Genomic DNA, 55,683 nt, shown 5'->3' with positions numbered 1-55,683 from the left:
TCGGCGATTGTCTGCCACGCCAGCCGCCCACGCTCCTCCTCGCCAACGGGGCCGAGCATCTGGATGTCGGCCCCCAGTCGCTTCGTCAGCAGGGCGTTGCCGCGCAGAGGAGCCGATGGGTCGCCGGCATAGAGGACGAGCATGTCGATGCCGATTTTTGCCGCCGCCGCCGCGGCCAGCCGGCATTGGTTGGAGGGCAGGCCGCCGGCCACCACCAACATGTCGCTCTTCCGTGCGAGCGCTTCTCCGATCCAGAATTCGAGGCTGCGCACCTTGTTGCCGCCGAAGGCCAGCGGCATGCAATCGTCGCGCTTGATCCAAAGCTGCGGATGCCCGGTCACACGGCCGATGCGGCGCATCGGCTCAAGCGCCGTTGGGCCGCCGACGAGATCGATCCGCGGAAACGCGCTCAGCATGACGTGGTCCAGATCCAGAATGCAGGGGCGCCGCCGCGACGCCGAGCATGGCGAGACAAGCGAAGCGCCCTATAGCAATAGACAAGCCCGGCGGCGGTGCAATCCAGCGCTCGATGCTGACGTTCAGGACGTCCGGGCTTGTCGGCGTGCCGCATTTGCCTCCGCATATTGCAGCAACCGGTCCAGATCATCGCGCGCGATGTCAAAGGTCTCGCCCATTTGCGCCAGAGCTTCGTCGATATCCGCCGCGATGAAGGGCGGAGCTGAGCCCGTCGGGAGTTTGTTCAGCTCGGTTCGTGCTGCACGATGGGGATAGGAGCGGCGCGAGAGGGCATGGAATGCCACCCCGAGCGCAACCAAGGCCAGCGAGTTCAACCCGACGGGGATCAGCGGGAACAGAGAGCCCCATTTGGCGACAGCCGAGCCACCAAGTGCGGCAGTCAGGGCAACCGCGCCGCCGGGAGGATGAAGCGACCGCGTGACCGACATGACGGCGATCGCAAGCGCCACCGCGAGCGCCGCGGCGAGGGTGACGTCAGGAACCGCCCAGGCAACGCAAAGGCCGACGCAGGCGGAGATGACGTTGCCACCAATGACGGGCCAGGGCTGGGCAAGAGGGCTTGTCGGAACGGCGAAGATCAGGACCGCGGAAGCCCCAATCGGCGCAACAACCAAGGGAGAAGGGGCCGGGAAGAGCAGGCCGGCTGCGGCGGTCAACGCAATGGCGACGAACGCGCCCGCACAGGCGATCAGACGTTCCGAGATCGTGGCGCCGGCGAGAATGGGACTGAAGAGTTTCACGCTGCCCGCACTGGTCCGATCGGTCGGGAGCGCTGCTTGTAATATGAGCATTGCGCACAGATCAACGGAAATTGCTATAATTCACGTTATTGTACGTTAATTTGGCGGCGGGGAGCTGGATGCAGCGGGGCGAGACCCAGGCGCCAGAAGTCTTGCCCGGTTCTTCCTGCACTGTTGATCAGTTCCGCTGCCGGGTAGGGAAATGAGGCTTCGCCGTGGCGTCGGGATTCGCTTCGCATGCTGACCGAACTCGACATTGTCCTGAAACTGCTCTGCGGTGCGCTTGCCGGCATCGCTGTGGGTTGGCAGCGGACGCTGAGGCACAAGAGCGCAGGAATTCGCACCTTCGGCCTTGTCGGTGTTGGCGCGGCGGCCGCAGCGGCCATCTTCAGCGGTGAGCTCTACGGGGCGCCCCATCCCGACGCCGCGAGCCGCGTCGTGCAAGGCGTCCTGACCGGCATCGGCTTCCTGGGGGCGGGCGTCATCATTCGGCGCGAGAATGACCGCATGCCGCATGGGCTGACGACAGCAGCGGCCGTCTGGGTGACAGCGGCGCTCGGTTCTGCGGCCGGGCTTGGTCACTGGCGTGTGGCGCTTACCGGCACGGCCATCGCGCTCGCCCTGCTCGCCATCGACCATTCGATCGAGCGTTGGGCGCAGGGACGACCGCCGAACGACGATCAATTCTCGGAGGGAGATGGCTCTCGATCCAAGGCAGGGACCGAGTCCGGAGATTCTTCGGGGCCCTGACCGGCGGGCCGTTCCTCCGCGCTCCTCCGTACGATGACACTGATGCCGCCGCCATCGAGCGGCGCTTTCGGAATGCCGGGGCGTTTGGTGGGCTGGCCGCGAACCTTCGCGGCTTCGACGCGTTGATGACCGAACAAGGAGTTCGTGATGTCCGCGACGACCACCGATCGGCTCAACTCACCGGGCGTGCCGCAGCCGCCATTTCCGCCGCCCGAGGCCCCGCCTCTGACGCCGGCAGAAGTCCCGCCGGCGCCGCCGGTCGAATCGCCGCCAGAGGAAGAGCCGGTCGGCGTCCCGCGCGATCCGCCGCCGGAGCTGCCACCGAATGTGCCGCCGGAGAGGCCTCCGGCGACACCGTTCGATCTGCCGCCCGACAGGGGGCCGCGTAAGCCTGTCGAATAGGCCTCAGAGTGCCGGCGTGTTGCCCTCGCCGAGATCCCAGTAGAGGCCCGCCATCATGCCGAGTCCCTCGCGCGCGATGGCGACGGGCAGGTGCTCGTCGGGAGCATGCTGGGAGCAGCCGGGATAGGAATGCGGCACCCAGATGGTGCGCAGGCCCAGGATCTCCGAGAAGATGTCGTTCGGCAGCGAGCCGCCGAGATTGGGCAGCAGCGCGGGCTTCTTCTCTGTGGTCCTGGCGATCGAAGCGAGCGCCCAATGCACCCATGCATCCTCGGGATCGAGGCGGGTCGCGTTGAAGATCTCGTCACGAGCGAGCGTGACCTCGACCATGCCGAAGCCGTGGCGCTTGAGGTGACGACGCAGCGCCGGCAGCACCTCCTGCGGGTCGATGCCGACCACGAAGCGGAGCTGGCAGCGGGCCCAGGCGCTCGGGGGCACGGCGTTCACGGGGGTTTCCGGCACGCCGGACTTCATCGCCAGCACGTCGAAGGAGCACCAGCCGAACACCTGCTCGGCGGGCGACAGGCCGGGCTCGCCCCATTCCGGATCGATCGTCGGGCCGTCCGGGCCGCCATCGACCTCGCAATCGGCGAGTGCCTTGCGCACCGGCTCGGGCAACTCTTTCGGCACCCACTCATGGATGCGGATCTGGCCGGTCGGGGAGGCGATCGAAGCGATGACATGGGCCAGCTGGATGGCGGGATCGGAGAGGATGCCACCCCAGTTGCCGGAATGGTGGCCGCCTTCGCGGGCAGTGATGGTGAGATCGAAGGTGACCCCGCCGCGCGAGCCGAGGAAGACCGTCGGGCGCTCGGCATTGAGGCGCGGCCCGTCCGAGCCGATCAGCACATCGGATTTGAACAGCTCCTTCTGCTCGGTGCAGAGCTCGCGCAGGCCGGGCGAACCGCATTCCTCGCCCATCTCGATCAGATATTTGGCGTTGAAGCCGAGCTTGCCGCGCGTTTCGAGGACGGCACGCAGGGCGTTGATGTTGATGACGTGCTGACCCTTGTTGTCGACGACGCCACGGCCATACCAACGGTCGCCGCGCTCGGTCAGTGTCCAGGGAGAGAGGCCCTCGCTCCACTGCTTGTCGAGGCCGCGGATCACGTCGCCATGGCCATAGCCGAAGATCGTCGGCAGGCTCGGGTCCTCGATACGCTCGGCGAAAAGGAACGGGCCCTTGGCGCGCGGATGGTTCAGCGTCCTGCAGGTGAAGCCGAGCGATTCCAGCAGCGGCTGCATTTCCCTCTCGAGATACTCGCTCAGAACCGGAGCACGCTCGGGGTTCTGGCTCTCGGTCGGCATCGCTACGAGGCGCGTAAGGTCGCTCTTGAACTTGCCGCTGTCGAAATAGTCATATGCATGCGCAATCGCCTTGGCGCGGGTCATGGTCGTCTCCTTGGATGTCAGGATGCAGTCGCGCCTGAGGCGGCGGATTCGTAGAGATGGCAGGCGACCAGCCCGCTCTCGTCCTGGCGCAGCTTTGGCGTCACCGTCGCGCATTGCGCCATCTTCGCCGGGCAGCGCGGATGGAAGGGGCAGCCGGGCGGCGGGTTGAGCGGGTCGGGAAAGGCGAGGCCGAGGCCGGTTTCCGGGATGCCCTTGCCCGGCTCCGGCGTCAGCACCGAGGCGAGCAGCGCCTTGGTGTAGGGATGGCGCGGCGCCTTGAAGAGGGTCGCGGTATCGGTCAGCTCGACGACCCGGCCGAGATACATCACGGCGACACGGGTCGCGATATGCTCCACCACCACGAGATTATGGCTGATGAAGACATAGGTCAGGCCAAGCTCGCTACGCAGGTCGTTGAGCAGGTTGAGGATCTGCGACTGCACGGAGACGTCGAGCGCCGAAGTCGGCTCGTCGCAGACCACCATCTCGGGGTTTAGGATCAGCGCACGTGCGATGGCGACGCGCTGGCGCTGGCCGCCCGAGAGCTCGCGCGGATACCGGTCCGCGAAGCGCCTGGGAAGGCCGACCTTCTCGAGGATGTCGATGGCGCGCTTGCGCCGCTCGGCCGCTGTGCCAAGGCCCTGCACCGCGAGCGGCAGCGCGACGATCGAGGCAATCGTCCGGCGCGGGTTGAGCGAGGAATAGGGGTCCTGGAAAACCGGCTGCACCCGCCTGGCCATGCCGAGCCGCCCGAGCTTGCCGACATTCTCGCCGGAGAGCGCGATCTCGCCGCTCGAAGGCGGCAACAGGCCGAGCAGCATGCGCGCCAGCGTGGACTTGCCGCAGCCGGACTCGCCGACGATGCCGAGCACCTCACCCTTGGCGATCGCCAGCGATACGCCGTTGACCGCGTGCAGCGTGCGCTTGCCCTTGAACAGGCCCTGGCTGACCGAGAAGGAACGGGTCAGCTCGCGGGCCTCGAGCAGGATCTCGGGTTGCGCGAGGTTGGGAGGCGAGAGAGCGCCGCTCATGCCGCGTCCTCCAGGATGCAGCGCCAACTCTGGCCGTCAGGCCGGTGGCGCAAGGGTGGGGTTTGCGCACATGCCGCTTCAGCGTGCTGACAGCGATCGCGGAAGCTGCAGCCCTTGATCTCGCCGATGAGCGAGGGAACGACACCGGGAATGACGCCGAGCTTGCCGCCCGGCTCCGTGCGTCCGGGGACAGGAATGCAGTCGATCAGTCCCTGGGTGTAGGGGTGGCGCGGCTGGCGGAAGATCGCTTCCGTCGGGCCTTCCTCGACGATCTGCCCGGCATACATCACGCCGACCCAGTCGGCGATGCGCGCGACGATGCCGAGGTCGTGCGTGATCAGCACCATGGCGATCCCGAGCTCCTGCTGGAGGTCGGCAAGCAGTCTCAGGATCTGCGCCTGGATGGTGACGTCGAGCGCCGTGGTCGGTTCGTCGGCGATCAGCAGTTCGGGGCCGCACATCAGCGCCATGGCGATCATCACGCGCTGGCGCAGGCCGCCCGAGAGCTGGTGCGGATACTGGCCGAGACGCTGGGCGGCATTGGCGATGCCGACCTTGTCGAGCAGATGGGTCGCGCGCTCGCGTGCCTCCGTCTCGCTCGCCTTCTTGTGCAGGCGATAGGCCTCGGTCATCTGGTCGCCGATGGTGTAGGCCGGATTGAGGGCCGTCATCGGTTCCTGGAAGATCATCGCCATGCGGTTGCCACGCAGGCTGTTGATGCGCTTGGCACCAGCCCTGGCGAGGTCTTCGCCGGCAAAGCCGAGCTTGCGGGCGCTGCGTTTCGCAGCCTTCGGCAGCAGGTCCATGATCGCAAGCGAGGTCATCGACTTGCCGCAGCCGGACTCGCCGACGAGGCAGAGTGTCTTGCCACGCTCGACCTTGAAGGAGAGGTCGCGGACCGCATGGAGCGGGCCGCGCGGGGTGGCGATGTCGACGGTGAGACCGTCGACATCCAGAATCACGGTGTTGTCGGCGGCCTGCATCAGGTGCGACCCTCCGGCGAGATCACGTCGCGCAGGCCGTCACCGGCGAGGTTGATCGCGAAGATGAGCACGGCGAGCGCCGTGCCGGGCAGGGCGATGAGCCAGAACGAGAAGAACATGTAGGCCTTGGCTTCGGAGATCATCAGCCCCCATGAGGGCAGGGGCGGCTGCACGCCGAGCCCGAGGAAGGAGAGCGCCGCCTCGAGCAGGATGGCGCTCGCCGCTTCCAGCGTGGCGACGACGATGAGATGCGGAGCGATGTTGGGCAGCACCTCGCCGAGGATGATGCGCGTGGTCGAGGCGCCGGCGGCCTGGGCGGCGGCGACATAGTCGAGCGAGCGGACCTGCTGGGTTGCGCTGCGCATGACGACCGCGAACCGGTCCCATTTCAGCAGGCCGAGCACCAGGATGACGATCCAGAGCGAGGAGCCGACGATGGCGACGACCGCAAGCGCGACCAGGATCACCGGCATCGACAGGCGCGTCGTCACCAGGAACGTCATCAGCATGTCGATGCGGCCACCGAAATAACCGGCGAGCAGGCCCATCGTCGTGCCGATCAGGCCCGAGATGACGACGACGCTTATGCCGATCAGCAGCGAGATCCGGGCGCCGTAGAGCAGGCGTGAGAGATAGTCGCGCCCGAGCGGATCGGTTCCGAGCGGGTGGGCCCAATTGCCCTTCTCGTACCAGAACGGCGGCACATTGCGGGCCGTCAGGTTCTGCAGATAGGGATCATGTGGCGCCAGAACCGGCGCGAGCAGCGCGATTGTGATGAAGAGCAGCAGCAGGCCGACGCCGAAGACGAAGGCCTTCTGGCCGAGCATGCGGCGCAGCAGCTTGCGGGCTTCGGAAAGCTCGGGAGCGTCGGGAGCGGAGAGTGCGGTTTCGCTCATGATCAAGCCACCCTGATGCGCGGGTCGAGCCAGGCATTGGCGATATCGGCCGCGAGCGTAAGCAGGACGTAGACGACCGAGAGCAGCAGGACGACGACCTGCATGACCGGGAAATCCTTGTAGGTAATGCTCTGATAGGCGAGGTAGCCGAGCCCATCGAGCGCGAAGATCGTTTCGATCACCACCGAGCCGCCGAGCAGGAAGCCGAGCTGGACGGCGGCGAGCGCCACCACGGGGACGACCGCGTTGCGCAGCGCGTGCTTGAACACGACCTTGCCGGGTGGCAGCCCTTTGGCACGGGCGGTGCGGATGTAGTCGGCGGAGAGTACTTCGATCATGCCGGCGCGGATCAACCGCATGAAGGCAGGCGCGGCGTAATAGCCGAGCGCCACGGTCGGCATGACGTAGTGCAGCCAGCTATCGGAGCCGGAAACCGGCAGCCAGCGCAGGGTGATCGAGAACAGCATCACCAGGATCAGCGCGAAGAAGAAGTTCGGCATCGCCTGGCCGACGACGGCGATCGCCAGCGCAACGCGATCGATCCAGCTATTGGCGTAGATCGCCGCGAGCACGCCGAGCGGAATCGAGATCAGCAGCGCGAAGGCGAGCGATGTCAGGCCTAGGATCAGCGTTACCGGGAGCTTGGCCATCACCAGCGAGGCGACGTCCGTCTTGAAATAGATCGACGTGCCGAGATCGCCGGAGAGTGTCCGCCAGAGCCAGTCGAGATACTGCACGAGGATCGGCCGGTTCAGGCCGTAGGTCTCACGGATCAGGTCGATATCGGCCTGCTGCGCACCTTCGCCGGCGATCGCGACCGCGACATCGCCCGACAGGCGCAACAGGAAGAAGGCGATGGCCGAGACGGCGAGCGCGACAAGCAGCGCCAGACCCAGCCGTTTGAGAATGAAGCCTAACACGTGGTGCTTCCAATGATGTTCATGGGGAACGGAATCCCTGGTCATCCCGGCCTGAGCGCGCCGGAAAGCGGGGATCCACATCTGAATCCCTGTTCCGAGACGCTCAGGCATGGATTCCGGATCGGCGCGGTCAGCACCGATCCGGGAAGACGCTTGGCTCGATCTGAGCGGAGAGCGTGCTACTTCCAGCTCATTTCCCAGAAGCGGACGAGCTCGTCCGGATAGGCCTTGAAGATCAGGTCCTTGTTCGCGACGTAATAGACCGGCAGCGAATAGAGCGGCGCGGCATAGGCCTTGTCGGCGATGATCTTCAGCGCCTCCTTATAGGCCTCCCTGCGGACCTCCGGCGCGACCGAGTTGTTGCCCTTGTTCAGCAGGTCGCGGACCTGCGGATCACGGGTGATGTCCTCGCTGCGGAAGGCGAAATAGTTCGGTGTGTTGGCCGAGACGTCGTTGACCGAGAACGAGCCCCAGGTCTGGTGCGTCAGCATCGCCTTGTTGGTGGCGATCAGCTCGCGCATGGCGGCGTATTGCAGGAAGCGCAGGTTGGTCTTGATGCCGACGGCCTGGAGATAGCCGATCAGCGCCTCGGTCTGATTGCGTTCGCGATAGGCGACGATGTCGAGCGTGAGGTCCTTGACGCCAGCCTCGGCGAGCAGCGCCTTGGCCTTGGCAGGGTCGTAGGGGTAGCGCGCGGCGCCCTCGTCCGTGCAGCCGAACTGCGAGGGGAAGCAGATCGTATTGATGACGCGCGAGCCGTCGCCAACGATGTTCTTGACCATCGCCTCGCGATCGATGGCGTGGATGATCGCCTTGCGGACGCGCTCATCCTTGAGCGCCGGGGAGGGCGTGTTCTCGAGGATGTTCATCTGCATGAAGACGATGCGCATCGTCTCGCCGGAGACGACCTGCAGCATCGGCACGGTCTTGAGCTGGTCGGCCTGATCCTTGGGCACGTGCATGATCAGGTCGCCACCGCCCGACAGCATCTCGGCCATCTGGGTCTGGCGGTCGGGGATGAAGCGGATTTCGATCTTGCCGACCTTGGCCTGCGCCTTGGGCGAATCCTTGAAGTAGTCCTTGTTGGTCTCAAGGGTGATCGACTTGCCGGGGACGTAGTTCGTGACCTTGTAGGGGCCCGAGCCGACCGGCTTCTCGTTCTGCCCCTTGGGGCCGACCTTCTCGTAATACTCGTTCGGATGGATCACGACTGGACCGGCAAGATACTCGATCGCAGCCGGGAAGATCTCCTTGGTGGTCAGGCGGACCTTGTACTTGTCGAGCTTCTCGGCCTTCTCGATCCAGTTGACGTTGCCCTGGGTGACGACCTTGCTTTCGGGCTTGGCGACGAAATTCAGGGTGTAGACCACGTCATCGGCGTCGAATTCCTCGCCGTTGTGGAACTTCACGCCTTCGCGGAGCTCGAACTCGATGGTCTTGTCGTCGATCTGCTTCCAGCTCTTGGCGAGTTGGCCCTTGTACTCGTTGGTGACCGGGTCGCGATAGACCAGCGTATCCCAGACATTGGCGCCGATGATCACGCCGATGCGGACGTTGTTGAAGAAGGGGTCGACGTTCTCAGGTGCCTGATCATAGGCGAAGCGGACGGTATTGGCGGCCTTTTGGGCGAATGCCGGCGTGGCCGCTCCCGCTGCGGCCAGAGCCGTCGAAGCCAGGGCCAACGCGATGGCCTTCGTGACAAATCTCATACTTCTTCCCCTCGCAGCGTTATCGCTCGTCTTGGTGTAGCCACGTGCGGCAACGGTCATCCGTCGCTCTGCATGCAGTTTGAAATCTGCCTAAGGAAAGCGCTTGCCGCCATAAGAATGAATAGAAGGGATCGTTGCCGAACCGGCAAAGCATCGCTAAAGCCCGATCATGCAAACTCCGGCGTTGCGATATTTCCTGGCAGTGGCGCGAACAGGGTCCGTCAGCGCTGCGGCGCAGCGGCTGCGCGTTGCCGGCTCGGCCGTCAGCCGACAGATCGCCAATCTGGAAAAGGAACTCGGCGCCGGCCTGTTCGAGCGGCGCTCACACGGCATGATCCTGACCCAGGCCGGCCAGACGCTTGCCGCCTATGCCCAGCGCCTGGAGCTCGAGAGCGAGCAGATCGTCAACGAAATCCGAGAGTTGCGCAGCGCGAGCAAGGGCCTGATCCGCCTCGGTGTCACCGAGGGCTTTGCCGTCAGCTTCATCCCCGAAGTCATTTACAACTTCCGGAGGCGCCACCCCAATGTTGCTTTCGATCTCAAGGTCATCTCGCCGCAGGTCGTGACCGAGCATATTCGCACCGGTTCGATCGATATCGGCCTGACCTTCGTGCTGCAGCCGGAGCGCGGGGTCACGATCAACTGGCAATGTGCGGCCCAGACCTATGCCTTCGTTGCGCCGCACCATCCGCTGGCGACCAAGACGCCGATCCATATCGAGGACATTTTCGCCCATCCGATCGGGGTGCTCGATGGCGAGGCGACGGTGCGCAGGATCGTCGATATCTACTTCTCGGCGCGGGGCCTGACCGTCGACCCGGTTCTGGTCACGACCAATGTCGCGAGCCTCAGACATCTCTGTAAGCTCGGCGGTGCCGTGATGTTCGCCAGCAGCATCTCCTTCGGCGCCTCGGTCCGCGATGGCTCGGTGGTCGCGCTGCCGCTCAGGGATGGCGAGTTGCCGCCGCGCAGTCTGCAAGTGCAGACCATGTCGGGCCGCGTGCTGCCGCGGCTGGTGACAAATTTCATCACCATGTTGATCGCGGAACTGCAGGCCGCCGACGCCGTGGCTGCGGCGGCGACGCCGCGCACCGGGCAGGCGGCCATGCCTGCCAAAGCGAGAGGAGCCGAGGGAGCATGACGAAGCCGACCGGAAGAGGCGTGGCGCCGTTGGAGATCATGATCCCGCACCCGCACCAGCTTGTCGCGCGCGATGCGATCCTTGCCGCGCGGGCGGCTGGAAAGCCGGGCTTCCTGCTCGGCGATCTGACGGGACTCGGCAAGACGCTTTCGGCCTGGCTCGCCGTTGCCGCGATGCAGGAGGACGAGGTGCTGGTGATCTGCCCCAAGGGCGCGATCCCACAATGGCGGCGCACCATCGCGCATTCCGGCCTGCCGCCGAAGAAGATCACGCTGATGAATTTCGAGCGGACGAAGTCATTGCTCGCAGCCCCCACCGACAGCAAGAAGCGCTCGACGCGGGCAAAGAACAACGAGCTCGCGAAGCTCGGGACGCCGAAGCGGGTCTGGCCGATCGTGGTGATCGACGAGGCGCATCGCATCCGCAATCCGAACTCGCAGCAGGGACTGGTCTGTCGCCAGATGGCCGCGGCGGCCCGCTTCGCGATTTATATGAGCGCGACGGCGGGCCAATCCCCGCACGAACTCTCCTATCTCGGATCGCTGCTGGCCCAGGCCGCCGGTGCTCCGAGCGCCGATCTCGACGGTTTTCGCGCCCTGATGAAGCGCCTGAAGATTGGCCGGGCCAAGGGGCGCTGGAAGAACTGGAGCTGGGAGTCGAACGAGGCGGACCGGAAGCTCATGTCGGATCTGCTGTACCGGGGCGAGAACGCAATCGGATTGCGCCGGCGGCCGGAAGAGATCGCCGGCTGGCCTGAGGTGCAGCGTGAGCTGGCGCCGATCGCGTTGGATGCGTCGGCACGGCGGCTCTACGACGCGACATGGCGCGAGTTCCGGCGGGAGCTCGGCCTGGCCGGTGGTTCGACACGCAAGCCGGCCGGCTGGGCGGCCGATCTCAGGTTCCGCCAGAAGGCGAGCCTGCTGCGTATTCCTGGCACCGCCGATTTCGTCGAAGACCTGCTCGGCAATGACGAACAGGTCGCGATCTCCGTCGCCTTTCTCGAGACCAGCGCGATGCTGACGGAGATGCTGCGCGGGCGCGGCTGGAAGGTCGGCGAGATCAATGGCGAGCATTCCGGGCAGGCCAATGAAGAGACGCGGCTTGCCTTCCAGACCGGGGCGCTCGACGTCGTCGTCTTTACGGTGACGGAGTCGATCTCCCTGCATCGAGGCGAGATGGCCGGCGGCGAGCGCGAGCGGTCGCTGGTCGTCCACGACATGCGACACAGCGCGATCCAGCTGCAGCAGATCGAGGGCCGCTGCCATCGCGACGGTCAGCACGCCACGATCTTTTATGCCTATGCCGAGGATACGGTGGAGGAGACGGTTGCGGCCACCGTCATCATCCGCATGGCGGCGATGGACGGAATGGCCGGGGACGACACGCAGATGCTGGATGCGATCGCGTCCCTCGTCGAGGAGCGAGCCGCGGCCTGAATGCACGGCAACCAGGTGTCACTGTTTGATGCTGCCCAGCAGGGAGTTGGTCAGGCCGACAAGGCCCAGCCATATCTCGCGGGTATAGGCGCCCTGATGAACGACAGCGTCAAAGCCGATGGCGATCACGGCGATGATCAATAGAATCCGGAACATGTGATCCCTCCTGGCCGAACCCTTGTTCAGAACGCAGGCGAGACCGGCCTGTTCCGCAGCGCAGCACGGTTCGCCGCCGCCAGGGGCCATCTATCGGCAGGTTGACCCCTGCACTGTGGCGGTGTCCCTTCGCGTTGCATCGAGGAGTGGTGAGGAAGCGGCATGTTCGAGGATCTGCAGGGCAAGCGCGTGCTGGTGACCGGTGCGTCTTCAGGGCTCGGTGAGTATTTCACCCGGCTTCTCGCGGCGCGGGGTGCGCATGTCGTTGCTGCTGCGCGCCGCCTCGACCGGTTGTCCGAGCTGGCTCGTTCCTGCGCCGGATTGCCGGGCAAGGTGATGCCGCTCGCGCTCGACATCGGATCGGTCGCGGCGATCGAGACCGGCATCCCGGAGGCGCAGGCTGCAATGGGCGGCCTCGATCTGCTGGTCAACAATGCCGGCGTTGCCGATCCCGAGCGCGCGCTGAGCCTGAGCGAGGCGCAATGGGATGCGCATCTCGACATCAATCTGAAGGGCTGTTTCTTCGCCGCACAGGCGGCCGCGCGTTTGATGGCCCAGCAGGAAAGCGGCGGCGCCATCGTCAATATCGCCTCGATCCTCGGCGAGCGCGTGGCGCTCAGCGTTGCGCCCTATGCGATTTCGAAGGCGGGACTGGTGCAGATGACCAGGGCGCTGGCGCTGGAATGGGCGCGCCACAAGATCAGGGTGAACGCGCTGGCGCCGGGCTATGTCGTCACCGATCTCAATCGCGCCTTCTTCGAGACCGACGAGGGCAAGGCGCTGATCAAGCGCATCCCGATGCGCCGCGCCGCCGATCTCACCGATCTCGACGGCCCATTCCTGCTGCTATGCTCAGACGCCGCCCGCTTCATGACCGGCTCGGTCGTTGCCGTCGATGGCGGCCATCTGGTCAGCGGGCTGTAGAGCAGTTCAGCCCGCCGGCAACAGATCCCGCAGCCTGAGCAGCGCGATCTTCTCCACCTGGACGAGCGCGGTCAGGAATTCCTGCTCCGGGGTGCTCTTCAGGCGCTCCTCGAAGGCAGCGACGATCTCATTCTTGGTGAGCCCCTTGACTGCGATGATGAAGGGGATGCCGAAGCGGGTCTTGTAGGCTTCGTTCAACGCAGTGAAGCGTGCGCGCTCGTCGCTGGTCAGCCGGTCGAGGCCGGCCGAGGCCTGTTCGATCGTCGACTCCGGAGTCAGTTCCTTGGCGGCGGCGAGCTTCCCGGCAAGATCGGGATGGGCGAGGAGAAGCGCGCGCTGCTGGTCGCGCGAACCGGAGCGCATCGCCTTCGCCATTGCCCTGTGCAGGCCTTCCGCGCTGTCCTCGCGGGCCGAGAGACCGGCGTCATAGCTGGTTTCGGCTACCCAGGGCGAGTGCTCCCAGACCCGGCCGAACACCTCGGCGAAAAGGGCTTTCGGGAGCTTTGATGGCTGGTAACCCCCGGCCGGCGGATGCTGCCTGATCCAGTGGCGGGCGATATCGAGCCGGGTCGCGACCCAGACGCGGTCATGGCTGCGGACATAATCGAGGAAACGGGCCAGCGCCGCGGCGCGGCCCGGACGGCCGACCAGCCGGCAATGCAGCCCGATCGACATCATCTTCGGCGCCTCGTCGCCCTCCGCGTAGAGGGTGTCGAAGGAATCCTTGAGATAGGTGAAGAATTGCTCGCCGGTGTTGAAGCCCTGCGGCGTGGCGAAGCGCATGTCGTTGGCGTCGAGCGTATAGGGGACCGTGAGCTGCGGGCCCTTCGGTCCGGTGATCCAGTAGGGCAGTTCGTCAGCGTAGGCGTCGGCGGTGTAGAGAAAGCCGCCTTCCTCCATCATCAGCGGCGTCGTGTTCTCGGATGAACGCCCCTGGTAGAAGCCGAGCGGTCTTTCGCCGGTGAGTGCGCGCTGGACACGAATCGCCTCATCGATATCGGCGCGCTCCTGCTCGGCGGGGAGGCTGCGATAGTCGATCCATTTCAGCCCATGGGTGGCGATTTCCCAGCCGGCCTCCTTCATCGATGTGACGATCTCGGGATAGCGCGCGAGCGCACTCGCAACGGCGAACACCGTCACCGGCAGGTGGCGTTCGGTGAACATGCGCCAAAGCCGCCAGTAGCCGGCACGCGAGCCGTATTCGTAGATCGACTCCATGTTCATGTGGCGCTGGCCGGGCCAGGGCGCGGCTCCGACGATCTCGGAGAGAAAGGCCTCCGAGGCCGCATCGCCATGCAGAATGCAGTTCTCGCCGCCTTCCTCGTAATTGATCACGAACTGCACGGCGATGCGGGCATTGCCCGGCCAATGCGGATGCGGGGCATTGCGGCCATAGCCGACGAGGTCGCGGGGGTAGGTCTGGTCGCTCATGGCTGATGCTCGCGAGGGTGATCTTGATTTGGCGGGAGGCGCCAGGATTGAGGCCGGGCGGCGATGTCTGGCCTTCTGTGTTGCATCGGCTTTACCGAAAGCCGCAATCCGGTTTTCGGGCCGATGCCTTAACTGCCGCGGTAGGTCGAGTAGCTCCAGGGCGAGGCCAGGAGTGGGACATGGTAGTGGCCTTCGGCGTCAGCGATGCCAAAGCGGATCGGCACGACATCGAGGAAAGCCGGCTCCGGCATGGTTGTGCCGAGTGAACGAAAATAGGCACCGAGCGCAAAGGTCAGTTCATAGGTGCCGGGCAGGACGGCCTCTCCGGTGAGCAAAGGCTGGTCGGTGCGTCCATCGGCATTGGTCGTGGTCTCGATGATGCGCTCGCGCTTGCCATCGGGCGTCAGGCGATCGAGTGCGAGCGTCAGACCTGCTGCGGGCCTGCCATTGACCGTGTCGAGCACATGCGTCGAGAGGCGTCCCATCCCATCCAATCCCTTGAAAATGCGCCGGCCGAGCCGCTGATGCTGTGTGCTGCTCGTGGCGAAGCTTGCGTTCGGAAAAAGGCCAACCCTAGTCTGGACGCATCATGAAGGTTCCATCCCGGATTCGGCCCTGTCAATCAATTGCGCGCCCTCGGGGAGTGGGGCTTTCCCATGCTTGACGCCTATCTGCTGGAATGGGGGGGCATGCTGCTGCGCTGGCTGCATGTGATCACGGCGATCGCCTGGATCGGCGCGTCCTTCTTCTTCATCCATCTCGACGCGTCCCTGCGGCCCGAGGCCGATATCCCGGCAGGTGAGGGAGGACGTGCCTGGCAGGTGCATGGCGGCGGTTTCTACGAGATGCGCAAATATCTGGTCGCCCCGCCGCGCATGCCGGAGGAGCTGACCTGGCATAAATGGCAGAGCTACTGGACCTGGATCTCGGGCTTCTTCCTGCTGGTCTGGGTCTATTACGCTCAGTCGGAACTCTATCTGATCGACCCGGCGGTCATGGCGCTATCGCCCTTCGCTGCGGGCGCGATCGGCATCGCCGCGCTGGCCCTGGGCTGGCTGTTCTATGACTGGCTCTGCAAGTCCCCGCTGGGCAAGAACGAGGTCGTGCTCGGCCTGCTCGGCTTCGGCTATGTCATTGCCGCATCCTACGCCTTCAGCCAGGTCTTCTCCGGGCGTGGCGCGCTGATCCATACCGGTGCGCTGATGGCGACGATCATGACCGCCAATGTCTTCTTCATCATCATGCCGAACCAGCGGAAGGTCATCGCCGCATTGACGGCCGGGGCGAAGCCCGATCCGAGACTCGGCAAGCAGGCCAAGCAACGCTCGACGCACAACAATTACATCACCCTGCCGGTGCTGTTCCTGATGCTGTCGAACCATTACCCCGTCACCTATGCGAATTCGGCGATCATTCCGGCCCTGGTGGCGCTGATCATCATCGCCGGCGCGCTGATCCGGCATTTTTACAATGTCCGCCATGCCGACCATGCGAAATCGCCATGGTGGACCTGGGCCGTTGCACTGGTTGCGCTCTGGCTTGCCTTCTGGTTGGCGATGGCATCGTCACCAGGCGGGCGCGAACGGCTCGGCCTGAAGGCTATCGAACCGGCCAGGCCGGCACTTCTGGCGGGAATGAACCTGCCGCCCGCCGAGGTGGCCAACATCGTGACCGGGCGCTGTGCCATGTGCCACGCGCCGGAGCCATCCTGGCCCGGCATCCAGATTGCGCCCAAGGGAATCTGGCTGCATGAGCCGGAGCGGATCGCCGTTCAGGCCCGCGCGATCCGGACACAGGCGGTGATGACCCATGCCATGCCGCCCAATAACCTGACCGGCATGACGGATGCAGAGCGGCGCACACTCGGAGCCTGGCTCGCCGCGCAGCGCTGAGGCTTCCGGGCTTTCGAAAGCGTTCAGCCTGTTTTCGACCGGCGCACGAAAATGTGAACCCATTCAGTTTCGGTTCACGTGGGCCTTGGCAAGGTCAGCAATACTGACTGGGCTGGAAGAAGGTTCCCACAACGGGGCCGTCCGTGCCGGGGGACCTTGGGGGTCCGGGTGAAGCGGTTTGAAGGGCAGGTCGCCGGCTATTGGCTGGCGGCCCTGGGATTTGTTTGTGCGTGGAGCATCCTGTGCTGGCCCTGGCTTTCGGGGGCGGTCACGATTCCCTTCGATGCCAAGGCGCATTTCCAGGCCCAGATTCAGTTTCTCGCCCAGGCCCTGCATAGCGGCCAGTCGCCATTCTGGACGCATAATGTCTTCGGCGGCTCGCCACAGGTTGCCGATCCGCAATCCCTTATCTTCTCGCCCGCCATCCTGCTCGCGCTGCTGACGCCATCGCCGAGCTTCCGGATGGTGGATGCCTACGTGCTGGCGCACCTGCTCGCCGGCGGGCTCGCCTTCCTGATGTTCTTCCGCGATCGCAGCTGGCACCCGGCGGGCGGCCTGCTTGCCGCTCTCGTCTTCGCCTTTGGCGCTTCGGCGGCCTGGCGTGTGCAGCATGTCGGTCAGATCGCGAGTCTCGCATTCTTTGCGATCGCCTTCTGGCTGACGGCGCGCATGCTTCAGCGCTCGTCGCTGCGCGCCGGCGCGCTCGCCGGCTTTGCCGCCGGCATGATGGTGCTGGAGCCCGACCAGGTGGCCCTACTGGGCGCCTATGTGCTGATCGGAATGGTCGTCGCGCATTGGTTCTCCGGCGGCTGGGCCGCCGTCCGCGCGAGCCTCGCACCGATTTCGGTCGCGAGCATCGCGGGACTAGCGACGATTCTGCTGCCGCTGATCTGGACCTGGCTTTTCGCCGAGGCGACGACTCGTCCCGAGGTCGATCTCATCGAAGCTGGGCGCGGCTCGCTGCATCCGGCCTCGCTGCTGACCGCCTTCGTGGCTGATCTTTTCGGCGCGCGCGATCCGGCCGTGGACTTCTGGGGCCCCTACAGCCCGGCCTGGGATGCCAAGGAGCTCTTCCTGTCGCAGAATATGGGGCAGGTCTATGTCGGGGCGCTGCCGCTGTTGCTCCTGATCGCGCCGGGCCTGAGCCGTGGCTGGCTCTGGGACAAGGCCATCCGGCCGCTGACGCTGCTCTTCGTCTTCATGGTTCTGTTTGCGCTCGGGCGCTACACGCCGCTGTTTCAGGCGGCTTACGAGTATTTGCCGGGCGTGAAGGTCTTCCGGCGCCCGGCCGACGCGACCTTCCTGATCGGCGCGCTTGGTGCGCTGCTCGCAGGATACGTGCTGCATCGCATTCTGAGCGAGGAGCGTCTCGGTTCACTGTATCGCGATCTCGGTTTTGCCGGAGTGGTCGTCGCTGCGCTCGTCGCCGCGGCCTTGTTCATCTCGAAGCGCGAGGGGCACCTTGCCGACGCCTGGTGGCCGAGCCTGTCGGCGGCCTTCTGGTTTGCGGGTGCGGGGCTGGTCCTGGTCGTGCTGACGCGCTGGCGCGGAGCGCTGGCGCCGCTCGCCAGCGTGCTCCTGGTCGCCGGCGTCGTCGGCGCGGATCTTGGCGTCAATAACGGCCCCAACGACTCGACTGCATTGTCGCCGCAGCTCTACGACGTGCTCCGTCAGGAGACGAAGAACGAGACCGTCCACATTCTCAAGCAACTGGTTGCCCAGCCGGCCGATTCGCCACGCCGCGACCGCGTCGAGTTGCTCGGCATGGGGTTCGAATGGCCGAATGTCGGGATGGTTCACGGCTTTGACCATACGCTCGGCTATAATCCGTTGCGGCTGGCCGATTTCTCGGATGCGGTCGGCACGCGGGACTCAATCGCTGCGCCGGACCAGCGCAAGTTTACACCGCTTTTTCCCTCCTATCGCTGCCGCCTCGCCGATCTCCTCGGCCTGCGCTACATCGCGACGCGGGTTCCGATCGGCCAGGTCGATCACGCGTTGAAATCCGATGATCTCAAGCTCGTCGCCTTCACGGGGGATGGCTACATCTACGAGAACCCACGGGCCTTGCCGCGCGCCATGTTCGTCGGTGGCTGGCAGCTTGCCGATTTCGACGGCATGAAATCTGCGGGCCAGTGGCCAGACATCGATCCGCAGCAGGTTGTGCTGCTCGATAGCGTGCCGCCGGATGCGGTGCCGGAAGGGCCGATTTCGGCGCAAGCCGAGGTCAAGCTGACGCGCTATCAGAACACCGAAGTCGAGATCACGGTCACGACGGACAGGCCTGGCTTCGTCCTGCTCAACGACATCTGGCATCCATGGTGGCGGGCGGAGCTCGACGGCGCGGACGTCGATATCCTGAGGGCGAATGTGCTGTTTCGCGCCGTGCAGGTGCCGGCGGGGACGCATACGGTGCGCTTCAGTTTCAAGCCGGTCGAGGGCGCCATCGCGGAGCTGCGCGATCGCGTCGAACCGATCGTGCCCGAGGAGGCGCCTTCGGCTGCCGAGCCGCGCGTGGCGGCGGGATCCGGCACGACGCCCAATCCACGTCTCTATGAAGACGGCGGCTGGTTCGAAAGCCGCGATCACGGCCAAGCGCCGCAGACTGCGACCCTGGTTCGCTAAATCATCGGACCGGATTTCGTATCCGGTCCGATGGTCTACCTTTCCGCGACTGGATCGGCTTTCCCGAAAGTCGCAATCCAGTTTTCGGGCCGATGCGTCAGATCGCCCCCCAAAGGAAAGGTCCGGCGACACGAACGCATCGCCGGACCCAAATTGCTCGAGGAGAAGCCTTGCGGGTTTCGCCTCGCCTAGCCCTCAGGCGACGCCGAGCTTCTTCTGCAGGCTGGTCGAGGAGGTGGTGTACTGGAAGGTCAACCGCTTCTCCGGATAGACATAACGGTGCACCTTCTGGGCGGCGAGTGCCGCCTCATGGAAGCCCGAGAGGATCAGCTTGAGCTTGCCGGGATAGGTGTTGATGTCGCCGATGGCGAAGATGCCCGGCACATTGGTCTCGAATTTCTCGGTGTCGACCGGGATCAGGTTCTCGTGCAGGTTCAACCCCCAGCTCGCGATCGGTCCGAGCTTCATCGTCAGCCCGAAGAACGGCAGCAGGGTATTGCAGGAGACCTCGAAGGCCTCATTGGCACTGTCGCGACAGATCGCGGCTTCCAGTGCGGTGCCGTCGCCCTTCAGGCCGGTGACCTGACCGATCCTCAGATCCATCCTACCGTCCGCGACCAGTGCCCGCATCTGCTCGACCGAATGCGGCGCAGCGCGGAAATCGTCGCGACGGTGCATCAGCGTCACTCGCTTGGCGAGGGGCTGCAGGTTCAGGGTCCAGTCGAGCGCGGAATCGCCGCCGCCGACGATCAGGATCTCGCGGTCGCGGAAGGCTTCCATCTTCCGGACGGCGTAGAAGACGCTGTTGCCCTCATAGGCCTCGATCCCCGGGATCGGCGGCTTCTTCGGCAGGAATGATCCGCCCCCGGCGGCAACGAGCACCGTCTTGGTGTTGAAGACGGTGCCGGCATCGGTGCGCACCCGGAAGCGCGGCGCCTCCGCCGTGCCGGTCGGCTCGAGCGACTCGATCATCTGGTTGAGATGGAAGGTCGGGCCGAAGGGTTTGACCTGCTCGATCAGATTGTCGACCAGGCCCTGTCCCGTGACCATCGGAAAACCGGGAATGTCATAGATCGGCTTTTCCGGATAAAGCTCGGCACATTGGCCGCCGACCTTCGGCAGGATGTCGACGAGATGGGCGCGGATATCGAGCAGACCGAGTTCGAACACCGCGAACAGGCCGCACGGACCCGCGCCGACGATCACGACGTCGGTTTCGATGACCTCGCTCTCAGCGACGTTCTCGTTGGCAATTTCGGCACTCATCGTGAATTCCCTCGGGGTGTTCCCTGCGGCCATGCGCGGGAGCCGATGCAGCAAATCCTGCTGCGATGCAATGAAAACCCCCGCCCAAGCGTAGGCGGTAGCCGGAAAAGAGAAGAATTTCCTGTTTCAGGCGCCCGTGTCAGCAACAAGGCCTATGCTTATAATCCCGGCGATGGCCGCTGCCTCGTCATTGTCCGAGGTGTCTCCCGAGATTCCGATTGCGCCAAGCAGCACGCCGGCCCCATCGCGCATGAGCACACCACCCGGGACCGGCACGAGCGATCCGCCGACCGCATGGGTTGCTGCTTCAATGAAATAGGGGCGGTCGAGCGCCATCTTGTGCAGGGCGCGCGACCCGAGGCCGAGCGCCACGGAGCCATGCGCCTTGCCGAATGCGATCTCGCCGCGCTTCAGGCTGGTGCCGTCCTGCGCCGCAAAGGCCTTCTGGGCCCCCCGCGCATCGATGATGGCGATCGCGAGCGGTTTAAACCCGGATTTCTCGGCATGGGCGAGCGTGTTGGCGAGGATGGTCTGGGCCTGGGCCAAGGTAAGCATGGGAAGGGCCTTCCGTTGAGGACGCGAGCTTCTTGCCAGCCCGCGGGCACGGAGGGAAGCTGCCGCAGCGCGCAAGCTGCCATGTCATGGTGAAACCTGCCGGCATATCGCCCCCTTTGCCGGCATCACGCAATTCAACTTGAACTTGCAGGGGCAAGCGGGCTTCATATCAGCCCCGACACTGGAGGATAAGCTATGGGTCTGTTCAGTTTCATCAAGGAAGCCGGTGCGAAGATCTTCGGTGGTTCGGCACAGGCGGCGACGCCCGACGCTCTGCAGAAGGAATTGGCCGGGCACGGGCTGCCCTCCGACGTCAATATCCAGATCGATGGCGACAAGGTGAAGGTGTCCGGCAAGGCGGTTTCTACCGAAGAGGCCGAGAAGATCATTCTTGCGCTCGGCAACACGACGGGCGTCGCGCAGGTCGAGTCCGAGCTGGCGGTCACGAAGGAAGCGCCCGCTGCCGTGTTCTACACGGTCAAGAAGGGCGATACGCTCTGGAAGATCGCCGAGGAGCATTACGGCAAGGGGCAGGGCGCGAAATACACCGAGATCGTCAAGGCCAATACGCCGCCGGTGAAGAATCCCGACCTAATCATGCCCGGCTGGGTGCTGCGTATTCCGCCCAAGGCCTGATCCGCTTTCGGGTTACTGAAGCAACGGCATGCGGGATGGCCCGCATGCCGCTCTGATGCTCGTCGAGACCGCGTCAATTTCAAGCGGACGGCTCTTGCGTCAGCCGCGCTTTGGCGCTCATCTGTCATACCAATAAGGCAGACAGGGCATTCCTTATGGGAATGGCCCGTCATGCTGTGCCTGAGCAGGCCTCTGGGGAGGGGATGAATGAGTTTTGATCGCCGCAAATTCCTGACGCTTGCCGGCTCGGCCGTTGCCGCGCCGGCCATGATGCGTGTCAGTCGCGCCAATGCCCAGGAGGTGACGCTGAAGATGCATCACTTCCTGCCGCCCGTCGCCAATGGCCATTCCAAGTTCCTGAAGCCCTGGGCCGACAAGGTCGCGGCTGAATCGAATGGCCGCATCAAGATCGACATCTTTCCGTCGATGCAGCTTGGCGGAACGCCGCCGCAGCTGTTCGACCAGGCTCGTGACGGTGTTGCCGATATCGTCTGGACGCTGCCCGGCAATACGCCTGGGCGGTTCACCGGCATCGAGGCCTTCGAGCTGCCCTTCGTCTCGAACAAGCGCGCCTTGGTCAATTCGCTGGCGCTGACGGACTACGCCGAGCAGAACCTCAAGGACGAGTTCAAGGACATCAAACCGATCTGCTTCTGGGCGCATGATCACGGGCTGATCCATGCCAACAAGCAGGTGAAGACGATGGAGGACCTGAAGGGTCTGAAACTGCGCTTCCCGACCCGGCTTGCCGGCGAAGCGCTGCGGGCGCTCGGTGCCAATGCGATCGGGATGCCGATCCCGCAGGTGCCGGAATCGCTGGCGCAGCGTGTCATCGATGGCTGCGTCGTGCCGTGGGAGGTCGTGCCGTCGATCAAGGTCCAGGAGCTGGTGAAGTATCACACCGAGATCCCGGGCTCGCCGACCTTCTATGTCGCGACCTTCATCCTGGCGATGAACCGCGCGAAATACGATTCGCTCGCGCCCGAGCTGAAGGCGGTTCTCGACAAGAACTCGGGGGCTGTTGCGGCTGCCATGGCCGGCAGGGTCTGGGACGAGCAGGCGGTCGTGGTGTCCGAAATGGTTCGCAAGCGCGGCAATACCATCACCATGCTCGACGAAGCCGAAGCGGCGCGCTGGCGCAAGACGACCGAGCCGGTGATCGACGGCTGGATCAAGGCCGCCAAGGACAAGGGGCTCGACGGCGCGAAGCTGCTGGAGAGCGCCAAGGCGGCGCTTGCCAAGCACGAGAAGGCGGCTTGACGGCGCATCATGGCGGTCAGCGGCCGGGAGGCAACGATGCCGGGCTTCGATGCTCTGGTGCGTGGGATCGCCATCGCGGGTGGCGTTCTGCTGATTGCGCTGGCGACCATGGTGGTCGTCAGCGTGACCTTGCGCAGCGACCTGATCGGCGCGGCCGGCGTCCCGGGTGATTTCGAGCTGGTGCAGATGGCGACGGCGATCGCCGCCTTCTGCTTTCTGCCCTATTGCCAGCTTCGGCGCGGCAACATCTTCGTCGACACCTTCACGCTGAAACTGCCGTTGCGCTGGCAAAGGGCAATCGATGCGCTCTGGGACATCGTCTATGCGCTGGTCATGGCGTTGATCGCCTGGCGACTCGCGGCCGGTGCGCTGGCGGCCTTCGCGAGCGGCGAGAACACGATGGTCCTGCAGCTGCCGAGCTATCTCCCGATCGCGCTCTGCGCCGTGCTGGCCGCGCTGGTTTCGCTGACCTCGTTCGTCAGCGCCAGCCGGCTGGTGAGGGCGCGCGCGTGAGCGGCTTTACCCTCGCCATCACGGGCTTCGTCGCGCTTCTCGCGCTGATGGTCGTCAGGTTGCCGATCGGGCTGGCGATGATGCTGGTTGGTGGCCTCGGCTACATCCAGCTCAACGGGCTGGAGCCGTTCCTCAACTACATCAAGACGACGCCCTATCAGATCTTCGCCAATTACACGCTGTCGGTGATTCCCCTCTTTGTGCTGATGGGGGCTTTCGCCGAGCGATCGGGCCTGGCATCCGACCTGTTCAAGGCCGCGTCGGCCTTTGTCGGCCATCGCCGTGGTGGGCTCGGGATGGCGATGATCGGGGCCTGCACGGGCTTCGGCGCGATTTGCGGGTCTTCGGTTGCGACGACGGCGACCTTCGCGCGCGCGGCGCTGCCGCAGCTGCGGCACTACCGTTACGACCCCGGCTTCGCCTGTGGTGTCACCGCCGTCGGCGGCACGCTCGGTATCCTGATCCCCCCCTCGGTGATCCTGGTCGTCTACGCGATTTCGACCGAGCAGAACATTGCCAAGCTGTTCAAGGCGGCCCTGATCCCGGGGCTGATGGCGGCCGCGATGTACTGCATCACCATCGCGCTCATGACCCGGCTCGACGCCACGCTTGGTCCGGCGCATGAGCGGATCGCCTGGCGCGACAGGCTTGGTCCGCTGCTCGGTGTCATCCCGGCGATGCTAGTCGCGCTGATCGTGGTCGGCGGCATCTATGGCGGGATCTTTACCCCGACAGAGGGGGCCTCGGTCGGGGCCTTTGTCATGTTGATGATCGGCGTGTTCCGGCGGACGCTGGGCCTGAAGGAGATCGGCGAGGCGATCCTGCAGACGGCCGAGACCTCGGCGATGATCTTTGCGATCCTGCTCGGAGCCGAGATCTTCAACGCCTTCCTGGCGCTGACCCAGGTGCCGACCGCTGCGGCCGAAATGATTGCGGCGTCGGGCTGGCAGCCTTATTCGGTCCTGGTCGGTCTGCTCGTCTTCTACATCGTGCTCGGCGGCGTCATGGACGAACTTGCCATGATCCTGCTGACGCTGCCGGTGTTCTTCCCGATCGTGACCGCGCTCGATTTCGGCATGCCTGTCGACGATATCGCGATCTGGTTCGGCATCCTCGTCCTGATCGTGGTCGGGATCGGGATGACCTGCCCGCCGATCGGCCTCAACGTCTTCGTCGTCGCTTCTCTGGCGCGTGATGTCCCGGTCACGCGGATCTATCGCGGGGTGCTGCCTTTCGTGCTCTCCGATATCATCCGGCTTGGCATCGTGGTGGCATTTCCAGCCCTCACGCTCTATCTGGTGAAGCTACTGGATTAGCCTGGACTGGATGGCAGCCGTGACCGTGAACGATCTCGATATCGACGACATCAAGGCCGGGCTTGCGGCTGATTCCATTCTGATCGTGGATGTGCGCGAGCCGCATGAATTCGCCGCCGGGCATATTCCCGGCTCGGTCTCGCGGCCGCTGTCCCAATTCAACCCCGCCGACCTGCCCAATCCGCCTGGAAAGCGCGTCGTGTTCTCCTGCGCGGCCGGCGTGCGCTCGCTGCGGGCTCTGGAATTCGCGCAGTCGGCCGGGCTCGATATCGACAGCCATTATCGCGGTGGCTTCAAGGACTGGGCGATGCACGGCCAGCCCGTCGAGTAATAGGACCGGGCCTTGCGCGTCATGCATCGCAGCTTTCTGCCTCCGGGGGGCTGACGCGACGCCGATCCTGCTCCAGTTTCCTAAGCGACGGTTTCGAGATTTTCGTACTTTCAAGGATGTAAGCCCATGCGCCCCATGAAGTTCGGAGTCGGCCAGCCCATTCGCCGGGTCGAGGATCACCGCCTGACTACCGGGACGGGGCGCTATACCGACGATATCGCCGTCGAGGGAGCGCTGCATGCCTTCGTGCTCCGCTCGCAATATGCTCATGCGAAGTTCACGATCCGGGACAAGGACACCGCCCGCAAGATGAAGGGCGTGAAGCTGATCCTGACCGGCGAGGATGTCGCGCATCTCGGCGACATCCCCTGCAAAGGCTTGATCACGACGGTTACGGGCGAACCGGTGGAGCCGAATCCGGTGCCGGTCTTGCCGACCGACACGGTGCGTCATGTCGGCGAGGCGGTCGCCTTCATCGTTGCCGAGACCCTGAGCCAGGCCCGCGACGCAGCCGAGGCGATCGATATCGCCTGGGAGGTCCTGCCCTCGATCACCGGTATCGCCGAAGCGCTCGCTCCAAAGGCACCGCAGGTCTGGCCGGGGCGTGAGGGCAATGTCGCGTTCGAGGCCGAACAGGGCAATGCGGAGAAGACGGAGAAGGCTTTCGCCAAGGCCGATCGCATCGTTTCCGTCACGATCGTCAACAACCGTCTCGCCTCCAACTACATGGAGACGCGCGCCTGCATCGCCGAATACGACAAGGATTCGAAACGCTGGACGCTGACGCTCGGCAGCCAGGGCAGCCATGGCACGCGCGATATCCTCGCCGGCTACATCCTGAAGGTCGACCCCTCGCGCATCCGCGTCATCACGCCCGATGTCGGCGGCGGCTTCGGCACCAAGATCTTCATGTATCGCGAATACCCCCTGACCATGGTGGCGGCCGAGAAGCTGAAACGCCCGGTGCGCTGGGTCGCGGACCGGACCGAGCATTTCCTCGCCGACACGCATGGCCGCGCCAATCTGACCACGGCTACGATGGCGCTCGACAAGCAGGGCCGGTTCATTGGCCTCAAGGTCGATCTCGCTGCGGAAATGGGCGCCTATCTCTCGCAGTACGGGCCTTTCATCCCCTGGGTCGGCACGACGATGACGCCGGGCTGCTACAATATCCCGGCCGTGCATGTGCGCTTCCGTGGGGTCTTCACCAACACCACGCCGGTCGATGCCTATCGCGGAGCCGGGCGTCCGGAGGCCGCCTACCTGATCGAGCGGCTGGTCGATGCCATCGCGCGCGAGACCGGCAAGACACCGGACGCTGTCAGAGCGCAGAACTTCGTCAGGCCGGCGGAGATGCCGCATTCGACCCAGACCGGGCCAGTCTATGATTCCGGTGAGTTCGAGGGGCATATGCGCCGCGCCATGGATGTCGCCGACTGGAAGGGCTTCAAGGCGCGTCTCAAGGCCTCGACCAAGGCCGGCAAGATCCGCGGCATCGGCATGGCCTGCTATATTGAGGCTTGCGGCGGCGGCGGCCCGGAGAGTTCAACCGTCATCCTCGAGAAGGACGGCACGGTGACCGTGCTGATCGGCACCCAGTCGAACGGGCAGGGGCACGAGACGGCCTACTCGCAGCTCGTCGCGCAGCATCTCGACATTCCGATGGACCGCATCCGCGTCGTTCAGGGCGATACCGACCGGGTCGAAACCGGATCCGGCACCGGCGGCTCGCGCTCCATTCCGGTTGGGGGCGCTGCGCTCGACAAGGCATCCTCGATCCTGACCGAGAACCTGAAGCAGCTCGCGTCCGAAAAGCTCGAGGCCGGTATCGGTGATCTCGAGATCGTCGATGGCGCGGTGCGGATCGTCGGCACCGACAAGGCGCTCGACCTCAAGGCTATTGCCGCCCTGCCTGGAGCGACGGCGGACAAGCTCAGGGTCCATCAGAGCTGGACGCCACCGGAAGCGACCTATCCGAATGGCACGCATATCTGCGAGCTGGAGGTTGATCCCGGTACCGGCGCGACCGAGATCGCCAACTATGTCGTGGTCGACGATTTTGGCGTGACTCTGAACCCGCTGATGCTCGAGGGCCAGGTCCATGGTGGTGCCGCCCAAGGCATTGGCCAGGCTCTGATGGAGGAAATCCGCTTCGATAGCTCCGGCCAGATGCTGACGGCGACGTTCATGGATTACGCTCTGCCGCGCGCGGTCGACGTTCCCAACTTCCATTTCGAGACCCGCAATGTCCGCTGCGTCACCAACGCGCTCGGTGTTAAGGGCGCCGGAGAGGCCGGGGCGATCGGGGCCTGCCCGGCGGTGATGAACGCGATGGTGGACGCGCTCGACCGTGCAGCCGGCATCCGGGCGATCGATATGCCCGCGACGCCGAAGAAGGTCTTCGGGGCATTGAGAGCTGCGGGCTATCAGCACTGACGCAGGCGTAAGCCCCTCTCGTTCCGACGTGATCACGGAAATGCGACTTGGCGTCGTGATGCGGATCGGCTGATCTGGAACGCTTCTAAGCGGCGCGCTCGACGCCGCGCTTTCCGGGAGGAGGCTTACGCATGATACGCACCGTACTCGTCGCTGCCGGCCTAGTTGTGACGCTCTCGACCGTGATTGCCCAATCGGATCCGATTGCCGAGCGTCGCAATACGATGAAGGGGGTCGGCGCCGCCACGCGCGATGGCGCGGCCATGGCCAAGGGCGAGGCTGCCTTTGACGCGACCAAGAGCGAGACGATCTTCAAGGTCTACGCGGCCGCCGCCAAGAAGATGCCGGGYCTTTTCCCTGATACGGCCAAGACGGGTGGCGAGAGCACGGCCGGACCCAAAATCTGGGAGGATCCAGCCGGCTTCAAGGCTGGGTTTGCCAAGCTCGATACGGAGGCCACCGTTGCGGCGGCGAGCTCCACCACGGACCTCGACAGCTTCCGTACCGCCTTTGGAACGGTGACCAAGAACTGTGCCGCCTGCCACGAGGTCTATCGCATCAAGAAATAGGTTTCTCTGGGCCACTGCGGTGGTGCCGCCTTGTCGAACATGAGGTGAGGGGCGGGGTCCATATTGGAGCCCGCCCTTTTGTCTTTGCCCTGCACTACGGCCGTTCCAAACTCCCGCAACGTTCGTGGCGGCCGCCTGTCCGCGGCAGCGACAGGTAGATTTGCTTAAATTCCGGTGCGTTCACGAAAATGCGACTTGGCGCTGTCATGCGAATGAGCTGATCTGGAAGGGTTCTAAGCGGTGCCTGTCAGGCGCCGCATCTCCCCGAAAAGGATAGTCGCGCATGATCCGTACCGTAGTCGTTGCTGCTGGCCTCATTCTCGGCCTTTCGGCCGTCGTCGCGCAGTCTGACCCTATCGCCCAGCGCCGCGATGCGATGAAGGCCGTTGGCGCGGCAACGCGCGAGGGCGCGGCCATCGCCAAGGGCGAGGCAGCTTTCGATTCCGCCAAGGTCCAGAATATCTTCAAGGTCTATGCAGACGCGGCCAAGAAGCTGCCTGCCCTGTTCCCGGAGACGGCCAAGACCGGCGGCGAGACCACTGCCGCGCCAAAGATCTGGGAGGATCAGGCTGGCTTCAAGATCGCTCTCGCCAAGTTCGAGACCGAGGCCATGGCCGGTGCTGCCGCTGCCAAGGACCTTGACGGTTTCCGCGCGGCCTTTGGCGCCGCGACCAAGAATTGTGGCTCCTGCCACGAGGTCTACCGCATCAAGAAGTAAGCTCGGCTGCGCCGCGCGGTTGCGTCGTGCGGTCGAACATGGGTTGATGGGCGGGCTCCACCATGGGCCCGCCCATTCTCGTCAGACCTGCGCTTCGAACTTTTGGAATCCTCGGAGCGTTGAGGCACCAGCAAACCGGGAAACGCTTGATGCGCCGCCTATTTCTCACGCTCGGCATTTTCATCCTGTTGGGACTAGCCGGCTTCTATGTTCTCACCGATCCGCGCGTCGTTTCGCCCGCGCCCGAGATCGGCACTCTGCCGCCGCCGGATGTCGAGAATGGCAAACTGCTCTTTGCGGCGGGAGGCTGCTCTTCATGCCATGCAACGCCCGGTCAGGATGACAAGCTCCGGCTTGGCGGCGGGCTTGCCTTGCCCTCGCCCTTCGGCACGTTTCACGCTCCCAATATCTCACCGCACACGCGGGACGGAATCGGCAATTGGGGCGTGAAGGATTTCGTCGATGCGATGGCGACCGGTGTCTCGCCGTCGGGACAGCATTACTATCCGTCGTTTCCCTACACCTCCTATCGGCTGATGCCACCCAAGGCCCTGGCCGATCTCTTCGCCTACCTGCGCACGCTGCCCTCGGTCGAAGGACGTGCGCCGGGGCACGATCTGCCTTTCCCCTTCAACATCCGCCGCGCGGTCGGGGGCTGGAAGCTGCTGTTCTTCGACGGTACGCCGTTCCGGCCGGACCCGACGAAGAGCGAGGAGTGGAACCGGGGCGCCTATCTGGTGCAGGGGCCGGGCCATTGCGCCGAATGCCATTCCAATCGCAATGCGCTGGGCGCGATCATTCCGGCGACACGCTTCGCCGGTGGCCCAGACCCGGAGGGCAAGGGCTTCGTGCCGAACATCACGCAGCATGCGGACGGGCTGGCGAACTGGTCGAAGTCGGAGATCGCCGAGATGCTCAAGACCGGCTTTACTCCGAGCTTCGACAGCGTCGGCGGCAGCATGGCGGCGGTGGTGCGCAACACCGCACAGCTGTCAGATGCCGATCGGATGGCGATGGCGGAGTTCATCAAGTCGCTGCCGGCGATCGCCGGCCCGCCGCGGCCCAAGAAGGCCGAGTGAGCCGCATTGGCGCGTTGGCGGTTACGCTCGCACTGTCATCCCGGTCTGCCTTTGGCCGCCCGGGATGATCCAACCTTCTGCGTTTGGATCGGCCTTCGCGAGACCGCAATCCACTCTTCAGGCCGGTGCTTTAGCGTCTACTCCATCACCGCCGCTTTGAGGATGCAGACCATCAGCGCCGAACCGGGCTGGTCGCCGACGCAGCGGACGATATGGCGGCGGTCGCAGCGGTAGCGCAGCGTCTCGCCCGCCTTGGCGCGCTGGATCACGTCCCCGACCTCGACCTCGAACTCGCCGGAGGTCACGGAGAGCGACTCGATCGAGCCGCGCTGATGACCTTCGGAATCGAGCTCGCCGCCGGGCTCGGCCTGTACGTCGTACCATTGCAGCCATTCGACCGTCTTGATCCACCCGATGATGGCGAGCCTGAGCTTGCCGTCTTCTGAGACCAGAATCGGCGTATCGGCGCGGGTGGTCTTGTCGATGAAGGCTTCCTCTTCGCCGCTCGACAGCACGCGCTCGATCGAGATGTCGAGGGCCTGCGAGAGCCGCCAGATCGTCGCCAGTGTCGGGTTGGTTTCGTTGCGCTCGATCTGGCTGATGATCGACTTGGCAACGCCCGACTGCTCCGCGAGCTCGGAAAGCGAGAGATTATAGGCCTTGCGCAGGCGCTGGATCGTCTTGCCGAGCTGGCCCGAGATGACCTGGGCTCCGGATTCGAGCTCGCGCCCGCCACGTTCCTTGGTCTCGATACCCATCCTGATACCTGTCACACGAATGCTGATCGTTTGCGGAAGCGAACAAACGTTTGTCTAACCGGACAATGCCTGTTCCAGTTGGAAGGAGCAAGCTGGAGAGGGGCGGGCGACGGCCGAGGGCGGCTTCGTCGGGGCGCCTTTCACACAATTCTGCCCGTGTTCTCAGGTCGCCCGCGTCGGGCCGACCTCGCGCGTCTCCCGCTTGAGCAGACCGAGCTGCTTCTCGCGCAGGATCACATAGATGCCGGATGCGATGACGATGGCTGCGCCGATGAGCACGGCTGAAGCCGGCCAGTCGCCGAAGACGAACCAGCCGATCGTAACGGCCCAGAGCATCGTCGAGTATTCGAACGGCGCGATCAGCGAAGCGTCGCCGTAGCGATAGGCCTGGACCAGGAAAATCTGGCCGAGCCCGCCAAGAATGCCGATCGCGACCATGAGTGCGGCGTCCTGAAGATCGGGCATGCGCCAGCCGAGCAGGATGGTGAAGAGGCCGAGCGTCGTCGTCATCAGCGTGAAATAGAAGACGATCGCGCCGGTGCGCTCCGTCATGGTCAATTGCCGCACCTCGATCGAGGCAAAAGCCGAGCAGCAGGCGCCGGCAAGGCCGAAGGCCGCGCCGATTGCCGGTGCATTGCTGCCAGCGATCTGGAAACTGCCCAGATGCGGGGACAGCATGATCAGGACGCCGATGAAGCCGATCGTCACCGCGCTCCAGCGATAGATGCGGACACGCTCCTTCAGCACCAGAGCTGCAAGCACGACGACTGCGAGCGGCGCGGCATAGCCGAGCGCGACCGCGTCCGGGAGCGGCAGAAAGCTCAAGGCTACGAAGCCGCAGAACATGCCGGTCGAACCGATCACCCCCCGCTTGAAATGGCCGCGCAGATTCTTGGTCTTCAGGGCAGCAGGAATTTCGCCGCGCCAGCCGAGCCAGAGCAGCAGCGGGATCAGCGCGAAGAAGGACCGGACGAAGACGAGTTCCCCTGTCGGATAACGGGCCGCGATCGCCTTGATGCCAGCCGACATCAGGGTGAAGGACAAAGCCGAGATCAGCTTGAGCGTGATGCCGAGGAGAGGAGACAACGGTGCTGCGCGTACGTGTCGGGGGAGAGAGTCTTATAAAAGACTTGTCCCTCTAGATCACGTTCGCGCGTCCGGTCCAAGCGCAATGCTTGCAACCCTGATGCCCGCGGCGGCGCATGCGTGCCGGGGAAGCGTGCTGGATGCGGGTCTTGCGCGGCAGGAACTGGGAGAGAATTCCTGCCCCGGACAGCAAGGCTCACCGGGGCAGATGCTGGCCTTGCCGCGTCTCAGAACGTTCCCTTGAAGACGCCGCCGTCGATCAGCAGGTTCTGGCCGGTGATGTAGCCGGCATGGGCGCTTGCCAGGAAGGCGCAGGCCTTGCCGAACTCCTCGGCGCTGCCGAAGCGCCTCGCCGGGATTTCGGCCATGCGGCCCTTCGTCATTTCTTCGGGCGTGATCCCCTTGATCGCCGCCATCTTGGTGGTCGAGCCCTTCAGCCGATCGGTATCGAACATGCCGGGCAGGATGTTGTTGATGGTGACGTTGGCATATGCGACCTCGCGGGCGACGCCGGAGAAGAAGGCGGTCAGACCGGCGCGTGCGCCCGACGAGACATCGAGCCCGGTCAAGGGGGTCAGCACGCTCATCGAGGTGATGTTGACGATGCGGCCGAAGCCGCGCGCGATCATGCCGTCGACGACACGCTGCATCAGTTCGACCGGCGTCGCCATGTTCTGGATGACGCCTTCGAGTAGCGCTTCGCGCGAGACTTCGCGGAACGGCTTCGGCGGTGGGCCGCCATTGTTGTTGACCAGGATGTCCGGCTCCGGCGCGGCGGCGAGCAGCGCGTCCTGACCTGCGCGGGTCGAGACGTCGGCAACGACCGCGATCACGGTTGCACCATACTTGGCCCGGATCTGGCTTGCCGTGGCCTCCAGCGTGGTCGCGTCGCGGCCGTTGATGACCACGGTGCATCCGGCCTCTGCGAGGGCCTCGGCGCAGCCGCGGCCAAGCCCCTTGCTCGAGGCGCAAATGATGGCCGTACGGCCGGCAATACCCAAATCCATCGCGTTTCTCCCGAGCTTTCGCTGATGTTCAGCTGAGCAGAACCACGGATTGAGTTCTGCGTCATCAAAGCGCAATGCAAATCAGACACACGCCGCAAGCAATGCAACAAGATGGGCTGGCGGCATGAGCGACGAGGACGAGGCGAAGCAGGTTCGCAGCATCTTCATCTCCGACCTGCATCTGGGAACGCGAGGAGCACAGGCCGATCTCGTGCTCGAATTCCTGCGGGCCTATGATGCTCCGCAGATTTATCTCGTGGGTGACATCATCGACGGCTGGCGGCTGAAGAGCGGCTGGTACTTCCCGCAGGCGCATAACGACGTCGTGCAGAAGCTCTTGCGCAAGGTGCGCAAGGGTTCGCGGCTGATCTACATCACCGGCAACCACGACGATTTCCTCCGCGACTTCACTGGAAGCGAGTTCGGCGGAATCCACATCGCCGACCATGCGCTGCATGAAACCGCTGACGGCAAGCGCCTGCTGGTGATCCATGGCGATCTGTTCGATCTGGTCGTGCGCAACGCAAAATGGCTCGCCCTGCTGGGCGACTGGGCCTACACGGTTGCGCTTGCGTCCAATACGGTCGTCAACAAGGTCCGTCGCCTCTTCCATCTGCCGCACTGGTCGCTCTCGGCCTGGGCCAAGCAGAAGGTGAAGAATGCGGTCAATTATATCGGCGAGTTCGAGACCTGCCTTGCCGCCGAGGCCCGCCGCCATGGTGCAGACGGCGTCGTCTGCGGCCATATCCATCACGCCGCACATCGCAAGATCGACGGGCTCACCTACATCAACACGGGCGACTGGGTCGAAAGCTGCACGGCTGTGGTCGAGCATCATGACGGCCGCTTCGAGGTCATTCGTTGGCCGCAATACCGGCTCAAGAGCGAGCCCGTGCGGCCGATCCCGCTGCCGGCTCTGGTCAGCGAGGCCGCCTGATGCGCGTCCTCATCGCGACGGACGCCTGGCGCCCCCAGATCAATGGGGTCGTCCGGTCGCTGGAGCAGATGGTCGAGGCAGGACCGTCATTCGGTGTGACGCCGCATATGCTGACGCCCGACGGATTTCGGCAGATCGGCTTGCCATCCTATCCCGATATCCGCATCGCGCTGGCAACGCAGGGCGCCATCGCCCGGCGCATCACCGATTTTGGGCCGGACCACATCCATATCGCGACGGAAGGGCCGATCGGCTGGCTGACCCGCGCCGTCTGCCTCGCGCAGAAGCGGACGTTCACGACGAGCTACCACACAAGGTTCCCGCAATATGTCGCGGCCCGCTGGCCCATCCCGGAACGCTGGAGCTACCAGTTCCTGCGCCGGTTCCATGGGGCGGCTGCCGGGGTCATGGTCTCGACCGCGACAGTCGAGGCCGAACTGAAGGAGAACGGGTTCGAGCGCATTCTGCGCTGGGGGCGAGGCGTCGATCTCCAGCAGTTCCATCCGCGCCAGGCAAGCGTGCTCGACCTGCCGCGTCCCATCTTCCTCAGCGTCGGGCGCGTCGCGGTCGAAAAGAACCTGGATGCCTTCCTGTCGCTGCGCCTGCCCGGCAGCAAGGTCGTCGTCGGCGATGGCCCGGCGCGCGCGGATCTGCAGCGGGCCTTCCCGGATGTGACATTCCTGGGCACGCGCGAGGGCGACGACCTGGCCGCGATCTATGCGTCGTCGGATGTCTTCGTCTTTCCGAGTCTGACCGACACCTTTGGTATCGTGCTGCTCGAAGCCGCGGCAAGCGGGCTGCCCGTTGCCGCCTTTCCGGTGCAGGGGCCGAGCGATGTCTTTGCCGGCAGTGGTGCCGCCGTGCTGGACGAGGATCTGCGGCGCGCAGCGCTAGCGGCCTTGCGCATCCCGCGCGAAGCTTGCCTGGGACTTGCCGCAGGCCATAGCTGGCAGAGCAGTGCCGAGCAGTTCTACGGGCATATCCAGCGGATTTCCCGGCGCGCTCCGGTCCAGAGCATTACAACCTTCGCGAACGCCCGTGCCGGGGAAGCGCAGGCGCAGGAGCGGCAGCGGGCTTGAGTTCGCGCCGAAACACATCCCTTCTTTCGTGCACGGAGGCGATGACGAGGCCCATTGGCACGCCAAGGCCGACAAGTGCTGCCTCCGACAATTGCAGACTGGCCTCGATGGTCTCCGGCACTGCGTCGTTGACGCCGAGTTCATAGAGATGCCGGGCATGGGCGGCGTCGCGGGCGCGCGCCACGATGACGAGATCGGGGCGCAGAGCCCTTGCCGCCTTGACGATCTCATCGACCGCACGGTGGTTGTGGATCGTGACGATCAGGGCGCTTGCGTCGACCACGCCGCAGAGTTTCAGGAAGTCGGGCTTGGTCGCGTCGCCGAAGAAGGCGGGTCGGCCAGCGCGCCGTTGGCCGGCGATCAGGATCGGGTCGGAGTCGAGCGCGATATAGGGCTTCTTGTGCTCTTCCAGCATCGAACCGACGAGCCTGCCAACCCGGCCGCAGCCGATGACGATCGCACGCCCCGCATGATCGTCGGGCGGCAGGATCGTAGCCTCCTCAGGCAGTATCACCGGCGGCGCGAAACGCGCCGCCATATGGCGTGCTACACGAGCCAATAATGGCAGCGCCACCATGGTGAGGGACACCGCGGCAAGCACGAGGCTTGCCGCGTGCTGGTCAACAAGCTTCGCGCCGACAGCCGCATTGAGCAGCACGAAGGCGAATTCGCCGCCCGGAGCGACCATGATCGCGGTCTCGAGCGCTGTCGGGACGGAGAGAGCCAGCAGCCGGGCCAGGCCCAGCACAACCAGCACTTTGGTCAGGAGAAGGCCGGCCGCGATGCCGAGGATGATTGCGGGCTGGGCTGCAAGCTGCGCGGGATCGACACTCATGCCCACGATCAGGAAGAAGACGCCGATCAGCAGGGATTTGAACGGCTCGATCGTGACTTCGATGGCGCGCCGATACTCGGTTTCGGCCAGGAGCAGGCCGGCGATGAAGGCGCCGAGGCCCATGGAGAGGCCAGCTGTTGCCGCCACAAGTCCCGTGCCGAGTGCCACCAGCAGAGTTGCGGCAAGGAAGCTCTCGGAGCTGTCCGTCGAGGCGACAAGGCGAAAGAGCGGACGAAGCGCCAGCCGCCCGACCACCACAATGCCGGCAATCGCTGCGAAGGCGTGCACGAGCGCCTGCGCAAGGCCGGCGATCAGCGAGCCGCCATTCTGCGCACCGAGGACGGCGATGAGGAAGAGCAAGGGCACGACCGCGATATCCTGGCAAAGCAGGATCGCAAAGCTGGTGCGCCCGGCCGAGGTCATCATGCGGCGCTTGGCCGAGAGCAGTTCGACGACCATGGCGGTCGAGGACAGGGCGAGGCCGAAGCCGATGATCAAGGCCGCCGCAGCGGGCTGCTTCAGCAGGAAGGCGCCGCCGCCGATGATTGCGGCAGACAGCGCGACCTGCCCGAGCCCGAGGCCGAAGACCAGCCTGCGCATGGTCATCAGGCGCTCGAAGGAGAGCTCGAGCCCGATGACGAAGAGCAGGAAGGCAACGCCGATTTCGGCGGGGCCGGTCAATGTGCTCGAGTCGGACACGGTGATCGTGCGCAGCAGCGGCACCGAAGAGACGAGGCCGCCCAATCCGAAGGGGCCGAGCAGCGCGCCGCAGGCCATGAAGGCGACAATCGAATTGACGCGGAAGCGCTTGGCAAATGGCACGATTACGCCGGCCGTGGCGAGGACGACGATGGCGTCTTTATAGGCCGAGGGGTCGATCGTGGCTGCCAAGCTATCCTCGCGTTGCCGATTCAGGGGGCGAATCATGTTTGCGGTCCAAGAGCTTGCGATACAAGCGCTTGTGCGGACCCCAGCAAAAAACTTGCCGTTGGCGGAGACGGCCCGTAGCTTCCGCCCGCATTGTTCGAAGGGGTTTCCATGCGTTTTGCCGGCACCGATTCCTATGTCGCGACCGAGGATCTCACCGTCGCTGTCAACGCGGCGATCCGGCTGGAGCGGCCTCTGCTGGTCAAGGGAGAGCCGGGCACCGGCAAGACCGTGCTGGCGGAGGAGATCGCATCGGCCCTGAAGGCGCCGCTGATCACCTGGCACATCAAATCGACGACCAAGGCCCAGCAGGGTCTCTACGAGTATGACGCGGTCAGCCGTCTGCGCGACAGCCAGCTCGGCGACCCGCGGGTGTCCGATATCTCCAACTACATCAAGCGCGGCAAGCTCTGGGAAGCCTTCGCCTCGGGCGAACGACCCGTGCTGCTGATCGACGAGATCGACAAGGCCGATATCGAGTTCCCCAACGACCTGCTGCTCGAGCTCGATCGCATGGAGTTCCATGTCTACGAGACGGGCCAGACGGTTCGGGCCGCGCAGCGCCCGGTGATGATCATCACCTCCAACAACGAGAAGGAACTGCCGGACGCCTTCCTACGCCGCTGCTTCTTCCACTACATCCGCTTCCCCGATACGAAGACTATGCAGGCGATCGTCGAAGTGCATTTCCCCGGCATCAAGAAGCGGCTGATGGAGGAGGCGCTGCGCCTTTTCTTCGAGGTGCGCGAAGTTCCGGGAATCAAGAAGAAGCCCTCGACCTCGGAGCTGCTCGACTGGCTGAAGCTGCTGGTCGCCGAGGATATCGGCCCCGAGGTCCTGCGTGAGCGCGACCCGCGCAAGCTGATCCCGCCCCTGCACGGAGCGCTGCTCAAGAACGAGCAGGATGTCAGTCTGTTCGAGAAGCTCGCCTTCATGGTGAGGCGGGAGAGCCGCTGAGCGGCTGACCGCTCAGGGATTGCAAGGCGGGATCGCCACCGCGAGATCGATCTTGGCATCGACCTCGCGCACGGCTTCGCGCAGATCGAAATCGCGCGCCACGACGACGTAGTCCTGCGTTTCCGACGTCTTCAGATAGCTCGTCATCAGGATTGGCTTGTCGCCGAGCTCTCCCGTACGGCAGGCCTTGTCCGCGTTTAGCGCCAGGGAACCGCGATTGCCGCTGTTGCCGACCCCGACAAGCAGTTCCTCGCGGAACACCGAGAGCTTGGTTGCATCCGCGGGGCTAAGCCGGAACACGGCCAGACGCCGTCCCGGCGAAGTCATGACCGGCAATGCGGCGAGCTCGGTGGCGTCGCGCACTTCTTCCAGCACCACTTTGCGCTCATGGCGCCCGCCGCCCTTGGGGGAGACCACGATCGTCATGGTGACGCCGCCCGGCAGGGGGCGGATGTCGGACGGCAGGCTGATGGCGGCACGCAGATCGGCCAAAGTCGTGCTGCGCATGTCGATGCGCGACAATTTCGGCAGGGAACTCAGCGGGACATGGCCGCACGCGCCGGCAAGGGCGGCCACGATCATGGAAGCGAACAGGGAGGGACGCATGGTGAGGCTCGTCAATTTCAAATGAGGATGTAGCCTAGACATTCAAAAATTCATCTATTAGTTTAATTTTGTCAATCGAGGGCAGAATGAAATGAGCGCGGAAAACACTCTGGGGTCGAGCGATGCGCCGCTGGCCAGGCTGAAGCGCGTCAGCATGGCAGCACGGCTCGCCAGCTATGCCGCAGCATTGCTCATGGGATTTGGCGTGGTCTGGTTGTGGAGCGACCCTGAAAGCCTCGCCAATCATGCGCGTGGCACCATTGGCGTAACTGTCGCGCCGCTGACGACGGCGATGCGCAGCTACTGGCTCGCCCTGTCTGTCGCCACCGTTCCGGCTGGCTTGTTTATCTACGCGATGCTGCGTCTCGCAAACCTGTTTGGGCGCTTCGGAAAGGGACGGGTCCTTGAAGTCGTCAATGCCGTCGAGCTCAGCCGGATCGGCTGGCTGCTCATTCTGTTTGGTGCGGCGACCCCGATTGCGCGCGCCCTGCAGAGCGTGGCGCTGACCTATGACAATCCGGCCGGCCGCAGGCAGCTTGCGATCACGCTCGATCCCGGCATGTTCGGCGCGCTGGCTGCAGGTGCTGTCCTTGTCGCCTTCGGGCTGGTGCTGCGCGAGGCGATGCGCCTCTCTGACGAGAATCAGAGTTTCGTGTAGGACAGGGCGATGCCGATCATCGTCGAACTCGATGTCATGCTGGCGCGTCGAAAGATGCGCTCGAAGGAACTTGCCCAGCGCATCGGCCTGACCGAGCAGCAGGTGTCTCAGCTCAAGTCCGGGAAGGTCCGTGGCATGCGTTTCGATACGCTTTCGCGCATCTGCGACACGCTCCAATGCCAGCCCGGCGACCTGCTGCGCTACGAGCCGGGCGAAGAGGAGGAGGGTGGGGGCGCAGAGGCTTGAGAGTCGTGCGCGGCCTCTCGCAAAACCCGAAGCAGATGGTTAGGTTCTGATTATGCTGCGCCTTCTGCTTCTCCGCCACGCCAAGTCGAGCTGGTCCACCGGTCTCACCGATCGGGAGCGACCACTAGCGGTCAGGGGCCGCGAAGCAGCCCCTGTCATGGGGCGCTATCTGGCAGAGGAGATGCTGCTGCCCGATCTCGTGCTGGTCTCGCCAGCACGACGGACAACCGAAACCTGGGAGCTGGTCGGGCCGATGCTGCCGGAGCGCCCCGGGAGCCATCTCGAACCACGCATCTACGAGGCCAAGCCCGAGCGATTGCTGCAGGTCGTCCATGACACGGAAGCCAATGTCCGCACGCTCCTGATGATCGGGCATAATCCCGGCTTTGAGGAATTGGCCGCAAAGTTGACCGGCCATGGCGACCGTTATGCGGCGGCGCGAATGGCACAGAAATACCCGACCTGCGGGCTTGCCGTGCTTGATTTCGCCGTCGAAGACTGGCGCGATGTCGCACCGCGCGGCGGGCGGCTCGATCGTTTCGTGACGCCCGCCTCGCTGGGCGAAGGGCCGGACGAATGAGCGGACCTGCTCCGTTCCTCGCCACATGAGCTCCCCCTCCTATCTCGACGAGGCGCGCAATGCCGCGCTGGCCTTCGGTGACAGCCTGCTTGGACTTGCCCGGCCGCGCCTGCGCCTGGGTGTCACCGGGCTGTCGCGCTCGGGCAAGACTGTCTTCACCACGGCGCTGATCCAGAATCTCATCGAGGGCGCCAGGCTGCCGGTGCTCAAGGCGGCGGCAGATGGACGGATCACGCGCGTACGGCTGGTGCCCCAGCCGGATCCCGATATACCGCGTTTTCCCTATGAGGCTCACCGCGCCGCCCTGTCAGGTCCCGACCGGCGCTGGCCCGAGTCGACCCGACGCATTGCGGAGCTGCGGGTCGAGATCGACTACGAGCGAGCGGCCGGCTGGTTCAAGGGGCCGGCGACGCTGACACTGGATATCGTCGACTATCCCGGCGAATGGCTGCTCGATCTCGCGCTGATCGGCGTCGACTACAAGACGTGGTCGCGGCAGGTGATCGTGGATGCGCGCAAGCCTCACCGGATCGGTTCGGCCAAGCCCTGGCTCGATGGCCTCGCTGTCCGCGATCCGTCGGGGCCTCCTGATGAACTGGCCGCGGAACTCGCGAGCGATCTGTTTAAGGCCTATCTTGCGAGGCTGCGCGCCGATCCGGAGGCTGTCGCCGTGACCCCGCCCGGGCGATTCCTGATGCCCGGTGACCTCGAAGGTTCACCGGCGCTGACCTTCGCGCCGCTCGACGTCGCTCCCGATACCGAGGTCGCGCCAGGCACGCTGGCGGGGCTGATGGCGGATCGCTACGAGGCCTATAAGCGCGTCGTGGTGACGCCGTTCTTCCGTGATCATTTCGCCCGCCTGGACCGGCAGATCGTGCTGGTCGATACATTGGCGGCGCTCGATGCCGGTCCACCGGCGCTCGCCGATCTTGAAACGGCGTTGGGCCAGGCCCTCACGGCATTTTCCGTCGGTCGCAACTCCTGGCTGACGAGCCTGTTCGCGCCACGCATCGAGCGCGTCCTCTTCGCTGCGACGAAAGCCGACCATATCCACCACACCAGCCATGACCGGCTGGCAGCAGTGATGTCTCATCTCGTGGCGCGGGCGGCCGCACGGGCGCAAGGCGCCGGCGCCAAGGTCGAGGCGATGGCGCTGGCTGCGGTGCGGGCGACGAGGGAGGTCAGGATCAAGCAGGGAGGCGAGGATCTGCCGGCGATTGCGGGCGTTCCGGAGGCGGGCGAAAGGGTCGGCGACGAGGTATTCGACGGCATCGCCGAAGCGGCGATCTTCCCGGGTGAACTGCCCGAGCGTCCCGAGGCGATCTTCGATCCGAAGGCGCAGTCCTGGCAGGTGAGGGCGCCACGCTTCAGGCCGCCGCTGGTGCTGCCGGATGCAGGAGGGCGGAGCCAGCCTCCGCCGCAGATTCGCCTCGACCGTGCGCTCGAATTCCTGATCGGTGACAAGCTGGCGTGACGGAGGGAGGCAGATACATGAACAAGGCTCCCCGCGCCGTTCGTCTCGATGCCACCGTGCCGGGCGAGGACGCTCCACGCATGACGAAGGGCGTCGCGGTCCTGCCCGAAAGCGAACCGCTCGACCCGGTCGAGCCGGCCGTCGTCCCGGTGGCGAGCCGAAAGGGCTTCAGCTGGGGCAGCGTGTTCGTTGCGGGTCTGTCCGCCTTCCTGACACTCTCGATCGGCGTCTGGGCCGAGCGGACCATCTCCTCGCTGATGAATGAGAGCCCAGTGCTGGGTTATGCGGCATTGGCCTCGGCGGCGCTCGCCGTGCTCGCCCTTCTGGTGATTCTGGGCAAGGTTCTGCGCGACATCCTGCGCGAGCGGCGCGTCGAGTCGTTGCGGCTGCGTGCCACGGCGGTGCTTGCCGGTGGCAGTCTCGACGAAGCCAAGGCGATCACCGGCGAACTTCAGCGCCTCTATGCGACGCGACCGGAGACTGCAAAGAGCCGGGCAGAGCTGGCGGACAGCCTGCCCCAGCTCTTTGCGCCGCATGACGTTCTGACCGTCGCAGAGCGGAGCCTGATGACGCCGCTCGACGCCGCGGCGCAGGCGCAGATCGCGCTGGCCGCGCGCCGGGTCTCGCTGGTCACGGCCGTCAGCCCGCGGGCCCTGATCGATATCGTCTTCGTGCTTGTGGCTTGCGCGAGATTGCTGCGGGCGATCGCCGGCATCTATGCCAGCCGCCCCGGGACGCTGGGCCTGCTGCGTCTGGCGCGGCAGGTGCTCGGCCACCTGGTCGTGACAGGCGGCATCGCGGCCGGTGACGCGCTGGTCCAGCAGGTCGTCGGGCAGGGGCTCGCCGCTCGGCTTTCGGCCAAGCTCGGGGAGGGCGTGCTCAATGGCCTGCTGACGGCGCGCGTCGGGCTCGCTGCGCTTGCCGTTTGCCGGCCTCTGCCATTCATCGAAGCCAAGCCACCCACCCTGTCGGATGTGGCAAGCGACCTTCCGTCCTGGCGCGGCACGGCTTCCAGCTGACCTTCGGGCTCGGCAAGATCTTGGGGCTCGGCAAAATTTGCCGGCCGGCACGGAAACTGCCGGGCGGAATTCGCCGCGATACGGTTTCGAAACTATCCAAGTGATTGAAAAATAGAATTCTCCTGCATGGCACGGGCCCTGCAGTGGCTGCCTCGACGTATTGGGCGCCCATCCGGGTGCCAGGGTTGAGGCGAGGGTATCATGGGTGTCTTCAGCGCGCTGACGACGGCAGTTTCGGGCATGCAGGCGCAGTCCTATGCGCTCGAGAATATCTCAGGCAACATCGCGAATTCGAGGACGGCCGGCTTCAAGCGTGTCGATACGACGTTCTCGGATCTGGTCCCGGATTCGGCTCTCAATCGCCAGATCGCTGGTTCTGTCGCGTCCTATAGCCGCGCGACCAACACGATCCAGGGCGATCTCCAGGCCACGCGCATCGACACCAATGTCGCGATCAACGGCGATGGCTTCTTCGTCGTCGACCAGCGCCAGAGCGGCCTCGGCGCCAATACCCAGTTCACCAACAGCAATCTCTATACCCGCCGCGGCGATTTCGATTTCGATGCCAATGGCTATCTGGTGAATGGCGCGGGCTACTATCTGAAAGGGCTGAAGATCGACGCCGTCACGGGCCAGTTGGTCGGCACCCAGCCAGAAGTGCTGCGCATCACCAAGGAACAGTTCCCGGCCAAGGCGACGACCTCGATCGAGTATCGCGCCAATATCCCGGCCTTCCCCGGCACGACGAACGCCAAGACCACCGTGCCTGGATCCGAGCTGTTGAAAGCTACGGGCTACGCCTCCAATCCGCTGTCCACGACCGCCGGCGGAACCGGCCTCGTGACCGGCGCCGACGTCACCCGATTCCTGAGCGATTCCATCGCGGGCGGGTCCGTCACCGTCTATGACGCGCTCGGCAAGGCGACGAGCGTCGAATTGCGCTGGGCCAAGACCACGAATGCGGCGCCGGCCCAGGTGGGGCCGCCGGCCGTTCCGGCGACCGTCGACACCTGGAACCTCTTCGTTGCCGAGAACACCGGCGCGACGGGCGGCGCCGTGGCCTATCGTAATGCCAATGTCGACATCACCTTCGGCTCCACCGGCCAGATGGTGAACCCTGCCGGCGGCAACATCACGCTGCCGAACATGACGATCGCGGGCACGGCGATCTCCGGCATCAATCTCACGACCGGCGGCAACGGCCTGACCCAGAACGGCGATGTCAGCGGCCAGATCGACGCGCGTAGCATCCGTCAGGACGGCTATACGGCCGGCACGCTCGACCGCGTCTCGGTTTCGGCCGAAGGCCAGGTGATCGGCACTTTCAGCAACGGCCAGGTCGTCGCGATGGCCCAACTCTCGGTGGCCCGCTTCAATGCCGGCAACGCCCTGAAGCGCCTCGACGGTGGCGCCTTCGAGGAAACGATCGAGTCCGGTCCTCCGATCATCGGTCTGGGTACGTCGCAGCTCATCGGCGGCAATGTCGAGCAATCCAACACCGACATCGCCGACGAGTTCTCGAAGATGATCGTCACCCAGCAGGCCTACTCGGCCAACACCAAGGTGATCAGCACGGCGCAGGAAATGCTGCGCGATGTGTTCAGCATCATCCGCTGAGCGGCTTTGACCGCCGGCGGAGGCGGTTCCGGGCGATCCAGGAGGATCGCCGGTGACGGCAGGAGTTGACGATGGGTCTGAGTACTTCCCTGGGCACCGCGATTTCCGGGCTGCATGTCACGCAGACCGGTATCGGCGTTGTTTCGCAGAATGTCGCCAATGCCGGCGTTGCCGGTTATGTCCGGCGCGTCGTCAGTACCTCCGATACGCTCAGTGGCGCGACGATCGGTACGTCGAGCACGGCTGTTCAGCGCCTGCTCGACAAGATCGTCCAGCATCAGCTCTGGCAGGAAAGTGCCGGCGCCGCTTACACGTCGACACGGGCGGATGCGCTCTCGAATCTCGACAAGCTGTTCGGCGCGCCGGGAAGCGCGACGGCGCTCGATTCTGTCTACAGCTCCTTCACCACCTCGCTCCAGGCGCTGAAGAACGATCCGTCATCCTATACCAACCGCACGGCTGTGCTCGATGCAGCCAGCCAGCTCGCAAACCGCCTGAACGGGCTGTCCGCCGGTGTTCAGGCTGAGCGCACCCAGGCCGAGACGAAGATCGGCGGTGCCGTCAACCAGATCAACCAGCTGCTGGACTCGCTGACCAGCGTCAATGCCCGGATCGTGCAGGGGCAGAGCGACCAGGCGACAGCGGGCCTGAAAGACCAGCGCGACCGTATCGTCTCCGAACTCTCGCAATACATGGACATCAAGACCAGCGAGGATGCGCGCGGCTCGCTCAGCATCGTCACTGGATCGGGTGCCCAGATCTTCGACGGCCGACCGGCGGTGAAGTTCAGCTTCGACGGCCGCTCCGCGCTTGGCCCGGAAGCGCAATGGAGCCCCAACGCGGCGACGCGTGGTGTCGGCACCATTACGATGACCGACAATTCCGGCAACCAGATCGACGCGATCGCCAACAAGGTGTTCCGGTCGGGCGAGATCGCAGCCAATCTCGAGCTTCGCGACAAGACGCTGGTGCAGATGCAGGCCCAGCTCGACGAGATGGCGGCGCAGCTCTCGAGCGCCTTGTCCGATCGGGAGATCGCCGGAACGGCCGTCACCGCAGGCGCGGCCTCAGGCTTCGATGTCGACCTCGCCGGGCTTCAGTCCGGCAACAGCGTGACGCTCGACTACCAGGTCACTCCCGGTGGCGCGACGCGGCGTTTCACCTTCGTGCGCGTGGAATCCGGTGCATCGCTGCCGCTGCCGGCATCGGCCAGCGGCGATGCCAACAACACCGTGGTCGGCATCGATTTCTCGGGCGGCCCGGCGTCTGTCGCAGCCCAGATCCAGGCCGCGATCGGCGGTGGGTTCACGGTTTCGAATACCGGTTCGATGCTGCGCATCGTCGACGATGGCGCGGGCAATACCCGCGACGTGCTCGGCCTGACGGCACGCCCGACCACTACAAGCCTGTCCGGGGCCAACGGATCGCCCGAACTGCCCTTCTTCGTCGATGCAGGGAACGGCAACGGCGCCTATACCGGCTCGTTCGAGGGCAAGTCCCAGGCTCTGGGCTTTGCCGGCCGTATCACGATCAATCCTGGACTGATCGCGGACCGCTCGAAGCTCGTCGTCTTCAACACCACGCCGGCGACGCCGCAGGGCGACGCCACCCGGCCGCAGATGCTGCTCGACCGGCTGACCAAGGGCCTGCGGAGCGTCACCAACGCGGTCTCGCTCGACGGCTCGACGGCGACCTCCAACATCACCGTCTCGAACTTCGTGCAGCGCGTCGTCGCCTCGCAGGGGCAGGCGGTCGAAAACGCCAAGCGCCTCGATGAAGGCCAGCAGGTGGCGCTCGCCTCCGTGCAGAGCCGCTTCGCCGAGACCTCACAGGTCAATGTCGACCAGGAAATGGCGACGTTGATCGAGCTGCAGAACGCCTACGCCGCCAATGCCCGCATCATCTCCACGGTGAAGGAGATGATGGACATGCTGATGAGAGTCTGAGGGACGCCATCATGACGATTACCTCCTATGGCACCGGAGCCTATCGCGCGGCTAGGCCGAGCGAATTCGTCTCGACGCGGGCGAAATTCGATGATCTTCAGCGCCAGCTCGATACGGGCAAGAAGGTCACCAGCTACGGCGATCTCGGGATCGAGCGGCGCACCAGCCTCGACCTCAACGCCAAGAAGGCCTCGCTCGATTCCTGGCTCTCCGGAATCCAGCTTGCCGACGTCAATCTCAAGCTCTCGACCAAGGCGGTCGAGGGGTTTGCCAAGCTGACGGCCGAAACCAAGAACGACGCGCGTCCGGGCAGCTATGTCGAGAGCGCCAGCGGCCGTTCGGCGCCGCAGGTTCTGGCCGAGGAAAAGTTCAAGCAGGCGCTCGACCTGCTCAACACCAATGTCGGCGGGCGCTATCTGTTCTCGGGGCGGACCTCGGATACCGAGCCGGTGGTCAGCTATTCCCTGATCATGGATGGGGACGGCGCCGGCCGCGCCGGGCTGAAGCAGCTGATCGCCGAGCGCAAGGAAGCCGATCTCGGCCTGACCGGGCTCGGGCGCCTCACGGCAGGTGGCGCCGGCACGACGGCGACAATCGCGGAAGAGGCGGGCAATCCCAATTACGGCTTCAAGCTGAAATCCGCCACCACGACATCGGCGGGATTGGTCCCGACCTATACTGCGGGTCCGCCGGCCGATGTCTCCGTGAATGTCGCGGCTCAGCCGCAGCCCGGTGACACCTTGCGCTTCAAGGTCGATCTGCCCGATGGCACCCAGAAAGAGATCGTCCTGACGGCGCGGGCGGCCGGGAGCAATGGCAGCGCGACGGACACGTTCGAGATCGGTGCCGACGTCAATGCCACGGCTGCCAATCTGCGCGCTTCGGTTTCGGCCGCCTTCGGCAAGGAGGCTCAGACGACGCTGTCGGCCTCGTCGGCCCAGGTCGCGGCCAAGAACTTCTTCGATGGCAGTTCCAGCAATCCGCCGGTGCGGGTGCCGGGGCCGCCCTTCGCCACCGCGACGGCTGCGCCGGCGCCTGGAACACCGGCGAATACGGTGATCTGGTACCAGGGCGACGATGCGCCGGGCTCGGCGCGCGCGACGACGACGGTGCAGGTCGATCAGAGCGAGACCGTCGCCATAGGCGCACGCGCCAATGAGGAGGCCTTCAAGGTCGGGCTGGCGCAGTTTGCCGTATTCGCGGCCGAGACCTTCCCGGCCGGCGATCCCAACTCGAAGGGGCGTTACGAGGCCCTGGCCGAACGCGTCAGCAATACGATCGGCTACGGCACCGGCGTGCAGAAGCCGGCCGAGATCATCGTCGAACTCGGGACGGCCCAGAAGGCGATGGCGAGCGCCAAGGAGCGCCACACCGCCACCCAGAATTATCTGACGACGACGCTCGCCGGGGTCGAGGAGGTCACGACCGAGGAGGTTGCAACGCAGATCCTGGCACTACAGACACGCCTGCAGGCGAGCTACCAGACGACCGCGATTCTCTCGAAGCTGACGCTGACGAACTACATCTGACTCAGCCGAGACTTGGTGAAAACGAAAACGGCGCCAGAAACTGGCGCCGTTTTCGTTTGAGGGTTTGGTCGGTGTCGGACGCAAGGGCCGTCGGATCAGCGCCCGCGCAGGCCGGCGGCGATGTCGCGGTTGATGCCGATCAGCACGGTCAGGGATTCCGGGACCGGGTTGGCGGAGATGCGGAAGGTCTGGTTGAAGATGAAGTTGGCGAGGCCGAGGATGTTGCGCTTGATCTCGACCGGCAGCGGGTTGTCCTCGGCGATCACCGCAGAAACCAGCAGGGTCCAGAGCTTGCGGTTGTAGTTCAGGGCATCGTCGAGCTCGCGCTGGCGACCGAGCCAGTCATCGGCAACGGACTGAAGCCGGACGGCGGCTTTCAGGAGCAGGGATGCTTCGAGTTCGCGAGGGGAGACGGCAGACTGGGCAGTCCTGGCGGCAGAGGCGTACGCGTTAAACCCGTGTTGCATTCTCGATGAGTTCCGCTTCGTAGGCGATCAGCTGCTTTGCTGCCTTCAGGGCTTTGTACAGATCGCCGCTTAAGATGCGGTTATTGATCTCGGTCATATGCGGCAGGGAACTCGGGGCAGCCTTCATGAAATCGCGGACGAGCGCGAAATAGGTCTCGTGCTCATGCGTCGGATCCTGCGCCAGATACATCAGCTGGATGGCGAGATAGATCTTCTTCGCCGGCGTGTTGGCGGTGGTAGCTGTGAGGATGTCCTTCTCGCGCAGGATCGGCGCCTCGCCTTCGATGAAGAAGCGCGTGCGCTGCTCGTCGTTGCGGATCACCACCTGGCCGATGATGATGCGCTCGTTCGGCTTGAGCTCGACTTTGAGAGCCATGACGATCCTGCCTTCTGGCTTTTGGGAGGGGAGGTCGGGTGCTTCGGCGCGATCAGCCGAAGAGCCGGAGCACGCCCTGGTCGGCCTGGTTGGCCAGCGAGAGCGCGGTCTGCGAAAGCTGCTGGCGCGTGTTCAGTGCCAGCAGGCTTGCGCCTTCCTCGTTCGGATCGGCAAGGACGAGATTGTCGGCACCGATCTTCAGCGTATTCACTAGCTCCTTGGTGAAGTCCTGACGGGTCTGGGCGACCGAAAGGTTCGAGCCGAGCGTCGAGGCCAGCGACTTCAGCGAGGTCAGGGCGCCGGTCAGGGACTGGGTCGCCTTCTCCAGGTCGAGGTCGTTCTGGAAGTTGACGAAGCCAGCCAGCTGGGTGTTGACGGCCTGGTCGATGCCGAGATTGGCGGCGCTCAGGGTCGAACCCTGGATTTCCAGCTTGGTCTGGTTCGTGCCGGTCTTCTCGTTGAAGACGATCGAGAGGCGGTCGCCTGCGAGCAGGTTGATGCCGTTATAGCTCGAATCCTTGGCGAGCTTGTCGATCTGGTCGCGCAGGTCGTTGAACTGCTGGATCAGGTTCGAGCGGACGGCCGAGGTGACGTTCGACGAGGTGATCGTCGAGGTGCCGACGACGGCATCCAGCGCGCTGAAGCCGATCGCGGCGTTGTCTCCGCCTGCCTGGGCATCGGTGATTGCAGCACCACCGTTAGCGCCTGAGCCGAAACCAAAGGCGACGGTCTCGGAGCCGGTGCCCTTGACGTTGAGCTGGCCCTTCTCGTCGACGAAGGCTGTGGCAAGCCCGGACTTGTTGATCTCGTTAACGACATCCCGGACAGTCGTGTTCGCGGACGCAAAGGAGGCTGTGTAGGTGGTGGTGCCGACGGTGATCGAAATGCCGAGCGACGGCGTTGCTGTCGTGTCGATGCCGAGGTCGCCGGCGGAGGCGGGGGTCGCGGTGGAAACAGCCGTATCGCCGGCGCTGCCAATACGCTTGTCGAGCGCGATATCCTTGAGGCTCTTGCTGGTCACAGCCGCTTCGGTAGCGTTGGCGAGAGCCGTGCCGGCCTTGGTCGGGCGGTTTTGGGCCGCGTCGGCCTGGGCCTGCTTCACCGTCGATTGCAGCGACTGCACCAGCTTGGTGACGCCGTCGATACCCTTGGATGCCGACTGAATGGTCTGGATGCCGTTGGAGATGCCGTCGAGCAGGCCGGTGAGCTGGCTGGAGCGGTCGTTCAGCGAGGCCGAGGTGAAGTAGTTCACCGGGTTGTCGATGGCCGAGTTGACCTTCTTGCCGGTGGCGAGGCGATTCTGGATGACGCTCTGCTGCGCGGTGGTCTGCTGAAGCGTCAGGAGGTTGTTGCGCACGCCGCTGGAAAGAATCGTATTCGCCATCTTCGGTCCCCTGGAACGCGCGATTCGGCGCTGAGCCAAATTTTCTGGGCCGATAATCCCTTGTTAGGGATAACAAATGGTTAAACGAGGGATGCGGCGTGCTCCTCATGCCGTCCGTCAAATGCAAAAGAGGCGGAGCTTTCGCTCCGCCTCTTTTTGTCTTCGGCCCACATTCTGTGGGCGAGCCCGCTTCTGCGGACGAAGGATCAGAACAGGCGCAGGACCGCCTGGTCGCCCTGCGAGGCCATGGAGAGGGCGGTCTGCGAGAGCTGCTGACGGGTCTGCAGCGAGAGCAGGTTGGCGGCCTCTTCGTTGGCATCGGCATTGACGAGGCTATCGGCACCAGCCGCCAGCACGCCGGCGAGGTCCTTGGTGAAGTCCTGGCGGGTCTGCGCCACCGAGAGGTTTGCACCAAAGCCCGAAGCAACCGACTTCAGCGAGGTCAAGGCGCCGGTCAGGGCCTTGGTTGCGCCTTCCAGATCGGCGTCGTTCTGGAAGTTGGTGAAGCCGGCGAGTTGGGTGTTGCCGGCCTGGACGATGCCAAGGTTGTCGGAGGTCAGCGTCGAGCCCTGAATCTCCAGCTTGGACTGGTTCTTGCCGGTCTTCTCGTTGAACTGGATCGAGACCTTGTCACCGGCCAGCAGGTTGACGCCGTTGAAACCTGAATCCTTGGCGAGTTCATCGATCTGCGTGCGCAGGTCGTTGTACTGCTGGATGAGGTTCGAGCGAACCGCCGAAGTCACGCCAGATGAGACGCCGCCGGTGGTGCGATCAGCCGCTGCTAGACCGAAGGCAGCATTGCCAGCGCCGGTCGAGGCTGCGGTGGTCGAGGCCGTGGCATCGGCACCGGTGCCAATGCCAACGCCCAGTGTCTCCGAACCGGTTCCCTTGACGTTCAGCAGGCCCTTTTCATCGACGAAGGCAGTAGCGACACCCGAACCATTGATGGCGTTGACCACATCGCGAACAGTGGTGTTGGCCGTCAGGGCGATCGAAACGTTGGTCGTCGAAGTTGGGGAGGCTGGCGTGCCAGTGGTGAGCTGGATGGTCAGCGAGGGAGCGGCCGTGGTGTCAACACCCAGGTCGCCGGCGCTGCCGGCAGTGGCTGCAGAGACCGCCGTATCGCCGGCGCTGCCGATGCGCTTGTCGAGTGCGATATCCTTCAAGCTCTTGCTCGTCGCAACAGCTTCTGCTGCGCCGGCGAGCGTGGTGCCGGTGCCGACGACGGTCGGACGGTTCTGAGCGGCGTCGGCCTGGGCCTGCTTCACAGTGGACTGCAGCGACGAGACCAGTTTGGTGATGCCATCGATGCCCTTGGAGGCAGCCTGAATGGTCTGGATGCCGTTCGAGATGCCGTCGAGCAGACCTTTGAGCTGTCCCGAGCGCTCGTTCAACGACTGGGCGGTGAAATAATTGACCGGGTTGTCGACCGCGGTGTTCACCTTCTTGCCGGTGGCCAGCTTATACTGGGTGGCCTGGGCGGCGGCAGCGGTCTGCTGGAGAGTGGCGACCGAATTGCGGACAGCCGAAGAGAGCGTAATAGCCATAGTCGTTATACCTTCTGGTATGGTGCCATTCTGGCGTCATGGCCTTCTGGCCGCGACCCGAGGACACTCGGTCGCCAACCCGTAACGAGTGGTAAATTTCACCGGTCGAATTGCCGTCAGATTGGGCAAAGCCACTGCATGGTTAAGCGCGCGATAAGACGGTGGCTGGGTTCCATCGGCCCAAACGCAAACCGCCCGCGGGAGCGGGCGGCTGGGATACAAATTCGGGAAGGCAGCCCTTGTCAGGCGGTGCGCTCGACATAATGCTGCGCGCTGGTTTCGTCGGCGAGCCGGGCTTTCTCGGCGAGTTCACGTGAATAGATGCGCAGCCGGAGCAGCGTCTCGTCAGGCAGTTGCGAAACGGTCTCGCCGGTCACCCTGTTCTTCTTCTGGATGACAACTTCGCGGGTGCGCGGCTCGATCACGATGCGACGCTCGATGAGATCGCGCAGATCCTGTTCGCGCTGGCGCGCCGCCTGCCTGTCCGTGGTGGCGTTCTGCTTTGCCATGGCGTCGTCGCGCCGCGCTTGTTCAGAGCGGGCCTGCAGATCGAGCTGGACCGCTTCACCCGCTGTTGCCGACTGGACGGTTTGCGCCGCCGGCAGTTCGACCGGGATGCTCCCCTTGGTCGCGGCGGCATCGCTTCTGGCGGTCACGTGATAGGCGCCGACCGCTGTCGCCCTCGTCGAGGCCCCGAAATCCATCGCTCACTCCTTCTGGAGTCGGATAACGGCCGCCCCTCGCGGCCGTCGCACGAAAGGCGCGGACAAGCCGCACCCTTCGCATCATATCGACAATGACCGCGAAGATTGAATCTTCCGTAAGGAGATTAGGTAAATTTTGACGATTGCCGTGGCAGCCGCCGCCTCCCCCCTGGCACGCTGGCTCCCCGTGGCTCAGAGACTGCGGGAGATCACGAGCGGCCCGGAGTTCGGGCGGACAAAGGCGCCGGCTCCCACAGTTGCCGTCGGTCCGTAGCCGGCGGCCCGCATCGGACGGTTTGCCTCGGAGGCGAGATCGCGGACGATCGATTCCGAGACGGCTCGCGCGGTGGCAAGCACGATCTGGTTGATCTCGATCAGGTCCTGGAATGCGACATGGGCGGCCTTCAGGCGCTTGACCTGATCGGGGACGAAGCGCGCCAATGCCACCGCATTCAGCTTCACCTGCTCGACGCCGCGCATATAGATGCCGGCAAGCTCGGTCTTTCGCGGTTCGCGTTCCATTGCGTCCGACAATTTGCCGGCGCGGACCAGTTCGGTTTCCTCGCCAACGACATGGGACAGGGCCCCGAGCGTCTCCAGCACGGCTTCGATCAGCGCCTGCGCTTCGAGAGCGCTTGCGATCCGCGGCCGCTCGTCCAGTACACGCCTAGCCAGCGACACGTGCAGCTCCGGTAGTCATCGCCGCGGTGGCGTGTTCCTGAACCTGCAGCAGGCTGCGCATGATCGGATCGGACAGGCCGATGCCACCGGCGCGCTGCAGATTGCGGGCATATTCCTGGGTCAGCATCGAGCGATAGACGCCACCGCCGGTGCCGTTCTCGCCGAGCGGTCCCTCGGTCTCGCTGGAGGCCATCAGTTTGTCCGTGACCTGTTCGAGGAAGACGGTCTCGAACTCGTCGGCCTGCTTCTTGGCCTTCGCCTTGGCGGGATCGAGAGCGTTTGCCAGGCCGCTGACGAGGCTTCCGGCAACGCCGAGCGCCAGTTTCGCAGCGGGGAGGGCGAGTGCGGCGGTCATTACATCACCTCGATTTCTGCCTGGAGGGCGCCGGCGGCCTTGATCGCCTGAAGGATGGAGATCATGTCGCGCGGGCCGATTCCGAGGGCGTTCAGTCCGTCGACGAGCTCGGCGAGCGTCACGCTCTCCTTGACGAGGGCGAGCTTGTTGCCGCCTTCGGTGTCGACCTTGACGTTGGTGCGGGGCACGACGGTGGTGCGGCCGCGGGCGAAAGGCTCGGGCTGGCTGACTTCCGGCTGCTCGCTGATCGTCACGGTCAGGTTGCCCTGCGCGACGGCGACGGTGGAGACGCGGACGTCCTTGCCCATGACGATGATGCCGGAGCGTTCGTCGATGACGATGCGGGCGAGCTGGTCGGGCTCGACCCGCAGCTGTTCGATCTCGGTCAGCATGCGGATCATGTTGCCCTGGAAGCGCGGGGGGATCTGCAGCACGACAGTCGAGGGATCGGTCGGCTCTGCCGCATCGCCGCCGAGGAAATCATTGATCGCAGCGGCGACGCGGCGCGCCGTCGTGAAGTCCGGGTTGCGCAGCGACAGCCGCAGCGTCTTCAGCTTGTTCAGCGCGAAGTCGATCTCGCGTTCGACCAGGCCGCCATTGGCGATGCGGCCGACCGTCGGCACGCCGCGAGTGATCTTGGCGGCGTCGCCCTCGGCCGAGAAGCCGGAGATTGCGACCGGCCCCTGCGAGACGGCGTAGACCTCGCCATCGGCGCCGAGCAGCGGCGTTGCGAGCAGGGTGCCGCCCTGAAGCGACTTGGAGTCACCCAGTGCCGAGACCGTGACATCGAGGCGCGTGCCCTGGGTGGCGAAGGGCGGCAGGTTCGCGGTCACCATCACGGCGGCGACATTGGCGGTGCGCATATTGGCGCCGCGCGTATTGACGCCGAGCCGCTCCAGCATCGCCTGCAGCGACTGCTTGGTGAAGGGCGTATTGTTCAGCGTGTCGCCGGTGCCATTGAGGCCGACGACGATGCCATAGCCGAGAATCTGGTTGCTGCGCACGCCTTCGACGGCGGCGAGATCCTTGATGCGGGAGAGCGCCTGCGCCGGCTCGGCCGCCCAGGACAGGCCGATGGCCAGCAGCGCGGCCAGCGGCGTCACAAGGCGTTTCAGGGAGGGCAGGCGAACCATAGGGCACCGGCGGGAATGAGACAGTAGCGGCTCATGCCTTGCGAGGGGCGTGCCAACTGCCGATTTCATGAAAACCCTTATTTGCCAGCCTGTTGTGAGGTAGGCTCTGTCTGGCGCTTGCCGTTGTCGCTATGTCGTTCCTGCCGGATCGGCAGTTTTTGCCGGGCGATTTACCGCTTGTTAACCATGCGGGTCCAAGGCTTGGCGCATCGTCAACCGAGGCCGTCATGATCCGTATCGACCCGCGCACGCCCGTTATCGGGGCAGGCTCGGCCAGCCAGACCCGGCGGGCCGGCGCGGCGTCGTTCTCTTTGCCCGGCCGCGAATCCGCGACGGCGGCACAGGGCAGCACGGTCAGCAATGCGGGGTCGCTCGATCTCCTGCTCGCGGTCCAGGCCGAAGGCGATGCGCAGGAGCGCAAGAAGCGTCAGGCACGGCGCGGGCATGACCTGCTCGACGGGCTCGACAGGCTGAAGGCTGCGCTCCTCTCCGGCCGCGTCCAGATCGCCGAGCTGGAACGCCTCAAGACGACGCTCTCGTTGCGGCGCGAGACCACCGATGATCCGCGCCTCGACGATGTGCTGGCTCATATCGAGCTGCGGGCGGCGGTCGAGCTCGCCAAGCTCGGGCGTTAGATCCTCGGACCAGAAATCGTATCCGGTCCGATGATCTAACCCTTTGTGTTTGCATCGGCCTTCCCGAAAGCCGCAATCCACTTTTCCGGCCGATGCAATGGCCTTCGAACCTGCCGCCGGTCCGATCAGGACCGAGCGGTTGCAGCGAGACCCTTACTGCGACAGGGCGCAAACGCTCGGCGGCGTCACGCCCTTGAAGCGCTGATCCATCCAGGCGATCGCCGCGTCGGCGCTGTCTCGCGCAGCCAGGAGATGGCCGACGCCCGGCAACGCATCGAATTGCACCGCGCTGCCGGCGCGACAAAGCTTGTCTGCGTAGTCGCGTGTCACCTGGGGCCGGACGAGCGTGTCGCTCGTGCCCTGCGCGATATAGACCGGGACGCTGCGCGGGAGGAGACCGGGGGTATTGCGGCTGAGAAGCGCGCGCCAAGGCTGCTGCTCAGCAAAGGCGTTGTCGACGAGGAAGCGGCGCTCCAGCGCCTTGGTCGGGCGCAGCCTGCTGAAGATGTCCGTCAGGCTCTCCAGGCAATCTGCGGCCAACTGATCGACCACCGGAATCGCGCCCGAACTCACGATCTTGTTCAGGGGCGCCTTGTAGACACGCGTCCAGGACCACAGGGTCATTGCCGTCAGGTTCCGGCCGCCATCCGTGTCGATGTCGTCGGACAGCAATGTGGCGAGTTCGGTCGCAGGCGCTGCGGCGGCGACACCGACGAGGTCGAGTTCGGGCGCCAGGCGCTTCGCCAGGATGCCGGTGAACAGCGCCGCGTGCCCACCCTGGGAGTGGCCCCAGACGGTGAAGCGCCGCCCGGCGGAGGCATTGGGGAGCTGGCCGGTCGCGCGCACCGAGTCGATTACGGAGCGGGCCGCGCTGGCGCCGACCAGATAAGGATGGACCCCCGGTGCGCCCAGGCCCGGATAGTCCGTCGCCGTGACGATGTAGCCACGCGCGAGCATCGGACGCAGGCCCTGAATGGATTGGAAGATACCGCCGGAGCGCGACGGTCCGCATTGCGGCTGGACCCCGGTCGTCGGGTGCGCCCAGGCGACGACGGGGCGTCCCTCGGCCGGACCGGGGCCGGGCGGGACGATCGCAACACCGGACACGGCGATCGGCCGCCCGTCGAGGCCGACCGAGCGATAGAGCATCCGGTAGGCGCTGGCGCCCTCGGGCGTTCCGTTCAGAATCTCGGTCCGGATCAGCGTTCCGGGGCGCCCTCCGGCGATCTCGGCAGACGTCGCCGTATAGAAGTCCGATTGCGCGTCGGCTGGCGAGGGGAGGCCGGCCGCCGACATCCACATCAGCAGGGCGAGGACGGCGCGCATGAACGGTTCTCCAGAGGTGGCATAGGCTTCGGTCGGTTTGACCGGAACTAGCCGAGAGACCGTTTAGGATTCGTCCGTGCTGCCGAACCGACGCGTGTCGATCCGGCACGGAAACTGGTCGTCAGCGAATGAACTGGTCCGCGTAATCCGCTCCGAGCCCGTTGCCCGCGTAATGCGCGCGGCATTTGTCGAGGCGGGTGAAGACGTCGTCATAGCCCAGGCACTTGCCG

The 55,683-nt window shown here is 64.8% G+C and carries 56 protein-coding genes (2 of these 56 cut by a window edge); 28 read left to right on the top strand and 28 right to left on the bottom strand.

The window, feature by feature from the left end:
* Together AC1DGP_RS16500 and AC1DGP_RS16495 are read right to left on the bottom strand one after the other, a co-directional pair.
* Positions 1-416: the 5' portion of a 1-aminocyclopropane-1-carboxylate deaminase/D-cysteine desulfhydrase gene (locus tag AC1DGP_RS16500; RefSeq protein ID WP_441506282.1), read on the bottom strand. The gene continues 550 nt to the left of window position 1, outside the view; the window shows 416 of its 966 coding nt (coding positions 1-416); the start codon lies at positions 414-416; the stop codon falls past the left edge of the window.
* Positions 417-539: 123 nt separating this feature from the next.
* Positions 540-1,217, bottom strand: coding sequence for an HPP family protein (locus AC1DGP_RS16495; RefSeq protein WP_441506281.1), 678 nt, complete (start codon positions 1,215-1,217; stop codon positions 540-542).
* A 237-nt stretch (positions 1,218-1,454) separates the two neighbouring features.
* Here AC1DGP_RS16495 and AC1DGP_RS16490 point away from each other — a divergent pair, with 237 nt between their 5' ends.
* On the top strand, positions 1,455-1,967 hold the full coding sequence (locus tag AC1DGP_RS16490) for an MgtC/SapB family protein (protein ID WP_441506280.1): 513 nt from the start codon (positions 1,455-1,457) through the stop codon (positions 1,965-1,967).
* A 147-nt stretch (positions 1,968-2,114) separates the two neighbouring features.
* Positions 2,115-2,369: a hypothetical protein gene (locus AC1DGP_RS16485; RefSeq protein WP_441491552.1), complete on the top strand. Its 255-nt coding sequence runs from the start codon at positions 2,115-2,117 to the stop codon at positions 2,367-2,369.
* A gap of 3 nt (positions 2,370-2,372) precedes the next feature.
* Here the strand turns inward: AC1DGP_RS16485 and AC1DGP_RS16480 are convergent, their stop codons facing one another.
* The 6 genes from AC1DGP_RS16480 to AC1DGP_RS16455 form a co-directional block, all read right to left on the bottom strand.
* Complete coding sequence (locus tag AC1DGP_RS16480) at positions 2,373-3,761, bottom strand: M20 family metallopeptidase (protein ID WP_441506279.1); 1,389 nt, start codon at positions 3,759-3,761, stop codon at positions 2,373-2,375.
* 17 nt (positions 3,762-3,778) lie between these two features.
* Positions 3,779-4,792 (bottom strand): ABC transporter ATP-binding protein, encoded by a 1,014-nt coding sequence (locus tag AC1DGP_RS16475; protein ID WP_441506278.1) that lies wholly within the window; start codon positions 4,790-4,792, stop codon positions 3,779-3,781.
* A complete protein-coding gene (locus AC1DGP_RS16470; protein WP_441506277.1) occupies positions 4,789-5,775 on the bottom strand; it encodes an ABC transporter ATP-binding protein in 987 nt (328 codons plus the stop codon). The genes AC1DGP_RS16475 and AC1DGP_RS16470 overlap by 4 nt, the downstream gene beginning before the upstream one ends.
* Positions 5,775-6,671 (bottom strand): ABC transporter permease, encoded by an 897-nt coding sequence (locus AC1DGP_RS16465; protein ID WP_441506276.1) that lies wholly within the window; start codon positions 6,669-6,671, stop codon positions 5,775-5,777. The genes AC1DGP_RS16470 and AC1DGP_RS16465 overlap by 1 nt, the downstream gene beginning before the upstream one ends.
* Before the next feature lie 2 nt (positions 6,672-6,673).
* Entirely contained in the window at positions 6,674-7,591 is a 918-nt protein-coding gene (locus AC1DGP_RS16460; protein WP_441506275.1) for an ABC transporter permease, read from the bottom strand.
* Between the two features lie 179 nt (positions 7,592-7,770).
* Positions 7,771-9,300, bottom strand: a complete 1,530-nt coding sequence (locus tag AC1DGP_RS16455) for an ABC transporter substrate-binding protein (RefSeq protein WP_441506274.1) — start codon at positions 9,298-9,300, stop codon at positions 7,771-7,773.
* 169 nt (positions 9,301-9,469) lie between these two features.
* Between AC1DGP_RS16455 and AC1DGP_RS16450 the strand changes: the two genes are divergently transcribed.
* Entirely contained in the window at positions 9,470-10,441 is a 972-nt protein-coding gene (locus tag AC1DGP_RS16450) for a LysR family transcriptional regulator (protein WP_441506273.1), read from the top strand.
* Positions 10,438-11,877, top strand: coding sequence for an SNF2-related protein (locus tag AC1DGP_RS16445; protein ID WP_476769353.1), 1,440 nt, complete (start codon positions 10,438-10,440; stop codon positions 11,875-11,877). The genes AC1DGP_RS16450 and AC1DGP_RS16445 overlap by 4 nt, the downstream gene beginning before the upstream one ends.
* A gap of 18 nt (positions 11,878-11,895) precedes the next feature.
* Here the strand turns inward: AC1DGP_RS16445 and AC1DGP_RS16440 are convergent, their stop codons facing one another.
* Positions 11,896-12,033, bottom strand: coding sequence for a hypothetical protein (locus AC1DGP_RS16440; RefSeq protein ID WP_162768072.1), 138 nt, complete (start codon positions 12,031-12,033; stop codon positions 11,896-11,898).
* 162 nt (positions 12,034-12,195) lie between these two features.
* Here AC1DGP_RS16440 and AC1DGP_RS16435 point away from each other — a divergent pair, with 162 nt between their 5' ends.
* Positions 12,196-12,957 carry an SDR family NAD(P)-dependent oxidoreductase gene (locus tag AC1DGP_RS16435; RefSeq protein WP_476769352.1) on the top strand — a complete coding sequence of 254 codons (762 nt, stop codon included), beginning with the start codon at positions 12,196-12,198 and terminating at the stop codon, positions 12,955-12,957.
* A gap of 6 nt (positions 12,958-12,963) precedes the next feature.
* Here AC1DGP_RS16435 and puuE read toward each other — a convergent pair whose 3' ends face one another.
* Positions 12,964-14,388, bottom strand: a complete 1,425-nt coding sequence (gene puuE / locus AC1DGP_RS16430) for an allantoinase PuuE (protein ID WP_441506270.1) — start codon at positions 14,386-14,388, stop codon at positions 12,964-12,966.
* Positions 14,389-14,516: 128 nt separating this feature from the next.
* On the bottom strand, positions 14,517-14,873 hold the full coding sequence (uraH, locus tag AC1DGP_RS16425) for a hydroxyisourate hydrolase (RefSeq protein ID WP_441491541.1): 357 nt from the start codon (positions 14,871-14,873) through the stop codon (positions 14,517-14,519).
* Between the two features lie 171 nt (positions 14,874-15,044).
* Between uraH and AC1DGP_RS16420 the strand changes: the two genes are divergently transcribed.
* On the top strand, positions 15,045-16,280 hold the full coding sequence (locus AC1DGP_RS16420) for a urate hydroxylase PuuD (protein WP_476769351.1): 1,236 nt from the start codon (positions 15,045-15,047) through the stop codon (positions 16,278-16,280).
* A 168-nt stretch (positions 16,281-16,448) separates the two neighbouring features.
* Positions 16,449-18,905 (top strand): hypothetical protein, encoded by a 2,457-nt coding sequence (locus AC1DGP_RS16415; protein ID WP_476769350.1) that lies wholly within the window; start codon positions 16,449-16,451, stop codon positions 18,903-18,905.
* A 195-nt stretch (positions 18,906-19,100) separates the two neighbouring features.
* Here the strand turns inward: AC1DGP_RS16415 and AC1DGP_RS16410 are convergent, their stop codons facing one another.
* Positions 19,101-20,171 carry an NAD(P)/FAD-dependent oxidoreductase gene (locus AC1DGP_RS16410; protein WP_441506267.1) on the bottom strand — a complete coding sequence of 357 codons (1,071 nt, stop codon included), beginning with the start codon at positions 20,169-20,171 and terminating at the stop codon, positions 19,101-19,103.
* 126 nt (positions 20,172-20,297) lie between these two features.
* Entirely contained in the window at positions 20,298-20,726 is a 429-nt protein-coding gene (locus AC1DGP_RS16405) for a GlcG/HbpS family heme-binding protein (RefSeq protein ID WP_441506266.1), read from the bottom strand.
* Positions 20,727-20,921: 195 nt separating this feature from the next.
* Here AC1DGP_RS16405 and lysM point away from each other — a divergent pair, with 195 nt between their 5' ends.
* The 9 genes from lysM (at position 20,922) to AC1DGP_RS16360 (ending at position 29,584) form a co-directional block, all read left to right on the top strand.
* A complete protein-coding gene (lysM, locus tag AC1DGP_RS16400; RefSeq protein WP_043237577.1) occupies positions 20,922-21,362 on the top strand; it encodes a peptidoglycan-binding protein LysM in 441 nt (146 codons plus the stop codon).
* A gap of 207 nt (positions 21,363-21,569) precedes the next feature.
* Positions 21,570-22,622, top strand: coding sequence for a TRAP transporter substrate-binding protein (locus tag AC1DGP_RS16395; RefSeq protein ID WP_476832318.1), 1,053 nt, complete (start codon positions 21,570-21,572; stop codon positions 22,620-22,622).
* Positions 22,623-22,658: 36 nt separating this feature from the next.
* A complete protein-coding gene (locus AC1DGP_RS16390) occupies positions 22,659-23,135 on the top strand; it encodes a TRAP transporter small permease (protein ID WP_441506264.1) in 477 nt (158 codons plus the stop codon).
* On the top strand, positions 23,132-24,451 hold the full coding sequence (locus AC1DGP_RS16385) for a TRAP transporter large permease (RefSeq protein WP_441506263.1): 1,320 nt from the start codon (positions 23,132-23,134) through the stop codon (positions 24,449-24,451). The genes AC1DGP_RS16390 and AC1DGP_RS16385 overlap by 4 nt, the downstream gene beginning before the upstream one ends.
* Positions 24,452-24,461: 10 nt before the next feature.
* Positions 24,462-24,782: a rhodanese-like domain-containing protein gene (locus tag AC1DGP_RS16380; protein WP_441506262.1), complete on the top strand. Its 321-nt coding sequence runs from the start codon at positions 24,462-24,464 to the stop codon at positions 24,780-24,782.
* A 126-nt stretch (positions 24,783-24,908) separates the two neighbouring features.
* The gene (locus tag AC1DGP_RS16375) at positions 24,909-27,218 is read left to right on the top strand and encodes a xanthine dehydrogenase family protein molybdopterin-binding subunit (RefSeq protein ID WP_476775872.1); all 2,310 of its coding nucleotides are present in this window, start codon (positions 24,909-24,911) and stop codon (positions 27,216-27,218) included.
* Positions 27,219-27,349: 131 nt separating this feature from the next.
* Positions 27,350-27,787 (top strand): c-type cytochrome, encoded by a 438-nt coding sequence (locus tag AC1DGP_RS16370; RefSeq protein WP_441491531.1) that lies wholly within the window; start codon positions 27,350-27,352, stop codon positions 27,785-27,787.
* A 283-nt stretch (positions 27,788-28,070) separates the two neighbouring features.
* Positions 28,071-28,505, top strand: a complete 435-nt coding sequence (locus tag AC1DGP_RS16365; RefSeq protein ID WP_476769124.1) for a c-type cytochrome — start codon at positions 28,071-28,073, stop codon at positions 28,503-28,505.
* Positions 28,506-28,654: 149 nt separating this feature from the next.
* Positions 28,655-29,584 (top strand): c-type cytochrome, encoded by a 930-nt coding sequence (locus AC1DGP_RS16360; RefSeq protein ID WP_476832317.1) that lies wholly within the window; start codon positions 28,655-28,657, stop codon positions 29,582-29,584.
* A 137-nt stretch (positions 29,585-29,721) separates the two neighbouring features.
* On the opposite strand, the gene AC1DGP_RS16355 is transcribed toward AC1DGP_RS16360, so the two are convergent.
* The 3 genes from AC1DGP_RS16355 to AC1DGP_RS16345 all read right to left on the bottom strand — a co-directional run bounded on the left by AC1DGP_RS16355 (position 29,722) and on the right by AC1DGP_RS16345 (position 32,435).
* Positions 29,722-30,342: a helix-turn-helix domain-containing protein gene (locus tag AC1DGP_RS16355; RefSeq protein WP_043237595.1), complete on the bottom strand. Its 621-nt coding sequence runs from the start codon at positions 30,340-30,342 to the stop codon at positions 29,722-29,724.
* Positions 30,343-30,504: 162 nt separating this feature from the next.
* Positions 30,505-31,428 carry a DMT family transporter gene (locus AC1DGP_RS16350; protein WP_441506259.1) on the bottom strand — a complete coding sequence of 308 codons (924 nt, stop codon included), beginning with the start codon at positions 31,426-31,428 and terminating at the stop codon, positions 30,505-30,507.
* A gap of 227 nt (positions 31,429-31,655) precedes the next feature.
* A complete protein-coding gene (locus AC1DGP_RS16345) occupies positions 31,656-32,435 on the bottom strand; it encodes an SDR family oxidoreductase (protein ID WP_441491527.1) in 780 nt (259 codons plus the stop codon).
* 124 nt (positions 32,436-32,559) lie between these two features.
* On the opposite strand from AC1DGP_RS16345, the gene AC1DGP_RS16340 reads away from it, so the two are divergent.
* Together AC1DGP_RS16340 and AC1DGP_RS16335 are read left to right on the top strand one after the other, a co-directional pair.
* Positions 32,560-33,372: a UDP-2,3-diacylglucosamine diphosphatase gene (locus AC1DGP_RS16340; protein WP_441506258.1), complete on the top strand. Its 813-nt coding sequence runs from the start codon at positions 32,560-32,562 to the stop codon at positions 33,370-33,372.
* Complete coding sequence (locus AC1DGP_RS16335) at positions 33,372-34,451, top strand: glycosyltransferase family 4 protein (protein ID WP_476775873.1); 1,080 nt, start codon at positions 33,372-33,374, stop codon at positions 34,449-34,451. Before AC1DGP_RS16340 ends, AC1DGP_RS16335 begins: the two co-directional genes overlap by 1 nt.
* On the opposite strand, the gene AC1DGP_RS16330 is transcribed toward AC1DGP_RS16335, so the two are convergent.
* The gene (locus AC1DGP_RS16330; protein ID WP_441506256.1) at positions 34,390-36,177 is read right to left on the bottom strand and encodes a cation:proton antiporter domain-containing protein; all 1,788 of its coding nucleotides are present in this window, start codon (positions 36,175-36,177) and stop codon (positions 34,390-34,392) included. The two genes, AC1DGP_RS16335 and AC1DGP_RS16330, sit on opposite strands and share 62 nt — an antisense overlap.
* A gap of 147 nt (positions 36,178-36,324) precedes the next feature.
* Between AC1DGP_RS16330 and AC1DGP_RS16325 the strand changes: the two genes are divergently transcribed.
* Positions 36,325-37,170: an AAA family ATPase gene (locus AC1DGP_RS16325; RefSeq protein WP_441506255.1), complete on the top strand. Its 846-nt coding sequence runs from the start codon at positions 36,325-36,327 to the stop codon at positions 37,168-37,170.
* Between the two features lie 12 nt (positions 37,171-37,182).
* On the opposite strand, the gene AC1DGP_RS16320 is transcribed toward AC1DGP_RS16325, so the two are convergent.
* On the bottom strand, positions 37,183-37,776 hold the full coding sequence (locus AC1DGP_RS16320) for a hypothetical protein (RefSeq protein WP_441506254.1): 594 nt from the start codon (positions 37,774-37,776) through the stop codon (positions 37,183-37,185).
* A gap of 91 nt (positions 37,777-37,867) precedes the next feature.
* Between AC1DGP_RS16320 and AC1DGP_RS16315 the strand changes: the two genes are divergently transcribed.
* From AC1DGP_RS16315 to AC1DGP_RS16280, 8 genes are all read left to right on the top strand, one after another.
* Positions 37,868-38,434, top strand: a complete 567-nt coding sequence (locus AC1DGP_RS16315) for a DUF2975 domain-containing protein (RefSeq protein ID WP_441506253.1) — start codon at positions 37,868-37,870, stop codon at positions 38,432-38,434.
* A 9-nt stretch (positions 38,435-38,443) separates the two neighbouring features.
* Entirely contained in the window at positions 38,444-38,680 is a 237-nt protein-coding gene (locus AC1DGP_RS16310; protein ID WP_069879946.1) for a helix-turn-helix domain-containing protein, read from the top strand.
* A gap of 52 nt (positions 38,681-38,732) precedes the next feature.
* Positions 38,733-39,260 carry a SixA phosphatase family protein gene (locus AC1DGP_RS16305; protein WP_441491519.1) on the top strand — a complete coding sequence of 176 codons (528 nt, stop codon included), beginning with the start codon at positions 38,733-38,735 and terminating at the stop codon, positions 39,258-39,260.
* Positions 39,261-39,285: 25 nt separating this feature from the next.
* A complete protein-coding gene (locus AC1DGP_RS16300) occupies positions 39,286-40,734 on the top strand; it encodes a YcjX family GTP-binding protein (protein ID WP_476832316.1) in 1,449 nt (482 codons plus the stop codon).
* A gap of 17 nt (positions 40,735-40,751) precedes the next feature.
* Positions 40,752-41,753, top strand: a complete 1,002-nt coding sequence (locus tag AC1DGP_RS16295; RefSeq protein WP_476832315.1) for a YcjF family protein — start codon at positions 40,752-40,754, stop codon at positions 41,751-41,753.
* Positions 41,754-41,954: 201 nt separating this feature from the next.
* Complete coding sequence (locus AC1DGP_RS16290) at positions 41,955-43,370, top strand: flagellar hook protein FlgE (RefSeq protein WP_441506250.1); 1,416 nt, start codon at positions 41,955-41,957, stop codon at positions 43,368-43,370.
* Between the two features lie 71 nt (positions 43,371-43,441).
* Complete coding sequence (gene flgK / locus AC1DGP_RS16285) at positions 43,442-45,316, top strand: flagellar hook-associated protein FlgK (protein ID WP_476832314.1); 1,875 nt, start codon at positions 43,442-43,444, stop codon at positions 45,314-45,316.
* Positions 45,317-45,327: 11 nt separating this feature from the next.
* The gene (locus AC1DGP_RS16280; protein ID WP_441506248.1) at positions 45,328-46,845 is read left to right on the top strand and encodes a flagellar biosynthesis protein FlgL; all 1,518 of its coding nucleotides are present in this window, start codon (positions 45,328-45,330) and stop codon (positions 46,843-46,845) included.
* A gap of 95 nt (positions 46,846-46,940) precedes the next feature.
* Here AC1DGP_RS16280 and flaF read toward each other — a convergent pair whose 3' ends face one another.
* The 8 genes from flaF to AC1DGP_RS16240 all read right to left on the bottom strand — a co-directional run bounded on the left by flaF (position 46,941) and on the right by AC1DGP_RS16240 (position 53,492).
* Positions 46,941-47,312 (bottom strand): flagellar biosynthesis regulator FlaF, encoded by a 372-nt coding sequence (flaF, locus tag AC1DGP_RS16275; RefSeq protein WP_441506247.1) that lies wholly within the window; start codon positions 47,310-47,312, stop codon positions 46,941-46,943.
* Entirely contained in the window at positions 47,296-47,688 is a 393-nt protein-coding gene (flbT, locus tag AC1DGP_RS16270) for a flagellar biosynthesis repressor FlbT (RefSeq protein ID WP_441506246.1), read from the bottom strand. Before flbT ends, flaF begins: the two co-directional genes overlap by 17 nt.
* A 52-nt stretch (positions 47,689-47,740) precedes the next feature.
* Entirely contained in the window at positions 47,741-49,072 is a 1,332-nt protein-coding gene (locus tag AC1DGP_RS16265) for a flagellin N-terminal helical domain-containing protein (RefSeq protein WP_441506245.1), read from the bottom strand.
* A 206-nt stretch (positions 49,073-49,278) separates the two neighbouring features.
* On the bottom strand, positions 49,279-50,619 hold the full coding sequence (locus AC1DGP_RS16260) for a flagellin N-terminal helical domain-containing protein (protein WP_476832313.1): 1,341 nt from the start codon (positions 50,617-50,619) through the stop codon (positions 49,279-49,281).
* 242 nt (positions 50,620-50,861) lie between these two features.
* Positions 50,862-51,323, bottom strand: a complete 462-nt coding sequence (locus AC1DGP_RS16255) for a hypothetical protein (protein WP_441506243.1) — start codon at positions 51,321-51,323, stop codon at positions 50,862-50,864.
* A gap of 192 nt (positions 51,324-51,515) precedes the next feature.
* Positions 51,516-52,004 (bottom strand): hypothetical protein, encoded by a 489-nt coding sequence (locus tag AC1DGP_RS16250; RefSeq protein ID WP_441491508.1) that lies wholly within the window; start codon positions 52,002-52,004, stop codon positions 51,516-51,518.
* Positions 51,991-52,359: a rod-binding protein gene (locus tag AC1DGP_RS16245; protein WP_476832312.1), complete on the bottom strand. Its 369-nt coding sequence runs from the start codon at positions 52,357-52,359 to the stop codon at positions 51,991-51,993. Before AC1DGP_RS16245 ends, AC1DGP_RS16250 begins: the two co-directional genes overlap by 14 nt.
* A complete protein-coding gene (locus AC1DGP_RS16240) occupies positions 52,359-53,492 on the bottom strand; it encodes a flagellar basal body P-ring protein FlgI (protein ID WP_043237642.1) in 1,134 nt (377 codons plus the stop codon). The genes AC1DGP_RS16245 and AC1DGP_RS16240 overlap by 1 nt, the downstream gene beginning before the upstream one ends.
* A gap of 227 nt (positions 53,493-53,719) precedes the next feature.
* Here AC1DGP_RS16240 and AC1DGP_RS16235 point away from each other — a divergent pair, with 227 nt between their 5' ends.
* Complete coding sequence (locus AC1DGP_RS16235; RefSeq protein ID WP_441491506.1) at positions 53,720-54,127, top strand: flagellar assembly protein FliX; 408 nt, start codon at positions 53,720-53,722, stop codon at positions 54,125-54,127.
* Positions 54,128-54,280: 153 nt separating this feature from the next.
* On the opposite strand, the gene AC1DGP_RS16230 is transcribed toward AC1DGP_RS16235, so the two are convergent.
* Together AC1DGP_RS16230 and AC1DGP_RS16225 are read right to left on the bottom strand one after the other, a co-directional pair.
* Positions 54,281-55,453, bottom strand: a complete 1,173-nt coding sequence (locus AC1DGP_RS16230; protein WP_476769133.1) for an alpha/beta fold hydrolase — start codon at positions 55,451-55,453, stop codon at positions 54,281-54,283.
* A 121-nt stretch (positions 55,454-55,574) separates the two neighbouring features.
* Positions 55,575-55,683: the 3' portion of a 2,4'-dihydroxyacetophenone dioxygenase family protein gene (locus AC1DGP_RS16225; protein WP_441491504.1), read on the bottom strand. Its footprint extends 437 nt past the window's final position; only the last 109 of its 546 coding nucleotides appear in the window; its start codon lies off the right edge, out of view; it ends in the stop codon at positions 55,575-55,577.

The organism is Allobosea sp. 05T433 (genome assembly GCF_056396065.1).
The sequence above is the reverse complement of the archived record's forward strand: the minus strand, read 5'-3'. Positions and strand labels throughout refer to the sequence as shown.

Coding starts and splice junctions, on each gene's coding strand:
- AC1DGP_RS16490 (WP_441506280.1), top strand. CDS start 1,455: ATGCTGACCGAACTCGACATTGTCCTGAAACTGCTCTGCGGTGCGCTT.
- AC1DGP_RS16485 (WP_441491552.1), top strand. CDS start 2,115: ATGTCCGCGACGACCACCGATCGGCTCAACTCACCGGGCGTGCCGCAG.
- AC1DGP_RS16480 (WP_441506279.1), bottom strand. CDS start 3,761: ATGACCCGCGCCAAGGCGATTGCGCATGCATATGACTATTTCGACAGC.
- AC1DGP_RS16475 (WP_441506278.1), bottom strand. CDS start 4,792: ATGAGCGGCGCTCTCTCGCCTCCCAACCTCGCGCAACCCGAGATCCTG.
- AC1DGP_RS16470 (WP_441506277.1), bottom strand. CDS start 5,775: ATGCAGGCCGCCGACAACACCGTGATTCTGGATGTCGACGGTCTCACC.
- AC1DGP_RS16465 (WP_441506276.1), bottom strand. CDS start 6,671: ATGAGCGAAACCGCACTCTCCGCTCCCGACGCTCCCGAGCTTTCCGAA.
- AC1DGP_RS16455 (WP_441506274.1), bottom strand. CDS start 9,300: ATGAGATTTGTCACGAAGGCCATCGCGTTGGCCCTGGCTTCGACGGCT.
- AC1DGP_RS16450 (WP_441506273.1), top strand. CDS start 9,470: ATGCAAACTCCGGCGTTGCGATATTTCCTGGCAGTGGCGCGAACAGGG.
- AC1DGP_RS16445 (WP_476769353.1), top strand. CDS start 10,438: ATGACGAAGCCGACCGGAAGAGGCGTGGCGCCGTTGGAGATCATGATC.
- AC1DGP_RS16440 (WP_162768072.1), bottom strand. CDS start 12,033: ATGTTCCGGATTCTATTGATCATCGCCGTGATCGCCATCGGCTTTGAC.
- AC1DGP_RS16435 (WP_476769352.1), top strand. CDS start 12,196: ATGTTCGAGGATCTGCAGGGCAAGCGCGTGCTGGTGACCGGTGCGTCT.
- puuE (WP_441506270.1), bottom strand. CDS start 14,388: ATGAGCGACCAGACCTACCCCCGCGACCTCGTCGGCTATGGCCGCAAT.
- uraH (WP_441491541.1), bottom strand. CDS start 14,873: ATGGGACGCCTCTCGACGCATGTGCTCGACACGGTCAATGGCAGGCCC.
- AC1DGP_RS16420 (WP_476769351.1), top strand. CDS start 15,045: ATGCTTGACGCCTATCTGCTGGAATGGGGGGGCATGCTGCTGCGCTGG.
- AC1DGP_RS16410 (WP_441506267.1), bottom strand. CDS start 20,171: ATGAGTGCCGAAATTGCCAACGAGAACGTCGCTGAGAGCGAGGTCATC.
- AC1DGP_RS16405 (WP_441506266.1), bottom strand. CDS start 20,726: ATGCTTACCTTGGCCCAGGCCCAGACCATCCTCGCCAACACGCTCGCC.
- lysM (WP_043237577.1), top strand. CDS start 20,922: ATGGGTCTGTTCAGTTTCATCAAGGAAGCCGGTGCGAAGATCTTCGGT.
- AC1DGP_RS16395 (WP_476832318.1), top strand. CDS start 21,570: ATGAGTTTTGATCGCCGCAAATTCCTGACGCTTGCCGGCTCGGCCGTT.
- AC1DGP_RS16390 (WP_441506264.1), top strand. CDS start 22,659: ATGCCGGGCTTCGATGCTCTGGTGCGTGGGATCGCCATCGCGGGTGGC.
- AC1DGP_RS16380 (WP_441506262.1), top strand. CDS start 24,462: ATGGCAGCCGTGACCGTGAACGATCTCGATATCGACGACATCAAGGCC.
- AC1DGP_RS16375 (WP_476775872.1), top strand. CDS start 24,909: ATGCGCCCCATGAAGTTCGGAGTCGGCCAGCCCATTCGCCGGGTCGAG.
- AC1DGP_RS16365 (WP_476769124.1), top strand. CDS start 28,071: ATGATCCGTACCGTAGTCGTTGCTGCTGGCCTCATTCTCGGCCTTTCG.
- AC1DGP_RS16360 (WP_476832317.1), top strand. CDS start 28,655: ATGCGCCGCCTATTTCTCACGCTCGGCATTTTCATCCTGTTGGGACTA.
- AC1DGP_RS16355 (WP_043237595.1), bottom strand. CDS start 30,342: ATGGGTATCGAGACCAAGGAACGTGGCGGGCGCGAGCTCGAATCCGGA.
- AC1DGP_RS16345 (WP_441491527.1), bottom strand. CDS start 32,435: ATGGATTTGGGTATTGCCGGCCGTACGGCCATCATTTGCGCCTCGAGC.
- AC1DGP_RS16340 (WP_441506258.1), top strand. CDS start 32,560: ATGAGCGACGAGGACGAGGCGAAGCAGGTTCGCAGCATCTTCATCTCC.
- AC1DGP_RS16335 (WP_476775873.1), top strand. CDS start 33,372: ATGCGCGTCCTCATCGCGACGGACGCCTGGCGCCCCCAGATCAATGGG.
- AC1DGP_RS16325 (WP_441506255.1), top strand. CDS start 36,325: ATGCGTTTTGCCGGCACCGATTCCTATGTCGCGACCGAGGATCTCACC.
- AC1DGP_RS16320 (WP_441506254.1), bottom strand. CDS start 37,776: ATGCGTCCCTCCCTGTTCGCTTCCATGATCGTGGCCGCCCTTGCCGGC.
- AC1DGP_RS16315 (WP_441506253.1), top strand. CDS start 37,868: ATGAGCGCGGAAAACACTCTGGGGTCGAGCGATGCGCCGCTGGCCAGG.
- AC1DGP_RS16310 (WP_069879946.1), top strand. CDS start 38,444: ATGCCGATCATCGTCGAACTCGATGTCATGCTGGCGCGTCGAAAGATG.
- AC1DGP_RS16305 (WP_441491519.1), top strand. CDS start 38,733: ATGCTGCGCCTTCTGCTTCTCCGCCACGCCAAGTCGAGCTGGTCCACC.
- AC1DGP_RS16300 (WP_476832316.1), top strand. CDS start 39,286: ATGAGCTCCCCCTCCTATCTCGACGAGGCGCGCAATGCCGCGCTGGCC.
- AC1DGP_RS16295 (WP_476832315.1), top strand. CDS start 40,752: ATGAACAAGGCTCCCCGCGCCGTTCGTCTCGATGCCACCGTGCCGGGC.
- AC1DGP_RS16290 (WP_441506250.1), top strand. CDS start 41,955: ATGGGTGTCTTCAGCGCGCTGACGACGGCAGTTTCGGGCATGCAGGCG.
- flgK (WP_476832314.1), top strand. CDS start 43,442: ATGGGTCTGAGTACTTCCCTGGGCACCGCGATTTCCGGGCTGCATGTC.
- AC1DGP_RS16280 (WP_441506248.1), top strand. CDS start 45,328: ATGACGATTACCTCCTATGGCACCGGAGCCTATCGCGCGGCTAGGCCG.
- flaF (WP_441506247.1), bottom strand. CDS start 47,312: ATGCAACACGGGTTTAACGCGTACGCCTCTGCCGCCAGGACTGCCCAG.
- flbT (WP_441506246.1), bottom strand. CDS start 47,688: ATGGCTCTCAAAGTCGAGCTCAAGCCGAACGAGCGCATCATCATCGGC.
- AC1DGP_RS16265 (WP_441506245.1), bottom strand. CDS start 49,072: ATGGCGAATACGATTCTTTCCAGCGGCGTGCGCAACAACCTCCTGACG.
- AC1DGP_RS16260 (WP_476832313.1), bottom strand. CDS start 50,619: ATGGCTATTACGCTCTCTTCGGCTGTCCGCAATTCGGTCGCCACTCTC.
- AC1DGP_RS16255 (WP_441506243.1), bottom strand. CDS start 51,323: ATGGATTTCGGGGCCTCGACGAGGGCGACAGCGGTCGGCGCCTATCAC.
- AC1DGP_RS16245 (WP_476832312.1), bottom strand. CDS start 52,359: ATGACCGCCGCACTCGCCCTCCCCGCTGCGAAACTGGCGCTCGGCGTT.
- AC1DGP_RS16240 (WP_043237642.1), bottom strand. CDS start 53,492: ATGGTTCGCCTGCCCTCCCTGAAACGCCTTGTGACGCCGCTGGCCGCG.
- AC1DGP_RS16235 (WP_441491506.1), top strand. CDS start 53,720: ATGATCCGTATCGACCCGCGCACGCCCGTTATCGGGGCAGGCTCGGCC.
- AC1DGP_RS16230 (WP_476769133.1), bottom strand. CDS start 55,453: ATGCGCGCCGTCCTCGCCCTGCTGATGTGGATGTCGGCGGCCGGCCTC.